Raw genomic sequence first — 57,671 nt, 5'->3', positions numbered from 1 at the left:
TCGCCAAGACCGGGGCCGCCTTCGTACCTGTCGATCCGAAGCTCCCACCCGAGCGAGTCGCACACATGCTGTCCGATTCGGGGGCACTGGTGGGGCTCACGCTTCACGAACTGCGTGCAACACTGCCCGACGGGATTCACTGGCTGGTCCTCGACGACGACGAGTTGCGCGCACGCTGTGAACGACAGCGGAGCGCCGCGATCGGCGACGTGGATCGCCGCGCCCCGCTGTCAATACGTCACCCCGCGTACATGATCTACACATCGGGATCGACCGGGCTTCCGAAAGGGGTCGTCGTCACCCACAGCGGTCTGTCGAACTTCGCGGCCGCCGCCCGCCCGGAACTCGGCATTCACCACGAATCGCGGATGCTGCGGTTCTCGTCGGCCAGCTTCGATGCCTCGGTGTTCGAGATGATCCAGGCCTTCAGCGCCGGTGCCACGATGGTCGTCGCCCCGCCCGAGGTGCACGGTGGAAGCGACCTCGTCGACCTGCTGAGCGAACAGCAGGTGACCCACATCATCACGGCTCCCACGGTGATGAACACAGTCGACCCGCGTGGACTCGAACATCTCGAGGCGGTGGTGGTCGGCGGTGACGTGTGCACCCCCGACCTCGTGGAGCGGTTCGGGCAGGTGTGCCGCTTCACCAACAGTTACGGACCGACCGAGACGACCATCATTATCACCGCAGGTGAGCCGCTGACGCCGGGCGAACCGATTGCCATCGGCCGCCCGATCCAGGGTACGAGCGTCGTGGTGCTCGACCGCAAGCTCCGCGCCGTGCCCGCCGGGGTGGTGGGTGAGCTCTACCTCGCAGGCCCCGGAATCGCACGCGGCTATCACCATCGGCACGGGCTGACGGCGAACCGATTCGTGGCCAACCCCTTCGGTGAGCCGGGGTCGCGGCTCTACCGCACCGGTGACGAGGTGCGCTGGTTGCGGTCGTCTCAGGGAACCGGGGCGGGGCACTACACGCTCGAGTTCATCGGCCGGTCCGACACCCAGGTCAAGATCCGTGGCTTCCGCATCGAACTCGGCGAGATCGACTCGGCACTGCTCGCCCAGGCCGGCGTCAACTTCGCGGCGACGGTGGTTCATCGGACGGCGGGCGGCACGACGGCGCTGGTCTCGTACGTACGCCTCGACACCGGTCGTGAATTCGATCCGGTCGCGATTGTCGAGGGCGTCGCCGAAATCGTGCCGTCCCACATGATCCCGTCGGTGGTAATGCGGCTCGAACACGTGCCGGTGACGGCGGCCGGCAAACTCGACCGCAGTGCACTGCCGCAACCACACTTCGGATCAACTGAACACGAGTTCCGCGCCGCGTCGACACCGGCGGAGGAGCAGCTCTCGGGTCTCGTCGCCGAGGCACTCGGCCTCGACCGGGTCAGTGTGGACGACAGTCTCTTCGCGCTCGGCGGCGACAGCATCGTCGCGATGCAGATCGCCGCCCGAGCCAGGGAGTTCGGTCTCAGCTTCAGTGCGCGGGCCGTGTTCGAGCACAAGACGATCGCCGGAATCGCCGCGGTGGCGGTGCCGGTGGAGGCAGAATCGGCGGTCGTCCTCGAGGAGCTCGAGGGCGGCGGCGTCGGGCGTATCCCACCGACGCCGATCATGTACTCGATGCTCGAGCGGGGCCCCTTCGCCGACTTCTTCCAGGCGCTGCTGCTGACCCTGCCGCCTGATGTCGATACGGATCGGTTGAGTGCGACGCTCGCGGCGGTGCTCGATCATCATGATGCCCTGCGTTCGAAGTTCGTCCCTGACGGTGACGGTACCTGGGCGTTCGAAACGATGGCTGCCGGTAGCGTGCCGGCCGGCGATCGGATTTCGAGGATCGTCACGGCGGCGGCACCCGGTAGCCGCGCGTTCACCGACGTGGTGAGCGCCGAGTGTGCGGCGGCTGCGGCCCGCCTGGACCCGGAAAACGGGATCATGCTCCAGCTGGTGTGGTGTGTCTCCGAATCTGCGGGCGCACCAGGCCGACTGCTGGTTATCGCGCATCACCTGGTGGTGGACGGTGTGTCGTGGCGCGTGCTGTTGCCGGACCTCGCGACGGCGTGGCTGCAGCTGGGCGCGGGGCAGACGCCGACGCCGGCCCCGGTGGGCACGTCGTTCCGCCGCTGGGCGTATGGACTGCAGGACGCGGCAGATCGAGGAGCGCACACAGATGAATTACCCTATTGGCGAGAGGTTCTCAGCGGTCCCGACCCACAGATCGGCACACGACCGATCGCGCCCGCGATCGACACGATGCGCACGACCGAGCGGGTACATATCGACGTGAGTCCCGCCGTGACCGATGCGGTGCTCGCTCGACTTCCCGATGTGTTCGGCTGCGGCGTCAACGACGGACTCCTGTCGGCGCTGGCGATGGCGGTCGTGCAGTGGCGACACTCGCACGGGATCGACGAGCGTTCGGTGTTACTGACGTTGGAAGGTCATGGGCGCGAGGAGGAGGCGGTGGCCGGCGCGGATCTTGCACGTACCGTCGGTTGGTTCACCAGCGCCTTCCCGGTCCGGCTCGGGCTGCCGGCCGTTGATCTCGGCGGGGCCTTCGAGGGTGGACATGCTGCCGGTGTCGTGATCAAGACCGTCAAGGAACAGCTCGTCGCGGTGCCTGCCCGTGGCGTCGGATTCGGATTGCTTCGGCATCTCGACGAGAGCGCGAGGTCGATTCTCGGGGGCCTTCCTGAGCCGCAGATCAGTTTCAACTACCTGGGCCGCATGGGCGTGCAACACCTCGGCGACTTGCAGGATCTCGGCTGGCTGCCGGACCTCGAGGCACCGGACCTGATCACAGCGAGCGGATCCGGCATGGCCGTGGCTGCGGTGATCGACATCAACGCGATGGTGGTCGACGGCCCCGAGGGACCCCGGTTGACGGCATCGTTCGCGTATCCGACCGGGGTGATCCGCGACTCCGACGTCGCGGCCCTCGCGGATCTGTGGCGAAGCGCCCTCGACGGTCTTGCCGCGCACACAGTTCAGCCTGTCGCGGGTGGTCTGACACCGTCCGATTGCCAGCTGGTCACGGTGAGCCAGAGTCGGATCGAGCGTTGGGAACACTCGTACCCGGGGCTACGAGAGATCTGGTCGCTGTCCCCGTTGCAGTCCGGTCTGCTGTTCCACTCGACGCTGGCCGCCGATTCGCTGGACATCTACACCGCGCAACTGCGCATCGACCTCGAGGGCGCGGTCGACTCCGCGAGGTTGCGCCGTGCCGCAGCAGGCGTGCTCGCACACCACGCGACTCTGCGTGCCGCATTCGAGTACGACGACGCCGGTATCCCGGCGCAGTTGGTTGTCGACAGGGTAGACGTGCCGTGGCGTGAGGTGGATCTGACCGGGTGCGGGTCGGCGGCGGGAGTGGAACTCGAGCGTCTCCTCGACGACGACCGTGTCGCCCGATTCGACCTCGCCCGTCCTCCGCTTTTGCGCCTGCTGTTGATCCGCACCGCACCCGAGCGTCACGTGCTGGCACTGACCAACCATCACATCATCCTCGACGGGTGGTCGATGCCACTGCTGGTGCGCGAGTTGCTGGTTCGCTATGTCGCGGACGACGCTCCCGCCCTGCCGGAGCCGCGGCCGTACAGCACGTACCTGGAATGGGTGGCGACACTCGACCGGGACGCGTCCTTACGCGCCTGGGAACGTGCGCTGGCGGGGCTCGACGAGCCGACACTGCTGGCGCCGCACGCGTCTTCGGAACAGCACGGCGTGCCGGGTGAGGTCGACATCGCGCTGCCCGCGGCCCTGATTGGTGCGCTCGACACGGTGGTGACGCGCCATGGAGTCACCATGAACACCGTCGTCCAGGCGGCGTGGGGAATACTGCTGTCCCGGTTGCTCTCCCGTCGTGATGTGGTGTTCGGTGCCACCGTGTCGGGTCGGCCGCCGCAGCTGTCCGGTGTCGAGAGCATGCTGGGGCTTTTCATCAACACGGTGCCCGTGCGGGTGCGGATGGACCCGGACGAGACGTGCGCGCAGCTGCTCACCCGCCTCCAGGGTGAGCAAGTTTCCCTGCTCGATCACCATTACCTCGGACTGGGTGACATCCAGGCACGCATAGGTCTGGGCAACCTGTTCGACACGTTGTCGGTGTTCGAGTCGTACCCCGTCGACAAGTCCGGATTCGACGAGCACACCGACATCGCGGGAATGCGAGTGACCGCTCTCGATGCGCGTGACGCCACGCACTACCCGATCACCCTGCTGTCCATCCTCGAACCTCGACTGCGGCTGAGCCTGCGTTATCAGCACGGAATTTTCGATCGCGATACCGTCACGACACTCGCGGCGCGCGTGATCGGGATTCTCGAGACAATTGCGCGCGACGCGGACACACCGGTCGGCGACGTCGACCTTTTCGTTCCGAAGGAACGGGAGCAGGTGGTCGACACCTGGAATGCAACGGAACACCAGGTATCGCGCCTCACCCTCGCCGAGCTGTTCGACGCGCAGGTGGCCCACACGCCCGACGCCCCCGCCGTCGTGTTCGAGGGGACGGTGCTGACGTACACAGAGTTCGACGCCCGCGCGAATAAGCTGGCACGGTTCCTGATCAGCGGCGGTGTGGGCCCCGAATCGCACGTGGGTGTAGCGGTGCGACGCTCGGTGGATATGCTGGTGGGAATCTACGCCGTGATCAAGGCCGGCGGCGCGTACGTCCCGATAGACCCGGACCAGCCGGCCGAGCGGATCGCGTACGTCGTGGCAACCGCCGGTCCAGTCGTCGTTCTCACCACCACCGCGGATCGCGTCGCGCTGCCCGCCGAGGTGCCGGCCCTCGACCTCGACACCCTCGATGTATCGGCGCTGTCCGATGACCCCATCCGGGATCGGGACCGGGTGGGGCCGTTGCATACCCGAAACCCTGCGTATGTCATCTTCACCTCCGGCTCCACGGGCAGACCCAAGGGTGTGTCGGTGCCGCACGAGGGCATCGTCAACCGGCTGCTGTGGATGCAGCATCGGTACCCACTGAGCGACGACGACGCGGTTCTCCTGAAGACCCCGGTGACGTTCGACGTGTCGGTGTGGGAGTTGTTCTGGCCGTTGCAGACCGGCGCGCGACTGGTGATCGCCGAGCCCGACGGGCACCGGGACCCCGTCTATCTCGAGCGGGTCATCCGCGCAGACTCTGTGACCACGGTGCATTTCGTGCCGTCGATGCTCGCCGTATTCCTGGCCGGAGCGCATGTCGATGGGTGCAATTCGCTGCGCCGGGTGTTCACCAGTGGTGAGGCATTGCCGCCTGTGACGGCGGCGAATCTGCACCGGGTGAGCGGGGCGGAGCTGCACAACCTGTACGGTCCCACCGAGGCAGCGGTGGACGTGACCTACTACGAGACCGGGCCGGACGAGACCACCGTGCCGATCGGAGCACCGGTCTGGAACACCCATACGTATGTGCTCGACGGACGCCTGCGTCCCGTCCCCGTCGGAGTAGCGGGGGAGTTGTATCTCGGCGGTGTCCAGCTCGCGCGCGGATACCAGGCCCGGTCCGATCTGACGGCGGACAGGTTCGTCGCGAACCCCTTCGCGGCCGCGGGAACCGTGCAAGACGGCAGTCGGCTGTACCGCACCGGCGACCTTGTTCGGTGGCTGCCGGCCGGGCAGCTCGAATACCTGGGCCGCACGGACTTCCAGGTCAAGCTTCGCGGCCAGCGCATCGAACTCGGTGAGATCGAGGCGGCGCTGCACCGGCACGCAGATGTTGCACAGGCGGTGGCACTGGCCCGCACCGACGGGTCCACCGGCGACTACCTCGCCGGTTACGTGGTGCCTGCGCCCGGGAGGTCCCCGGACGTGCGGGCGCTTCTCGACGCTGCCGCAACGGTGCTTCCCCGGTACATGGTGCCGTCGGCGCTGGTCGTGCTCGCGGAACTGCCGTTGACTGCGAACGGCAAACTCGACCGCAAGGCACTGCCGGTTCCCGAGTTCGCGAGTTCGGCGCAGTTCGTCCCGCCCGGCACCCCGACCGAGTACGCCCTCGCGGAGATTCTCGCGGACGTACTCGGCGCCTCGCGGATCGGGATGTCGGACAATTTCTTCGACCTCGGGGGTAACTCCCTCATCGCGACCCGTGTTGTCGCCCGGATCAACAATGAGCTCGGCACTGGGTTGACCGTGCGGTCGCTGTTCGAGTCGCCCACCGTCGGGGTTCTGGCCACCGTCGTCGACCGGACACACGCCGGTGCAGGACCGCGCCCCGCGCTCGTGTCCGGCCCGAGGCCCGACAGGCTCCCCCTGTCCCTGGCTCAGACCCGAGTGTGGTTCCTCAATCGGTTCGACCCCACGTCGAGTGCCTACAACGTGGCGGCGGCACTGCGACTGTCCGGTCCCCTCGACGTCGACGCACTCCGCCGGGCCGCCGCGGACATCCTGGAACGGCACGAATCGCTGCGGACGATGTTTCCCGAATCCCCTGACGGCCCGTCTCAGGTGGTGCTGCCGGTCGATCACACCGCGACCGGCGATCTGATCGACGTTGCGCCCGACGTCGTCCCGGCCGCTGCTCTGGATACACGGATCCGGGAGGCAATGGCACGCGGATTCGACGTCACCACGCAAATCCCGATCGCTCTGACATTGGTGCGGTGCGAGGCTCCTGACGAACACGTGTTGGTGATGGTGGTGCACCACATCAGCATCGACGGCTGGTCGATCCAGGTACTCGCCCGCGATCTGGTGCACGCCTACTCCACGCGCACAGCCGGCGACGCGCCGTCGTGGACCCCGCTGCCGGTGCAGTATGCGGATTACACCCTGTGGCAACGAGGCTTTCTCGGCTCGGAAGGCGATCCCACGTCGCTGATTTCGCAGGAACTCGAGTACTGGGCGGATGCGCTCGCGGGTCTGCCGGACGTGCTGGCTCTGCCGCTCGACCGGCCACGTCCCGCCGTACGGTCGGGGGTGGGTGCGAGTGTCGATTTCGCGGTGCCGGTGGCGACGGTGGTGCGTCTCGCGGCGCTGGCCCGTGAGCAGGGTGCGACCCCGTTCATGGTTGTGCATGCGGCGTTGGCGGTGCTGTTGGCGAAGTTGAGTGGGACATCGGACATCGCGATCGGGTCGCCGGTGGCGGGTCGTGGTGATGCGGCGTTGGACGATCTGGTGGGCATGTTCGTCAACACATTGGTATTGCGGGCCGATTGTGAGCCGAGTCAGTCGTTCACGGGTCTGGTGGGGCGGGTGCGCGATTCGGACCTCGAGGCGTTCGGCAGGGCTGATGTGCCGTTCGAGCGGTTGGTGGACAAGATGAATCCAGTGCGGTCGCAGTCCTTCTCGCCGCTGTTTCAGGTGCTGTTGGCGTTCCAGAATTTCGCGCCGTCGAGGGTGGAGCTTCCGGGTTTGACGGTGTCACCGGTGGAAGTGGAGTGGGAGGCTGCGCAATTCGACCTCTCGATGGCTCTGAGTGAGGCGGCCGGGGGCGGGTATGCGGGGAGGCTGTCGTATGCGGCGGACATCTTCGATGGTCCGACGGTGTGCGGGATCGCCGAGGGATTCGTGCGGGTGCTCGACGCGGTCATCGAGAATCCGTCCGTCGCGGTGGGCGACGTCGACTTGCTGGGTCCGGCCGAGCGGCAACGGGTGCTCGCGGCTGCTGCCCCTGAGCCACTGCCTGTGCAGGCACGGACGTTGCCGGAGATTCTGGCGGCCGGCGTCGCGTCGAACCCCGTGGGTGTTGCGTTGACCTGCGGTGGCGTGGAGATGTCGTATTCGGACCTCGACTCCCGATCGAACCGACTGGCCCGAGTGCTGATCTCTCGTGGTGTCGGTCCTGAAACATTTGTCGCGTTGGCCTTCGCTCGGTCCATCGAATCAGTGGTTGCGGTGTGGGCGGTCACGAAGGCGGGCGGCGGGTTCGTGCCGATCGATCCGAAACTGCCGGTCGAGCGCATCGAATACATGGTGGCCGATTCAGGGGCCGTGATCGGTCTTACCAGCGCCGAGTCCACGTCGCTGCCGGGAAAGGTTGCTTGGCTGGTACCCACCGCGGGTGAGGTGCAGGATCGGTGCGACGAGGTTTCGGCGGCACAGATCACAGACGGCGAGCGCGGTGCGCCGGTCGCGTTGTCCAATGCGGCCTACATGATCTACACGTCGGGTTCGACCGGGGTCCCGAAGGGTGTCGTTGTAACCCATGCCGGGCTGGCGTCGTTCTGTGCGGACGCCCGCCTCGAACTGAACTTGACCGGCAACTCGCGGGTGCTGAGGTTCTCGTCGTCGAGCTTCGATGCGTCGGTATTCGAGATGATCGCGGGGTTCAGTGCCGGCGCCACCTTGGTTGTCGCTCCACCCGAGATCATCGGTGGCGGCGAGCTCGCGGAGTTGCTACGCGTCGAGCGGGTCACCCACATCATCACAGCGCCGGCGGCGCTGGGGATCGTCGACCCGGACGGGCTCGACGACCTCCAAGCCGTGGTCGTCGGAGGAGACGTCTGCCCGCCGGAGTTGGTCGCGAAGTTCGCACCCGCCTGTCGCTTCTTCAACAGTTACGGTCCCACAGAGACCACCATCATCATCTCCATGACCGAGCCGCTCGTGCCGGAGGAACGAATCACGATCGGCACCCCGATCGAGGGCGCCGGAGCTGTTGTCCTCGATGCAAGGCTGCATCCCTCTCCGGTCGGCGTGATCGGCGAGCTGTATCTGTCGGGCAGTGGGCTCGCCCGCGGCTACCATGCCCGCGGTGCACTCACGGCAGGTCGATTCGTGGCTAATCCCTTCAGGGGTTCCGGCGAACTGATGTACCGCACGGGCGATCTGGTGCGGTGGACGAAAGACGGACGACTGGACTTCGTCGGGCGAATCGACTCACAGGTGCAATTGCGGGGTCTGCGGATCGAACTCGGTGAGATCGAGACAGCGCTCAGCAGGTGCGAAGGAGTCGCGCAGACCGTCGTGGTCTTGCGCCACGATCCCCATACCGGTGAACAACTGGTGGGATACGTAGTTCCCGATACCATGGCTGCCCTGGACCCGGCGGCGCTGCGCATCAGGGTGGGCGAGACGCTGCCGAACTACATGGTGCCGTCGCAGGTGATGGTCGTCGACGCGTTGCCGTTGAATCCCAGTGGGAAGCTCGACCGACGGGCGTTGCCCGCGCCGTCGTTCGTCGTTCGGGAGTTTCGGGCGCCGACTACGCCGGTCGAGGAGGTCGTGGCGGGTATTTTCGCGGAGGTGCTGGGGCTCGAGCGGGTCGGTCTGGACGACGATTTCTTTGCGTTGGGCGGTAATTCGTTGGTTGCGACGCAGGTGGTGTCCCGGTTGGGTGCGGCGTTGGACACCCGTGTGCCGGTTCGGGTGATCTTCGAGGCGTCGACGGTGGCGGCGCTGGCGGTGCGGGCCGAGCAGCATGCCGGTGAAGGTGGGCGGCCGGCGTTGACCCGTCGGGTGCGGCCGGCGCGGATTCCGTTGTCGTTGGCGCAGCAGCGGATGTGGTTCTTCAACCAGTTCGACCCGGAGTCGGCGGCCTTCAACATTCCTCTGGCGATTCGGCTTTCCGGCGATCTGGACATCGGATTGCTGCAGACAGCATTGCTCGACGTGATCGACCGGCACGAAGCCCTGCGCACCATGTTCCCGGACTCGGGCCACGGGCCGTCTCAGGTAATCGTCCCCACATCTGCGCTCCCGCTGAGTGTGGCGCCGGAGCGGGTCGCTCCGGAGGAGGCACATGCCCGCGTATTCGACTTCGTGGGGCGCGGGTTCGACGTGGCCCGGGAAGTTCCGTTGCGCGTGAGGCTGTTCCAGCTCGACGATCACGAGTTCGTGCTGGCGATGGTAGTGCATCACATTTCCAGTGACGGCGGCTCAGCAGCGCCGATGTCGCGCGACATCGTGGTGGCGTATGCCGCGCGGCGTGAGGGACGGGAGCCAGGCTGGTCGCCGCTCGAGGTGCAGTATGCGGACTACACCCTGTGGCAGCGGGAGATTCTCGGCGCGCAGGACGATCCGACGTCACTGATCTCGGAACAACTGCGATACTGGACCGAGGTTCTGGCAGATCTGCCGGAGATGGTGGAGCTGCCGACGGATCATCCGCGTCCGCGAGTGCAATCACCGCGCGGCGCAAAGGTCGGCTTCACTCTGAGTTCGAATCTGGCCGAGCGTATCGATCAGCTGGCGCGAGAATATAACTCGACCTTCTTCATGGTCGTCCACGCGTCGCTGGCGGTGCTGATGGCCCACCTGAGCGGAACTGAGGACATCCCCATCGGCACACAGATCGCCGGACGCGGCGACCCGGCACTCGACGACCTCATCGGCATGTTCGGCAACACACTGGTGCTGCGCAGCCGCGTCGACCCCGCAATGTCGTTCGCCGACATTCTGGCCGACGTCCGGGAAGTCGACCTCGCCGCATTCGGCAACCCCGACGTTCCGCTGGAACGCCTGGTGGAAGTCCTCAATCCCACGCGTTCCACGGCCCATTCAGCGCTGTTCCAGGTACTGCTGGTGGTTCACAATTTCGTCCGGTCCAGGGTGACTCTGCCGGGCCTGGAGATCGCCCCGCTGGAAACGGACATCGTCGGTGCGAAACTCGATCTCGAATTCCACTTCACCGACACCTCGGATTCGGAGGGGCATCGGACCGGAATCGAGGGATCAATCGTCTATGCGCTCGACCTGTTCCAGGAATCGACGGTCGCCCGATTCGCGACCCAACTCGTCACCATCCTCGAGACGGTCACACGCGATGTGACCATACCGGTCGGCGAGCTCGAGTTGCGAAGCGTCGACGAGCGTGCGGCGATGGATCGGTGGAATGCCACAGCTGTGGTTGTCGAGGGCGGGACCCTGGTGCAGCTGTTCGACGAGCAGGTACGCCGGACGCCGGATGCGGTGGCGGTGGTGTTCGAGGAACAGTCGTTGACCTACGCCGAGTTCGATTCTCGCGCGAATCGGCTGGCCCGATACTTGATCTCACGAGAGGTAGGACCGGAGTCGCTGGTGGGGCTGGGCATGAGTCGCTCCCTCGCGATGATGGTGAGCATTTACGCTGTGCTCAAAGCCGGTGCCGGGTACCTGCCGCTGGATCCGGAGCATCCTGCAGACCGCACCGAGTACGTGATTGCGACCGCGAAACCCGCCGTGGTGCTGACCACGTCCACGGACCGTGGTGACCTGCCGGCGTCGGTGGACGCCGACGAGGTCGACATCCTGGACCTGTCGGTCTTCGACTCGGAGACGGTGACCGACGCGTCCAGGCTGGCGCCACTGCGGCCCGAGAATCTCGCCTATGCGATCTTCACGTCCGGGTCCGCAGGGCGACCGAAAGGCGTCGCTGTCAGCCACCGCTCGGTGGTGAACCAGATTGCGTGGATGCGTAGCCGCTACGCGCTCGGCGATCGCGACACGGTGTTGCACAAGACGCCCATCACCTTCGACGCGTCGGTGTGGGAGTTGTTCTATCCACTACAGGTCGGTGCCCGATTGGTGATTGCCGCGCCCGGGGGACATCGTGACCCCGAGTACCTGATGCGGATGTCGGACCGGTGGCACGTCACGATCTTGGAATTCGTGCCGTCGATGCTCGCGTTGTTCCTCGCGGAATCGTCGCTCGCACTGCCGCGGTCGCTGCGGTACGTCTCGGTCGGCGGAGAAGCGCTGCCCTCGGACCTGGCCGCTCGGTTCGCTGCGCGCACCGACGCAGTGCTGGACAATACCTACGGTCCCACGGAAGCCACGGTGACCTCGACCGTGCATCGCTGCCTGCGGGGCGTGTCCGGTCCGATACCGATCGGGAGACCGATAAGGAACACCCGCACGTTCGTGCTGGACCGCCGGTTACACCGCGTGCCCGTCGGCGTGCCGGGGGAGTTGTATCTTGCCGGAATCCAGCTCGCCCGCGGCTATCACGCCCGCGGGGCGCTGACGGCAGAACGTTTCGTCGCCCATCCCTTCGCCGACTCCGGTGAGCGGCTGTACCGCACGGGTGATCTGGTGCGGTGGAATTCGAGTGGTGACCTCGAATACCTGGGTCGCACCGATTTCCAGGTGAAGCTACGTGGCCTGCGGATCGAACTCGGGGAGATCGAGACCGCGCTGACGGCAGACGAGTCGGTGGACCAGGCCGTGGTGGTCGTACGCGACGGTGAATTCGGTCAGCAATTGATCGGGTATGTGCTGCCGACCCGCGGACGGACCGTCGACGTCGAGGCGACACGCGAGGTGGTGAGCACATCGCTGCCGAACTACATGGTGCCTGACGTGCTGGTCGTGCTCGACGCGTTGCCGTTGAATCCCAGTGGGAAGCTCGACCGACGGGCGTTGCCTGCGCCGTCGTTCGTCGTTCGGGAGTTTCGGGCGCCGACTACGCCGGTCGAGGAGGTCGTGGCGGGTATTTTCGCGGAGGTGCTGGGGCTCGAGCGGGTCGGTCTGGACGACGACTTCTTTGCGTTGGGCGGCAATTCGTTGGTTGCGACGCAGGTGGTGTCCCGGTTGGGTGCGGCGTTGGACACGCGTGTGCCGGTTCGGGTGATCTTCGAGGCGTCGACAGTGGCGGCGCTGGCGGTGCGGGCCGAGCAGCATGCCGGTGAAGGTGGGCGGCCGGCGTTGACGCGGCGGGTGCGGCCGGCGCGGATTCCGTTGTCGTTGGCGCAGCAGCGGATGTGGTTCCTCAACCAGTTCGACCCGGAGTCGGCGGCATACAACATTCCGCTTGTGGTCCGCCTGTCCGGTGAACTGGATGTGGCAGCGATACAGGCTTCGGTGCTCGACGTGTTCGCTCGGCACGAGGCCTTGCGGACGGTGTTCCCGGACTCGGACCAGGGGCCGGCACAGCGCATCGTGCATGCGTCGAGAGTGTCGATGGACCTGACGCCGATTCCGGTCGCGGACGAGGAAGATTTGCGGATGCGGGTGGCCGCATTGCTCACGGCGGGCTTCGAGGTCACGGAATCGGTGCCGGTGCGCGGGGCGCTGTACCGGATGTCGAAGTCCGAGCACGTCTTGGCGGTGGTGGTGCACCATATCTGCGCGGACGGTGTCTCGACCGGGCCGATGGGCCGAGACGTGTTGGTGGCATATGCCGCCCGGCACGCAGGGCACGAGCCGTCCTGGACGCCGTTGCCGGTGCAGTATGCGGATTACGCGTTGTGGCAGCGGGAGGTGCTGGGTTCGGAGGACGATCCGGGATCGTTGATGTCGCAGCAGATCGCGTACTGGTTGGATGCGTTGTCGGGGCTGCCGGATGCGCTGGCGTTACCTACCGACCGGCCACGCCCGGCGGTGCGGTCGGGCCTCGGTTCCAGCGTGGATTTCACCGTGCCGGCGGCAACGGTGGCGCGTCTCGTGTTGCTGGCGCGAGAGGCGGGTGCGACGCCGTTCATGGTGGTGCATGCGGCGTTAGCGGTGCTCTTGGCGAGGCTGAGTGGGGCCACCGATATCGCGATCGGGTCGCCGATCGCGGGCCGTGGTGATGCGGCGTTGGACGATCTGGTGGGCATGTTCGTCAATACGTTGGTGTTGCGGGCGCAGTACGAGCCGGACGAATCGTTCGCGGAGCTACTGGGGCGGATGCGCGATGCCGATCTCGAGGCGTTCTCTCGGGCGGACGTTCCGTTCGAACGATTGGTGGAAAAGCTGAATCCGATTCGGTCTCAGTCGTTCTCTCCGTTGTTCCAGGTGATGTTGGCGTTTCAGAACTTCAGTCGGCCGGTGGTGGAGCTTCCGGGATTGACAGTCTCGCCGGTGGAGGTCGATCGGCAGGCGGTGCAATTCGACCTGTCGATGACTGTGGGTGAGTCGGCAGATGGAGGGGGTGGATTCGTGGGAAGGCTGTCCTACGCGACGGATGTGTTCGACGGCGCGACGGTGCGCGAGATCGCGCGGCGGTTCGTGCGAATTCTCGAAGCGGTGGTGGATGATCCGATGATGCCGGTCGGCGACATCTCGATCGTCGAAGAGAACGAGCGGCGTCAGATGCTGCGCGAGTGGAACATCACGGGACACGACGTCCCGGATGGACTGCTGCTCGACGGATTCGATGCGCAGGTGGCCCGAACACCGGACGCGGTGGCAATCGTGTACGACAACGAGTCGCTGTCGTATGCCGAGTTCTCTGCTCGGGTGAACCGATTGGCTCGAAGATTGATCGACGAGGGTGTAGGACCGGAGTCGTTGGTGGCATTGGGGATGCGCCGGTCGCTGGAGTTGGTGACAGGAATCTACGCGGTGCTCCGAACGGGTGCTGCATTCGTGCCGTTGGACCCTGATCAACCCCCGGCACGCAACGACTACATCCTGGAAACCACAGGACCCGTCTGCGTCCTGTCCACCTCCCGAGACGGATTCGACACGTCCCGGAATCGAGTGCTGAACGTTGACGCCCTCGATTTGTCGGTGTATTCGTCCGAGCCGGTTGGGGAGTCCGAAGTCGTGACGCCCGCACGGCGGGAAAATCTGGCGTACGTGATCTTTACATCTGGATCGACCGGGCGCCCCAAAGGGGTTTCGGTCAGCCACCGCGCGATTGTCAACCAAATGTCCTGGTTGGCAGCCGAATACGAGCTCGGCGACTCCGATGTCGTGGTGCAGAAGACGCCGGTGACGTTCGACGTGTCGATGTGGGAATTACTGGTTCCGCTGGCCGTCGGTGCCCGGATGATCGTCGCGCGTCCAGACGGTCATCGGGATCCGGACTATCTGCTGTCACTGATGCAAGACTCCGGTGTTACCGTGGCCGCGTTCGTACCGTCGATGCTGGCGGCGCTCCTGGCCGATCCGGAGGCGTGTCTACCGGATTCGTTGCGGTGTGTTTTTGCCGGCGGGGAAGAATTGCCGGTGGAGTTGTCTGCGCAATGTGCGTCGCGGTCGAAGGCTCGTCTCGACAACAAGTACGGTCCCACGGAATATGCGGTCACTGCGACGTCCCACCGATGCGACGGACTCGAGCGGGAATCGGTCCCGATTGGTGAACCTGTGTGGAACACCACCGCACTGGTCTTGGATCGACGTCTCCACCCGGTGCCCATCGGGGTCGAAGGAGAGCTGTATCTGGCAGGAGTGCAGCTGTCTCGCGGCTATCATCGCCGCCAGGGGCTGACGGCGGAGCGATTCGTGGCCGATCCGTTCGGGGCAGCAGGGACGCGTCTCTATCGCACGGGGGACGTGGTCAAGTGGAACCCACGCGGACAGCTGATGTATGTGGGTCGGCTGGACTCTCAGGTGAAGGTGCGCGGGCTGCGTATCGAGCTCGGCGAGATCGAGACCGCGCTGGTGGCGCAGCAGACGATCGTGCAGGCCGTTGTGATCGTGCACGACGGCGAGTTCGGTCAGCAGCTGGTCGGGTACGTGGTCCCCGCAGGGGGTCGGTTGATCGACGTGGAATCGGTCCGTGTCACGGCCGGCAGGTCGCTGCCCCAGTACATGGTGCCGGATGTGCTGATGGTGCTCGACGAATTGCCTCTGACCGCGAGCGGCAAGCTGGAAAGGAACGCATTGCCTGCCCCGGCGTTCACGAAGCGGGAGTTCCGGGGGCCGACGACGCGCGTCGAGCGAATCGTGACCTCGGCCTTCACCGACATTCTCGGTGTCGAACAGGTGGGGCTGGATGACGACTTCTTCGCGTTGGGCGGCAATTCCCTGGTCGCGCCCAGGATCGTCGCCCGATTGAAGCAAGACCTGAGTGCGGCAGTTCCGTTGCAGTGGCTGTTCACGGATCCCGCCGTCGAAGCATTGGCCGCTCGGATCGAGAACGGAGCCAAGGGTCCGGTGGAGGAAGGGTTCGGGCCGCTGCTTCGGATCCGAGCGGACGGTGAAGGGGGAGCGCCGCTGTTTTGTATCCATCCCATCGTCGGACTGTCGTGGTGCTATTCGGGTCTACGTCAGTACATCGAACCTGATCTGCCGATCTACGGGATCCAGAGTCCGTCGATTCTCGAGGACAGCTATCTTCCGGAGTCTCTCGATGAACTTGCGGACCGTTACGTCCGTGAGATCCGCCAGATCCGACCATCCGGTCCGTACCGACTGCTCGGCTGGTCACTCGGCGGTGTCATCGCGCATGCGATGGCGATCCGGATTCAGGCAGCCGGCGAGGATGTGGAATTGCTGGCCATGATGGACAGCTTCGCCGGCGCGACGGCGGTCGAGGAAGGGTCGCCCACGGATGTCTCGGTGAGTGAGTTGCTGGGTGGGTTCGGTATCGAAGAGACAGCAGTCGAGCGCATCTCCGACCTGAGCCTCGGTGGTGTCGCGGTCGCGCTGGCCGAAATGTCCGGGCACTCCGTCGAGCACACCGAGAAGGTCGTGGGGCGGCTCGTGTCGGCGGCGGACCGAAACTCGAGGTTGATGTCGGAGTACCGGCCTGCATGCTTCGACGGAGACATTGTGTTCTTCACCGCGGCGGCCGACGATGCCACCGGCGCGAGGGCGGCCCGCGGATGGGAGAACGCGGTCACGGGGGTGGTGCACAACCATGCCGTGGCAGTCACGCATGGGCAGATGACGTCACCCGACGCTCTCGCCGTCGCCGGCCCGATCTTGAACGAGGCACTGAGAGAGCAATCAACATGACGGGTGAACCGGCCGGTCACCGCGCGAGCAGAGCCTCGCAGGAACGCGCCGCGCACGCGCACGCCTGAACCGTCGCGGTGTCGATGGCCGGGCGTCCCGCCTGGGATCGCCAGAACCGAAGGGCCGTCAGCGCGACACGCGAGATCTGCTCGGGGGCGGCGTCGGCGCGCGTGATGCCCCCGTCCGCATCAGCCGAGGCGCCGACCCTCGTTGTCGCGCCGACCAGTGTGCCGGTGAGAATGACACCGAGGTCGGGTATCCGGGGATGGATGGTGGCGGCCCAACTGATCGGCCAGGACGACACGCCCTCGGCGACAACCACCACAACCTCGTCCGTCGAACAGGCCTCGTCGGCCGGCGAGACCGGGCAGGACGACACCCGGCAGGAGTACACGGTGCAGGACCTGCCACCCGCCCAGCCGATGGGCGGCGGAATGCCGGGATGCGGCGGCGCCGAACCGCGGTAGGTCAGACCTCGGTGAGTGCGCCGGCCGACAGTGAGGCGTAGATGAGCATGAACACGAACAACATCCAGCCCGCACCCTGCCAGATCGGCCACCGGCCACCGGCCCGCCACACCCGGTAGGTCTGCACGAAGGCTCCGACCCCGCCCAGGAGCAGCAACGCGGGTGGGCCGAAGACGAGGACGTACTTCTCCCCGCCGGCACACTCCATCATCGACTCGGCGCAGTCACCGGAATCGATCGACATCCACGCGACCGAGAGGAGCGCAACGACGAGTGCACCGCCCATCACCGCCACCGTGTACGTGGCGGCGCGGCGAACGGTGAGATCGGCGCCCGAAGTCATCATGTCGGAGGGTACTCGGTTCGCAACGCGGGCCGTCACGGAAAACAGCAGCGCCCCCACCGATCACGGTGGGGGCGCTGCTGTTCACTGCTGTCGGCTAGCTCTTCCGGCCGGGTGCCTTCGCGCCTGCCTTGAAACCGAGTCCGCCGGGCTTGGCCGGCGGCGGAGCCTTCACCGTTTCCGGTGCCTTGCCGTTGGATCCGTCGCCGTTCGACTCCTCCACCTTCGGAGCCGCGGTGTCGGTTGCCTCGGCCTTCGGCGCTTCAGCTGCGGGAGCCTCCGCCTTTGGTGCTTCGGCCTTCGGAGCTGCGGCCTTGGGGGCCGCGGCCTTTCGGGCTCCGGGAGCCTTGGCGCCGCTCTTGAAACCGAGTCCACCGGCCTTCGCCGCCGGGGGAGCCTTCGGCGCCTCGGCTGCGGGGGCCTCCGAAGCCGAGGAGGTGTCGGCGACCTGCGGTTCGGCAGCCTGGGGTTCGGCGGCAGCCGGCTCGGCGGGAGCGTCCGCGGGAGCGGCCTTCGCGCCGGGAGCCTTCGCCTTGCCCTTCATCTGCAGACCCTTGCCGCCCGGTGCCTTGGCGCCGGACGCGAGTCCGAGTCCCTTCGGCTTCGCCGCGGGGGCGTCCTGAGCAGGGGTTTCCGCTGCGGGAGCCTCTGCCGCCGGTGCGTCGGCAGCCGGAGCGGCGGCCTTCGCGCCGGGAGCCTTGGCGGCACCCTTCATCTGCAGACCCTTGCCGCCCGGTGCCTTCGCACCGCCGGCGAGTCCCAGGCCCTTGGGCTTGGGTGCCTCCGCTGCGGGCGCCTCCGTACCGGCAGCCTCGGCTGGAGCGGGAGCTGCCTTTTTGGCGCCGGGAGCCTTCGCTCCGCCTGCCATGCCGAGTCCCTTGCCGGGAGCCTTCGCCCCGCCTGCCATGCCGAGTCCCTTGCCGGGTGCCTTGGCGCCGGGAGCCTTGGCCAGGCCCTTCATCGCCAGGCCCTTGCCCGCCGGAGCTTCCGTGGCGGCCGGCGTTGCAGCGGCCTCCTCGACCTCTTCGACGCGCTCCTTCTCGATTACCTCGGCCGTGGCCTCGGCTGCTGCCGGCGATCCGGCCGGTTCGGCCGGCTTCTCGCGGGGAATGACCTTGATGTTCTCGCTCAGCTTCTCGGGCTCGAGACGCGTGATGGACGAGAGCATCAGCTGGGCGACGTCGACGACCTCGACGCCCTCGCCCTGGCCGGACTCCTGGCGAGCGGTGACACCGTCGGTGAGCATGACGCGGCAGAACGGGCAGCCGGTCGCGATCTTCTTCGGATCCGTGCTGAGCGCCTCGTCGACCCGGTCGATGTTGATGCGCTTGCCGATGTTCTCTTCCATCCACATGCGGGCACCACCGGCACCACAGCACATGGACCGTTCGCCGTGACGGGGCATTTCCTTCAACTTGGCGCCGGAGGCCTCCATCAGCTCGCGGGGAGCGTCGTAGACCTTGTTGTGGCGGCCGAGGAAGCAGGGGTCGTGGTAGGTGACGTCCTCCCCGACGGATGCGACCGGGATCAGCTTCTTCTGGCGGACCAGGCGGTTGAGCAGCTGAGTGTGGTGAACCACCTCGTAGTCGCCGCCGACCTCCGGGTACTCGTTGCCGAGGGCGTTGAAGCAGTGCGCGCAGGTGACGACGATCTTGCGCTTGCGCTGCTCGACGCCGTCGAAGACCGAGTTCAGCAACTCGATGTTCTGCATGGCGAGCTGCTGGAACAGGAATTCGTTACCTGCGCGACGAGCGGAGTCGCCGGTGCACGTCTCGTCGGCGCCGAGGACCATGAACTTCACGCCGGCGGTGGCGAGCAGCTCGGCGACGGCCTTGGTGGTCTTCTTGGCGCGGTCCTCGTAGGCGCCGGCGCAGCCGACCCAGAACAGGTACTCGTAGTCCTCGAAGCTGTCGGCATCCTGGCCGAACACCGGGATCTCGAAGTCCATCTCACTGATCCAGTTGAGACGGTCCTTGGAGTTCTGACCCCAGGGGTTGCCCTTGTTCTCGAGGTTCTTGAACAGGCCGGCCAGCTCGGACGGGAACTCCGACTCGATCAGCACCTGGTAGCGGCGCATGTCGATGATGTGGTCGACGTGCTCGATGTCGACGGGGCACTGCTCGACACACGCGCCGCAGTTGGTGCAGCTCCACAGCGTCTCGGCGTCGATGACCGGGGCCAGCTCGCCGTCGACGGTCTCGCCGACCAGCTTGCGCTCGGCCTCCCGGCGCGCAGCCTCGGGGATTGCGGCCAGTGTGGTCTCGTCCACGGCGCCGTCGCCGTCCACCAGGCCGATCTCGTCGCCGCCCATGTCCTTGCGGCCACCGGCCAGCAGGTACGGGGCCTTCGCGTAACCGTGGTCACGCAGCGAGGTGATCAGCAGCTTCGGGGACAGCGGCTTGCCGGTGTTCCAGGCGGGACACTGCGACTGGCAGCGCCCGCACTCGGTGCAGGTGGTGAAGTCCAGCCAGCCCTTCCAGGAGAAGTCCTCGATGTTGCCGGCGCCGAACGTGTCGGTGTCGGGGTCGGCGTCCTCCATGTTGATGGGCTTGCCGCCCGACATCATCGGCTTGGCCGCACCGAGGGCGACGTCGCCGTCGTCCTCACGCTTGAAGTAGATGTTCGCGAACGCCGCGAAGCGGTGCCAGGCGACACCCCAGGTGATGTTGCGTCCGACGACGTAGAGCCAGATCATGCCCGACATCAGCTTGACGAAGGCGAAGAACGCGACCATGTTCGGGCTCGCGGGCAGCAGCTTCGCGAGGTTCATCGTGAAGAAGTCGGTCCACGGGTTGGCGTGGCCGTAGGTGGCGATCTTGCCGGCCTTCACGAAGATCATGCCCAGGCCCTCGATGAGGACGACGGCCTCGACGAAATACGCGGCCTTGAAATCGGAGCCACTGAACCGGGACAGCCGGGCGGGCACGCGGGGGTGATTGAGCTGGCGGATCACGATCAGCGTGGTGATACCGATGACCGTGCCGAGGCCCAGGATCTCGTCGATGAAGTGGTAGACGGCGGTGTTACCGACCAGCGGCCAGTGGAACGCCGGGTCGAACGTCTGCCCGTACGCCTCGAACCACACGATGGCTCCGAGCATGAACCCGACCATGACCAGCCAGTGAGCCCAGCCGACGGTGCGGAACTTGCTCATGCGAGTGTGCGCGATGAACTCCACACACATCTGCTTGAAGCGCGGGAAGAAGGGACGCCATCGGTCCGGAGCCGACTGGCCGATCCGGACGACGTTGACCATCTTCAATGCGCCAGTGATGAAGGAGAACCAACATACGAGGCTCAGCAGCACGCCGATGGTGCCCAACGTGATCGTCAGGGCATTCATGTCGCGGCCTTTCGTTTCAGGGCGGCAGGGCGGCCACCTCGGGACTGCTCGTGATCCTAACGCTTGCTAAGTTACCCGCTAGTAACTTATTCAGTGTACCTGCGGGTAACTTACCGGCGCTCAGCGGGATCTCTGCAGCTCGGGCGCCGATGGGGCATGTGGTGCATGCCACAATCGGACTTTCTGTTCGTCACGTTAAAGGGTCGCAATTGCGGCGTTCACCCAAGGTCGCCCTAACTTCGGCCGGTTGCCACCGGAAGCGGTCCGGCCTGCTTCGTGAGAGGGCTCCGGCGGTCGTTTTCGTCACGAATTCAATGCGTTTGCATTGCGACCGGATAACGATGGGCAACTATTCCGGGTGCTCACGTCGACGCTGCCGAAATCCCTCCCGGGTGACGTAATTCATGCCGTGCAATTCGCGCGAATTACACACCCTTTCGAATCGCTACCGATCGGTAACTTGCGGGTGTGATGAATTTTTCGTCAATGAACATTTCGGCCGTGATTCCGCTGTTACTCTGAGCGTGTTTTCCGGCCCTGGCCAGCGGTCATACGGGGGGCCGAGCAGGGCACTTCGATCACACCAGAACTTCGTCGGGACGCTCCTGAAATGAGGCATCAATGATCGTGAGACAAGCTGCAGTCACGGCAGGGATGGCGGTCGCCGCCATGGGGCTTGCTGCCGGAGTGTCACATGCAGGACCGGTTCCGGCGCCGGCGCCGGCCGTGACGTCCACGGCACCCGGGACGCTTCCGTTCAACGACGTCGCGTCCCGTGAGGAGAACGACAGGGCGTTCGCCCAGTTCGGTGCGCAGGTCGGCATCGCCGTCACGGTCGGAAGCCTGGTCGGAACCATTGCTGGGGCCGGAATCGGCTGTATCGCAACACTTCCCGCTGGCTGTGTCGCCGGACTGGTGACCGGAGCCGGTATCGGCGGGGTTATTGGAACCATCGTCGCCGGCGGCCCGACTCTCGGCGTCAGCGCATATCAGTTGTGGGAGACGTACAACGCCGCTCCGGGGACGTCGATTTACGCGGACAGGGACGAGTAGAGCCCCTCGCATCAGCGCCCGGCCCCGTCGTGTCCTGCACGGCGGGGCCGATTGGTGCGTGCAGGCTGCCGCGAAGAAACCGACCGGTTCCCCGCTTTTTGTAGGAATAACTGCATCCATGACTGGTGCAATTCTTGAAATGTGATCCCGACGACGTTCTGGGCGCAATTTTTCAGAACGTTGCGCGCACTATTTCGCGAGCGCCTTTTCGCGAGGCGAGACTCAATTGGGATCTGTCACAGCCGCAAGTTACTGTCTAGCAACGGATGGGGTTGAAACCTTAAGGGGATGGAATGAAGTTGCGTCGTATCGTTACGACTTCGGCACTTTTGGTGGGCGTGCTCGCGGCCGGGTCCGGGGTGGTGGTCGCGGAACCCGTCGCCGAGCCCGGCACCGAGATCGGATACGAGTCCCACATCGAGGACCGCACGGTCGTGACCACGCTCGACGCAGGCGCCTTTGCGCTGGCATCGGACGGGAAGTCCGTCGCGATCAAGGATGCGGGTGGGGCCACTGTCGTTTCCCTCCCGCTTGCGTACCGACTCGACGGACTGCAGTTTCCGTTCGAGGAAGAGATCACCGAAAACGGAAAGACCCTGCGTCTGACGCCGAGTGTCGACAAGGCCGAGGCGACGCCGATCTCACCCGAGGATCGGATCACGCCCATCGCGCTGCACGACGTGGCGTCGATCGATGAGAACACCAGGGCCCAGTCGGCGTTCCAGCAGCAGCTCGGCATCGCGATGACGGTCGGCAGTCTCGGTGGCACCATTGTGGGTGGAATCCTGGGATTCGCCGTCGGTTGCGTAGTCGGGACACCTGTGGCCGTCTTCGGATGCTTGCCCTTCGGGGTAACGGGAGCGGGGATCGGTGCGCTCCTCGGCACCATCGTCGTGGGCGGCCCGACGCTGGCGATCGCCGGTATCGACCTGATCAACACGCTGAACGCGCCGCCCGGCACCACGAAGTGGGTGAAGTAGCTCCACCCCGCAGTGCCTCGAACCGCCCGCCTCCCTTCGGAGGCGGGCGGTTCGTCCTTGTGCGGCGTCGCGGAAGTGAACCTCGTCACACCGGCGGAGGTGACCTGCCTGGTGAGCCCATGCTTAGGCTAACCTTCGTCCGTCACAGCGCTGCTCTCGAAACGGATCTCGATGAACCTCCGACGGTTTACTGCCACCTCCCTGCTCGTCGTCGCGGCGATGGGTGTCGGGGCGGCCACGTCATACGCTGATCCGGCCGCCGCACCCCAGCCGGGTACGGAACAGGGCATCCCGAACATCAACTACCAGACCGCCCGCGACGGTGACGCCGCTGTGGCCACCCTCGACGCCGGCGCCTTCTCGATCAACGCCGCGAACGACACCGTCGACGTGGTCGACGACGGCGGCCGCGTCGTCGCGTCCATTCCCACGTTCTTCCGGGTCGACGACCTGCAGCATCCCTTCGCCGTTACGGTCGACGAGACCGCTCGCGTCCTGAGACTCGCCCCGAACATGGATCCGTCGGCAGCGACGCCCGTCCCCGTGTCGGAGCGGCTGACCCTCGACGACGTCGCCGCGCCGCAGGACAAGCAGGAACGCGACGACCGCGCACTCGACGACTTCCAGCAGCAGCTCGGGATCACGAGCGCGATCACCGCGATCGTCGCCGCCATCATCGGCGGGGCGATCGGTTGCGCGATCGGTGTCATCCCCGGCACGGCTGCGTTGGTGATCCCATTCCTCGGCCTCGCCGGCCCGGTGGCCGGGTGCATCGGAGGTGCGCTGATCGTCGCGCCCGTCGTCGCGCTTGCCGGCACCATCGTCGTCGGTGGTGGCGCCCTGGTGGTTCTGGGAATCCAGTACTTCAACACCATCAACAGCCCGTTCGTCGCACCGGAACCCACGGCATGAGCGGCCGGTTCGCACGGAACCTGCGGGCCGTCACCGGAGCAGTATTCCTCGTCGTCGCGGCACTCGGAATCTCCGCGGGGACCGCACACACAGCTCCACTGGCGCAGCAGGATTCGTCCGACATCGGCTACGAGGCGCACGCCGAGGGGGAGTCCGTCGTCACGTCGATCGACGCGGGCGCCTTCCGGATCACCGACACCCGGGAAGCGGTCGAGGTGGTCGACGACGGCGGCAAGGTGGTGGCTGCGCTGCCGCTCACGATTCGCGTCGGCGACGCCGTTTATCCGATCGACGCCGACCTCGACGGGCGGACGGTGACGCTCACCCCGCACGTTCCCGCCGACGTCGCGTCGTCCCTGAAATCGGTTGCGCAGGACGGGTTCGACACTCAGGAAGAGCGCGACGATTCGGCTCTCGCCGACTTCAACAGCTACCTCGGTTACGCGACGCTGATCGGCGGCCTGATCTTCGGTGTGATCTTCGGTGCCGTGGGTCTCGCGGTCGGGTGCGGCCTGTTCGCCGTGACCGTGATCGGCACGCCGGTCGGGTGCCTCGGCGGGCTGCTGGCGGGATTCGCCGCCGGCGGGCTGGCGGGAACCATCTTCGTGGGCGGCGCCGCACTGGTGATCCTCGGAATCCAGTACCTCGTCACCATCAACACGCCGTTCGTTCCGCCCGCGCCCGAGCCCACCACCTGATCACTTCCCGCGCGGTCGGTAGCCGTCGAGGAAGGCCGCCACCCCGTCGGTGACGATCGCCGACGGCGCGGTCCGGCCTCCTGCCAGGCGTCGAGCGCGGCCTGCGGGAAGTGGGCAGCCTCCGCGTTGATCTGCCGAACCATGGCGAATTGGTCCGCGAAATCCCGGGTGGGGATCGTGACCCACTCACGGCCGAGTGCGACGAGGTCCGACTCGAGGTCCGACTCGAGGTCGTTCACCTCACCGAGGTGGCGATCGATCATGTCCGTCTGGCTGTCAGCCACCCGCGTCGCGCTGTCCTCGATCACTGCGGAAAACAACTGTTCCTTGCACCACCCTGCGCGACGCGCGAGCGGTCCGGCCCTACGCGGCCCGAGTGCACGACCGACGACAACGGCCCGCCTCCCGAGAGGGAAGCGGGCCGCTGTCGCAGGCGGAGTGCGTTACGAGGTGCGCACGCGCAGACCCGGGTTCTCGGCCAGCACCTCGTTGATCGGCGTGGCGAACAACTCGGGGCTCTCGCCGAGGACGAACGTGACGACGTCCGCGACCTGGCAGATCGGGTACTGCCCGACGTTGGACGCGCTCGAGATTCCGAGTGCCAGCGTGCCGGTCACGATCGTGCCGCCGCTGTCGCCCTGCAGGGCGCACATGCTCGTCGAGAAGCTGTCGGCCAGCGTGCGCTCACCGACCGAGACGGTCTGTGCCACGGACGTGACGACACCGCACGTGAAACCGGTGGTCAGACCCGACTTGCACACCGGGGCGCCGACAATCGGGTCGGCGGTTCCGGTGATGGCGACCGGCGCGGCGCCGGGAACCCGGACGCCGTTGTTCTCGAACCGGCGTGCGGCGCTGTCGTCGGCCCGGATGATCGAGTAGTCGTGGATGTCCAGGCTGGTCTTGGCGAACGTGCCGATCCGCGGACCGGTGCCACCCGGGACCAGAGAGAACGCCTCCGACGCCTCCGAGGTGCCGGCAGCGTCCCGGTTGGGGTCGCAGTGTCCGGCCGTGATGTTCACCGGGCCGCCCGAACTGTCGGTGCCGTTGAAACCGAGCGAGCAGCGCAGCCCGACTCCGCCGCCGAGCGAGCCGTACGCGTCGCCGCCCAGCAGGGCGTCGGCGGGGAGCGGTTCGGCGATGGGGGTGAGGTCGGTGGACGGCAGCGGAGCGGCCGTGGCGGGCGACTGCACGACGCGTGCGCCCTTCAGGAAGTCCGGAAGCTGCAACCCGCCCACGTTGTCGGCGCGGAGCACGAGATCGTTGTTCACGATGTCGATGGCCACACCGCGAACGAGATCCGCGACGGCGGGCGGCTGGGTGTCCAGCCAACCGTCGAGCGACTTCACCTGAGCCTGCAGGCTGCTCTCGCTCTGTGCCACATCCTTCACCTGGAAGCCGGCCTTCTCGGCCGCGGCGACCGCAGCGTCCTTGTCGGCGCCGTCGGCGAGCCCGACGATCGGGGTGCCGGCGTTGTCGAGCCAGGTTCCGGCGAACGCGTCCGGGAACTGGGTTCGGGCGGTCTTCGCGAACTCGGCCAGCTTCTGGCCCAGCTCGGAGTGCTCCAGGTACTGGTCCGGGCTCAGCGACAGATCACGCTGGATCGCGTCGATCAGTTCCGCGGGAAGCTTGCCGGCCTGGCCGGACACTCCGGGCTCGACCGGATCGGCCTGAGCGGAGGCGGCGACCGGGCCGAGGAGCAGCAGCGCGGCGGAGCCGAACACGGCGGCACGACGTGCGATGGAGCTTCGCATGGGGGCCTTTCTATTTTTGTTTGTTCGCAGTCGCCTCGCGGGCGCATACGAATACGACCCCCCCGACAGGTAAGGCCGTACACAGTCGGAGTCGACTATATGGGTTCGCCCCGTCTATTCCCACCTGTAACACTCTCGGTGGACGACGCTGCAGGACAAAGCGGACACAAGGCCGGAACACACCTGTGCCCGGTGTCCGAGCGAACGGACACCGGGCACAGGGTGAAGCGGAGCAGAACTAGTCGGAGATGGTGCGCACGCGCATCCCGGATCCGAGCGTGTCCACGATGTCCGCGACGGGGATGCCGAGGCTGGCGGTGCCACCCTCCGGTGCCAGCACCAGGTTCGCCTCCGTGCAGTTGGGGGCGCCACTGGCGTTGGAACCACTGGTGATGCCCAACGCGAGGGTTCCGGTGACGATGGCGCCGCCGCTGTCACCCGCGAGGGTGCAGGCCGTGCCGGCGAAACCGTTGACCACGCGGCTCGAACCGTCGGCGACGAACAGTTGCGTCTCGACGTGATCGGCTGCCACCACACCACACGTGAACGACGACGTCTGACCCGACTTGCAGATCGGGGCGCCGACGACGGGCCGGGCGGTGCCGGTGATCTCCAGCGTGGTGCCGTTCGCGCCACGAACCGCGGGACGGTCCAGACCGGCCTTGACGCCGGCCTCGTTGAGCTTGATCACCGAATAGTCCAGCTTGTCGGCCGGGTTGCCCACCGACGACTTCGAGAAGGCGCCGATCTGCTGGCTGTCGTCGACGTTCTGGTGATTGGGAAGGAACACCGGCGACGGCTGACCCTCGGCGGGGTTGCAGTGTCCGGCGCTGATGTTCACGGCCTGGCCGCTGTCGTCCACGGCGTTGAAGCCCAGCGAGCAGACGGAGATCTCCGAGATCGGCGTCTTCGGCAGCTCACCCGCGGTGGTGATGTAGGTGTCACCGGCGAGGGGACCGCGCTCCACCGGACCGCCGCCGCCGGGGCTCAGCATGACCTTGACGTTCGCAAGCAGCGTCGGCAGGTTCAGCGCCTGGCCGATGGGGCTGTTGACGACGTCGATGACGACGCGGTTCTCGAGGACGTCGATCGACGCGGAGTTGACCTGGGAAGCCACGTCCTTCGGCAGTCCCGCGATCCAGCCGTTCACGTCGGAGAGGGTCTTCTCCAGGCCGTTCGCGGACACCGGCGCAATGCGGGTGTCGTACCCGGCCTTGGCTGCGGCGTCGGCGGCCTCGTTCGTGGTGACCGCGACGACGGGCTGACCGTCGAGGCCGATCCAGGCCCCGGCGAAGTCGTCGGGATGCTGCTCCCGGAAGTCCTCGGCGTAACTGCCCAGCTCCTGTGCCTTCGCGGCGCGGTCGAGGTACTCCTGCGGGCTGATCTTCAGGTCGCGGGTAATGGCCTCGACGAGTTCGGCCGGCAACTTGTCGGCGCTCAGCTGAGTGGTGTCGGGCTGCGTAACAGGGTCGGCCTGGGCGGCAGTGGAAAACGGAAAGAGAAGAAGCATTGCCGAGGCGCCTACAACAGCGGCGCGGTGCGCCAGCACGTTACGCATGAAATCCCTTCTGCACGGAATCCGTTCACTGAGGATTCCTTCTGGGGTGGGTATCAGCGCCCCACCTTAAGCTACGGACGAGTCAGACGGTCGGGGAGGTGTGACCAGAGCCTCACTCACCTGGGCTTTTGAGAGCAGGCTTTGCGGGCGTGGTCGTGGTGGTGGTCGCGGCCGCGGGTTCCTTCATCGTCGTCGTGGTTGTTGTGGTAGTGGTCGTCTCCGGCGGCGTCGTCGTGGTCGTCGCGGCGGTCGTCGTCGTAGTGGTGGTCTGCGTGACCGTGGTGATCGAGGGAAGCGTGATCACCGGCGTCGTCGTCGAGGGCGGAGGCGGCGGCACGAATACGGATGTCGTCTCCACCGGTGCAGGCGGCGGAGCGACCGGGACGGGGGCCTGAACCTCCGTCGTCACGGCCACCTCCTGCGTGCTCGCCGTCGGCAAGACAACGGATGCGGCCGTCGTGGGTCGTGCGCTGGACGTCGTCACCGACGCGGTCTGGGCGTCCTGGATCGTCGGGACCGCGGTGCTGCCGTTGCCTGTGAGCGCGAACGCGAGCGCCCCACCTGCCACCACCAGTGCGGCCGCGGCGACACCGGCGATGATCAGCGGCCGACGGTTCGTGCGCTTGGCGGGTGGCGTCGGTGTACTCGTGGGAGCGGACGCCTCGGTCTCGGCGGGCGGATATGCGGCAGCGGCCGCAGCCGCGGCCGCGGCTGCGGGCACCGCCGTCACCGCGGAGTACGCGGTGGGCATCGGAGCCTCGACGACCGGAATCGACTCGGTGTCGGCGCTCGTGTCCTCGTCGGTCAGTGCCAGCCCGGCCGCCAGCAGTGCCGCGCCGTGGGCCGGGGACTCCGGCGAGGCGGCGAGCGCCACCGACTCCGGGATGAGTGTCGCCTCGCCCAGGCCCATGTAGTCGAGGGATTCGCGCAGTTTCGTGACGATCTCCGGCGCCCAGTCCGACGGATGGGTCGCGGTGACCTTCACCGTCCCCGACAGTCCGTCCGCGGCCTCCCTGAAGAGGCAGAACATCGCCGTCGCGACGAGGTCCTCGGCGCGGGTCAGCGAGCCCGCGTACTCGATGCCTGCGGGCTCACCGACGCGGGCCAGGAAGTCGCGGACGGCGCCCGTCGATTCCGTGCCGGGGTCGCCGAGCTGAACCGTGCCGTCCGGGGCCGTGAACAGGACGGACGGGTGTTCGATCGTCCTCACGTCGGTTCCGGAAGCGGTCACCACCGCTGTGGAAACCGCATCGCCGACGGTGAGTCCGACTCCGGTGGTCATGAAAGATCCTTACTGGCACAGTTCGAGGGAGTGCGTCATCGCACCATGTGCACAGTGTGTCGCCTGCCGCAGCCGAATGGTTACACGGGGCGCTGCTGCGCCTCCGGCGCCCGTGAGTACTTATTAACCACCCGCGGTTAATAAGTACTCACGGGTCAGGAGTCGGCGGAATACCCGTGGCCCATCGCACGCAGCATCGACAACAGCTCGGACCGCGACCCGGCGCCCAGCCGCCGCCGGATCCGCGCGACGTGGTGCTCGATGGTCTTGGCGGAGATGTAGAGGCGCGACCCGATCTCCCGGTACGTCAGCCCCTGGACGAGCAGTTCGGCCACCTGGGCCTCGCGGTCGGTGAGCGATCCCGGTGTGCTCGGACTCGACACGACCGCGGAGTCGGTGCCGTTGCCCGCGGACGTCGGCTGCCGCAGGGCCCTCGCGACCTGCAGGAGCGTGGTCGCGACCCTCGTGTCGGACGCGCGCAGCGCGGCTTCACCCGCGAGGCGCGCACCGTCCCACGGCAGGCCGATCCGGTCGAGGGTGCGGGCCGCGTCCTCGACGGATGCGGCGTCGATGTCGCCCTGCAGCACACGCAGCCAGGCGCGACCGGCGGTGGCGAGCCCGGACGCGTACGTGCTGACCTTGGCAGCATCGCCGAGTGCGCGGGCGTGGGGCATCAGATCTGCGGGGCATTCGGCGAGGATCGAGGCCTGCACGCCGTACCAGTGCAGCGCCGAACCCCACATCGCCGGCTCGCCGAGCGTCCGCAGCAACGATTGCGCGTCCTCGACGAGGTGAGTGATCCGGGCGGGTTCGCCGACCCGGATCGATGTCAGCCACAGTTCGCCGAGCGGCAGCAGGCTCAGCAGGTCCACCGAGTACTCGGCGAGGACGCCCTGCGCGCCTGCCCAGGCCTGGAGCAGTGCGGCGTTGTCGCCGGTGCGCCGGGCCAGCCCGACCCGCAGGCCGTGGACGAACAGCAGATCGCGTTGCCGCATCGACGCGGCGTCGAGGCCGTCGAGCCGGGACTGCGCCGCGGCGAGGTCGCCGCGGACCATGGATGTCCAGGCGGTGAGCAGCTGATGCCGGTTCGCGGTGACACTGCCGGGCCGTTCGGTTTCCCGTGCCCGGGCGAGGACGGCGTCCGCGTGGGCGAGTTCGCCGCAGTGGAGCGCGGCGAGGGCGGTGATCGCGGCGGGGGAGTCGGGAAGCACCCGTGGCCGGGACGCGCGACCGGGCAGCGACAGCGCACGCGTCAGTGAGTTCAGTGCGGCGTTGGCGGACGCGGTCACCGATTGGACGAGTCCGGTCGCGACGAGTGCGGCTCCGGCGGTGGCGGCGGTGGGGGGTGCGCCCGCGCTGGTGGCGAGGACGGCTTCGGCGTCGTCGAGTCGCCCTGCCACCACCAGGACGGAGGCCGCGAGGGAGGCGTCGGCGCCCGCCCGGTCGGCGCCGAGCCAGGCGTACAGTTCGGCGCTGCGATCGATCATGCCGCAGAACGCGGCGCCGGCGGCCGAAATCCTGACCGCCGCAGCGAGTTCCGCATCGCCGACGGTGCCGGACCGTTCGAGGACCGAATCGGCCAGGCCGACCGCGGTGTCGAGGTCGCCGTTCAGGGCGCTGGCCTCGGCGTATGCGACGACGGCACTGTCGCCGAGCCTGCCGACCCGGCAGGCTTCGGAATACAACGCGACGGCGGTGGCCGGTTCGGCGAGTTCGGCCTGGGCGCAGAGAAATTGGCTCAGATCGTCGCTCGGTGTGCCGGTCGCGGCGACCGCGCGGGCGACGGGAAGCGTGAGCGTTCCGCCGTCGACGTGATGGGTGAGCAGGCGGCGAGCGAGCGTGGTCAGCTTGTTTTCGCCGAGCGTTGTCGTGAGATGCGTGTGGTCCGCCAGAACCAGCGCGTCCCGTTCGTCGACCCAGCCGTCTGCGCGGAGCGCGTCGACAGCGGCGCGGGCACGGTCAGGTTCGACGTCGAGTACTCGGGCGACCACGGTCTCGTCGAGGTCGCTGCCGAGCAGAACCAGTGCGAGAGCGGACAGTTGCGGGCCGTCGAGCTCCGCGAGTTCCGTGGGAGGAAGCGGTGAGGGCAGCGTGGACACCGGCGCCCTATCCGCCGTTGCCGAGGACGCCGGGCACCAGGCCGGTGACTCCGCCGACGACGCCGCCGACCGTGTCGCCCACTCCGTTGACGGTGTCACCCACCGCGCCGGCGCCGCCGACGATGGTGTTGGCGATCGCGGCGCCGCCGTCGGTCTGGGGAACGCTCGGGGCCGGAGCGGGGGCAGGTGCGGGCGCGGGAGCCGGGGCAGGTGCGGGTGCGGGTACCTCGGCCGCGGGTGCCGGTGCGGTGCCGGGCGCTGCAGCGACCGGTGCGGCCACGGCCGGCGCCACGGTGCCGGGTGGGACGGTGCCGGGTGCCGCGACCGGGGTCGCGACGCCGGCCGCGGTGCCGGGGACACCGGTCGCGGCGGCGATGCCCGCCGCCTCGGTGCCGGGAGCGGCGGCGCCCGTCGCGGCGGCCTCGGCAGGAACACCGGACGTGGACGCCGCGCCCGCCGACGTGCCCGACGACTGCGAGGTGGTGGAACCAGAGCTGGACGACGACGGTGCGCTGTCGAGGGCCGTGCCGAGCGACAGCCCACCCGCGGCGAGCAGGGCGATGGCTGCGGCGGAGGCGGTGATGATCCCGGCCTTCTTCTTCCGCGACATTCCGGTGGCGGCGGGCTCGCCGAGGGTCGGTGCGGGGGTGCGGGCGGCGAGGACGACGGTCTCGGCGTCCGGCTCGACGGTCGGGGCGGCGACGGGCGCTGCAGGTGCCGCGGTGGGCACGACGACCGGCATCCGCGCGACGGTCGGGGCGGCGGCGCGTCCCGCGTCCTTGTCGGCGGCGAGTAGGGCGGCGCCCAGGGCCGCGGTATGGCCCGGACGTTCGGCTGCGACGACGGGAACACGCAGTTCCGCCGACAGGAGTTCGGCGACCAGCGGGATCGCGGCGCTTCCGCCGGTGAGCACCACCTGGGTGACGTCGCTGGATTCGAGACCGGCGGCGTGGATGCTCTCGCGCACCAGCGTCACCGATTCCTGCAGGGACGCGCGGATCAGGTCTTCGAGTTCCGAGCGCACCAGCCGCACGTCGGTGGAGATGCCGGGCAGTTCGATGCCGATGGTGGCTTCGGTGTCGGAGGACAACGCCTCCTTCGCCGCGGTGCAGCGGGTCCGCAACCGGGTGAGGGCGGCGACGGTGTCGGGGGCGAACGGGTCGATGTCGCCGAACTCCTCGGCGACGTTGCCGAGGACGTACTGCATGGTGGCGTGGTCGAAGTGGGCGCCACCGAAGTCCTCGGACCGTACCGGCTTGCCGAGGACGCCGGTCTCCGTGCCGTGTGCGTCCGAACGGAAGAGGGTGATGTCGAGCGAGGTGCCGCCGAGGTCGTAGATGACGGTCAACGCGTCGCCGAGAGTGCCGCGGGTCCGTTCGAGCCACGTCATCACCGCCTGCGCCTCCGACACCAGGGTCGCGTCCGTGACGCCGGCCTGCTCGAGCGCGTCGGCGAGGACACCGACGGTGTACGGCGGCCAGACGGTCGGGTGGGCGACGACGGTGGTCGGGAGGCCGTGGCGGCCCGACGCGGCCTCGTGCACGATGCAGCTCACGGCGGTGGCCACCAGGTCTTCACCGGAGTAGGTCGAGCCGTCGTCGGTGAGGATCCCGACCGGGTCGCCCACGCGGTTCGCGAAGTCGGACACCGTCACCGCATCGGGTTCGCTCGCGTCGTCGCCGAGGACCGGAGCGCGATCGGGGGAGAGGTGGAGAACACTGGCGCGGGACAGGACGGTGAGGTCGGCGGCATCCGTCACGCTCGCCCCGTCCGTGTCGACGGCGGCCACCGTATTGACCGATCCGACACCGATGCCGAGCGCTGCAGCCATCTTCCACTCCTGTGGTCCGGGCGGGCGTCACGCCGCCTGCGTCAGGCGGACGGTGCCGCCGTCGTATGTGACGGCCGAAGCCGTCGTGGTCACTCGAATTGTCGCGTGGAGCGGCCGTTTCGTTACGCCGACTCCGCTGGTCGACGGCAGTTACGGGGCCGATCCCCTAATGGCCCCCTATCCCCTAACGGGGAGGCCCCGACCCCCGATGGGAGATCCCCGATACCGGGGTCCCCGAGTAGGGGGCGCCGCCCCGTTGGGAAGGGGGCCGCCGATCCATAACGTGTATTTCACTCGCCGTCACAGCAGTTGTGGTGGCCACCCGAACTCCCCGAACCTCGACTACAGGAGAGCTGCCATGGCTACCAACGCCGTCCTCGACTTCATCCTCGGCCTTCTTCGCGACGAGCAGGCTGCGGCTGCCTACTGCGCCAACCCGACCGAGGCGCTGTGCGCCGCCGGCCTGCAGGGTGTGAGCCACGCGGACATCGTGTCCGTTGCTCCGCTGGTCGCGGAGTCGGGACTGTTCGCAGGCGGCGGGGCCGACCTGGCCGCGATCGTCAACGCCGGTGCCGACGTCGCCGGTGACGTGGCGGGCGGTGTCGGCGCAGGTGTCGGTGGCGGCCTGGGCGGCGGCCTCGGTCTCGGCGGCGGCCTCGGCGGTGCGGTCGGTATCGGTGCCGGCGCAGGCCTCGGTCTCGGTGCCGGCCTGGGCGGCGACTTCGACTTCGCGGCGGAACTGGCTGCCGGCCTGAGTGCCGCACTCGGTGCCGCGCTGGAGATCGGCGGCGAGATCGGTGCGGAGCTCGGTGCCGCGCTGGGTGCGGCCCTCGACGCAGCACTCTCCCTCACCGGTGGCCTCGACCTCGGTAGTGCCCTCGACCTCGGCGCAACGATCAGCGGGGCCCTCGGAGGCGCCCTCGGGTTGGGCGCCGACCTGACGGCGCAGCTCGCCACCACCCTCACCGCGGCGATCACGGCCCTGCCGGTGGTCGACGTGGCCGGTGGTCTCACCGGGATCCTCGCCCCCGCACTGTCGATCGGCGGCGACCTGGGCGCCGAGCTGGGTGCGGCTCTCGGTGCCGCCCTCGGAAGCGTCGTCGACCTCGGTGGCAGCCTGGACGGTGACATCCTCGCCGGACTCGGTGGCGGCCTCGACCTCGGTGCTGTGCTCGGAACGACCCTCGGCGGCGTGCTCGGTGTCGACGCCGGTCTCGGCGGCGCGCTGGGCGGTGCGCTCGACGCGGCGATCGGCGCAGGCGGCGGACTGGGCGCCACCCTCGAAGGCCTGCTCGGCGGTGAACTGCTCGGTGACGTCGCCGGCTCGCTCGGCGGAGTTCTCGGCACCGACCTCGGCGCGGTCCTCGGTGGCGCTCTCGGTGGTGTCCTCGGTGCGGGCGGCGACCTGAGCGCAGACCTCGGTGGCGCACTCGGCGCGACGCTCGGTTCGATCGCGGACCTGGGCGGCGGACTGGACCTCGACGCGATCCTCGGCGCGGGCGGCAGCCTCGGCGGTGCGCTGAGCGGACTGCTCGGCGGTGAACTCGGAGTCGGCGGCGACCTCACCGCCGGTCTGGGTACCGCGCTGGACGCCGTTCTCGGTGCCGGTGGCGGACTCGACCTCGGCGCCGTTCTCGGTGCCGACGGCGACCTCGGCGGTGCGCTGAGCGGCATCCTCGGTGGCGTCCTCGGCGCGGGCGGTGACGTCAGCGGCGATCTCGGTGGAGCCCTGGGCGGTCTGCTCGGCGGCGCCCTCGATTTGGACGGCGGCCTCGGTGGCGCCCTGTCCGGCGCACTCGACAGCGGACTGGGACTGGACGCCGCGCTCGGCACGGTCCTCGGCGGCGCCCTCGGTCTGGACGGTGGCCTGGCCGCCGAACTGGGCAGCACCCTCGACGCCGTGCTCGGCGCGGGCGGAGTGACGGACATCGACCTGGGTGGTCTGCTGGACGGCGGACTGGACCTCGGGCTGGGCGCCGACCTCGGTCTCGGCGGGGAACTGACGTCGGAGCTGACGACGGCGCTGAGCGGGGCCCTCGGGCTGGGCGGCGAGGCAGGCGCGAACCTGGGCACGGTCCTGGGTGGCGCTCTGGAGAGCGGCCTCGGGCTGGGCGGTGTCCTCGACACCGGTGCCGACCTGGGAACCACCATCAGCGGCGCGCTCGGCGGAGTGCTCGGAGTCGACGGTGACGCCACCGCCGGTCTGGGTGCGGCCCTCGACGCGGTGCTCGGCGCGGACGGCGGAGTCGACCTCGGCGGCGTGACCGACCTGGGCGGCCTACTCGGCGGTGCGTTCGGTGTCGGTGGCGGCGCGGGCGCCGACCTCGGCGCGGCGCTCGGCGGAGTGCTCGGCGGTGCGCTGGAGACCGGCGGCGCCCTCGACCTCGACAGCGTTCTCGGCGCGGAGGGCAGCATCGGCAGCACGCTGGGCACCGCTTTCGGCGGCGTCCTCGGAGCCGACGGCGATCTCAGCGCGACCCTCGGTTCCGCACTGGAGACGGCTCTGGAGGCCGGTGGCGGACTCGATCTGGACTCCGCTCTGGACGCCGACCTCGGACTCGGCGCCGCAGCAGGCGTGGGCGGCGCGCTGGACGGTGCGCTCGACGCGGGCGCCGATCTCGCGGGTGGCCTGACGGGCGGCATCGACGGCGCGCTCGGTGGACTGCTCGACGTGGGCAGTGACGTCACGGGCAACGTGGGCGGCGCGGTCGGCGGCGGCGTCGCGGGCGGCGCGGACGCCGCGGCAGGCATCGGTGCCGGTGTCGCGGCGGGTGTCGGTGCGGTTGCCGACGCCGGAGCGGACCTGGGCGGCAGCCTCGGAACCAACCTGGTCGGCGGATTGGACACGGCCGGTGGCCTGGGCGCCGGTCTGACCAGCGGTCTCACCGGTGGTCTCGGTGGAATCTTCGAAACCGGTGCGGGCCTCGGCTCCGCACTGACCGGCAGCGTCGGCGGTGCCGTCGACGCGGTGGGCGAGGCAGGCGCCTCGGTCGGCGCGGTCGCCGACGCCGGTGCGAACGTGGACGCGAACCTCGGCGGCGCCCTGGACACGGCGGCCGATCTGGGTGGCACGGTCGGTGGTGCGCTGGACACGGCCGCGAATGTCGGCGGAAGCCTCGGCGGCACCGTGGATGCCGCGGCCGGAGTCGGCGGTGACGTGGCCGGTGGAATCGAAGGCGGCCTGGACAGCGCGGTCGACGCCACTGCCGGTCTGACCGGTGGCCTCGATGCCACCACCGACGCGGTCACCGGCCTCGGCGCCGGATTGTCCGGCGGCGTGGGTGGCCTCGGATCGCTCGGCACCTCGGTCGGAGGCGCCCTCGACGGTGCGGTCGGCGGAGCGGTCGACGGTGGAGCCGCAGTGGGCGGTGCCGTCGTCGGCGGAGCGTCCGCCGGCGGTTCGGTCGACGGTGGAGCGTCGGCAGGCGGTTCCGCCGACACGGACGCGACCACGGACGGTTCCGCCGACCTCGGTGCGGTCGGCGGGGTCGTGGCCGACACCACCGGGTCGATCGCAGGCGGACTGGGGTCCACCCTGGGCGGTGCCGTCGACACCGGCGCCGACACCTGGTCGTCGATCGACGCCGACAACGCGTTCGGCGCCGACTCGGGCCTGCACGCCGACACCGACGGCTCGCTGTTCGGTGACACCGACACCTCGGTGGCCACCACGCACGACGTCACGGACGTGGTCGATCACCTAGAGCCGTGATGAGACGGCGGTTCCGGCATCCCCCAGACGGGGCGGCCGGAACCGCCGTACGATGTAACGAAATCAGCCCCGGACGCGTTATGCGTGCGGGGCTGTTTCACACAGTCGGGTGTCGGTGCACTGAACGTGGTGTCCGCACAGAGGTCGGAAGAATTGCGGGTCAACGAAGCTCATGGACAGTGCAGCCGCCGAGAAGAGTCCAGCCGGGTCCCAGTCGATGACGGCGTTGCTCGAGCAGGCCCTGGACGTGGCGAAGAGGTTCGGTCGCGGCGATCTGGCGCAGCGCCTCGACTCGGCCCGGACCCGGGTGCAGGACCCGCGGATGCGGATCGTGGTGGTCGGACCGCTCAAGCAGGGCAAGAGCCAGTTCGTGAACTCCCTCCTCAACCTCACCGTGTGCTCGGTGGGCGACGACGAGACCACCGCGATCCCCACCGTCGTCCAGAACGCCGAGACCGCGTCGGCGGAACTGCTCCTCGCCGATCCGGGTGCCGACCCGATCCGGGTTCCTCTTCCGCTCGACGAGCTGAACGGCATCACGCCGGCCTCGCCCCGCGCCGGGGGCCGGGAGGTGCTGCGGGTGGAGGTCAACGTCCCGAGCCCGCTGCTCGCCGACGGTCTGGTCCTGGTCGACACGCCCGGCGTGGGCGGTGCCGGCAACCCGCACGCCGCGAGCACACTCGGGCTGATCCCGGCGTCGGACGCCGTGTTCGTTCTGTCCGACGCCAGCCAGGAATTCACCGAACCGGAGCTCGGCTTCATCCGCCAGGTCACGAGCCTGTGCCCGTCGGTGGCGTGCCTGATCAGCAAGACCGACCTGTACCCGCACTGGCGCGAGATCGTCGAAGCCGACCGCGGGCACCTCGCGCGGGCCGGTCTCGACGTTCCCCTGATCCCGATCTCCTCGGTGCTGCGTTCGCACGCGCTGCGACTGCAGGACGAGGAACTCAACACCGAATCCGGTTTCGTCGACCTGTACGCGTTCCTGCGCGAGCGGGTGGTGGCGCGGGCGGAGGCGAACACGCGGCGGGCCGTGTCGCTGGACGTGTCCTCCGCGGCCGAGCATCTCACCCTGGGGATCGGCAGTGAGCTTGCCGCCCTGCGTGATCCGGCGAAGGGCGTGGCCGCGGTCGCCGAACTGCAGAAGGCGAAGGCCGCCGCCGAGGAGCTGCACAAGAAGACGTCGCTGTGGCAGCAGACGCTGGGCGACGGTATCGCCGACCTGGCCGCGGACATCGATCACGACCTCCGGGACCGGTTGCGCCGCGTCACCCGGGAAGCCGAGGAGACCGTCGACGAGGGCGACCCCGGCAAGGACTGGGACGCGCTCGGTCAGTGGCTCGAGCAGGAATTCGCCACCGCGATCGGCGACAACTTCGTGTGGGCCCACGACCGTGCGCTGTGGCTGGCCGAGGTGGTGGCGCAGCACTTCGCCGAGACGGGTGCCGTCGAACTGCCGCACCTGGACGTCGCGAACGTCGACGGTGTCCTCGAACCGGTGGCCTCGCTCGCGGACCTCGAGGCCGGACGCATCGGCATCACGCAGAAGGTTCTCGTCGGGATGCGCGGGTCGTACGGCGGCGTCCTCATGTTCGGTCTGATCACCACCATGATGGGGATGGCCCTGGTCAATCCGATCTCGATCGGCGCCGGAGTCCTCCTCGGCACGAAGGCGTACCGGGAAGACAAGGAGAGCCGGATCCTGAAGCGGCGGGCGGAGGCGAAGGCCGCTATCCGCCGGTTCGCCGACGACGCCAGCTTCCAGGTGGGCAAGGAGTCGAAGGATCGGCTCCGGTCGATCCAGCGCTTGCTGCGCGATCATTTCAGCGCGATCGCCGAGCAGGCGTTGCGGTCGATCAACGACTCGCTGCGAGGCGCACAGGAGGCGGCGAATCTCGAGTCCACCGAACGGACCCGCCGGATCGCGCAGCTCGAGAAGGATCTGCACGTCGCATCCGAATTGAAACAGCAAGCCGCGCAACTCGTCGCAGGCGACGCGGGAGCGGTCACGGCATGACGGCCGCTCCGCTTCACGAAGCCCGGGCACTCATCGCGTCCGCCCGGCAGCTGTACGCGGGCAGACCCGAGATCCGGGATCAGCTGACCGAATGCGCCCGGCGACTGGAACAACCGCTGCGGGTGGCTCTGGCCGGTTCGCTGAAGGCAGGCAAGTCCACTCTGCTCAATTCCCTGGTGGGACAGGACATCGCGCCCACCGACGCGACCGAGTGCACCCGCGTCGTCACCTGGTACCGCAGCGGGTCGACGCCCACCGTGACGGCGTGGTACCAGCCGGACAACGGTAGCGGCGCTCAGCGTTCCGCCAACGTCCCGGTGCTGCGCCGGGACGGACATCTCACGTTCGACCTCGGCCACCTCACCGCCGACCAGGTGGACCGTCTCGACGTGGAGTGGCCGTCGTCCGCCCTGGCTCACACGACGATCATCGACACCCCGGGTACGTCCTCGCTGTCGCGGGACGTCTCGGCCCGCACCCTCGAGATGCTCACCCCCGACAACGAGGCGTCCGGCGCCGACGCCGTGGTCTACCTGCTGCGCACGCTCAACGCGACCGACGTCCAGTTCCTGGGTCAGATCGGCGACCACGTGGGCGACGAATCGGGACCGCTCGGTGTGGTCGGTGTCGTGTCGCGGGCCGACGAGGTGGGGGCGGGACGCCTGGACGCCATGATGTCCGCGAAGGAAGTGGCGTCCCGGTTCGCGGGCGAACTCGAGCGCACCGGGCTGTGCCAGGCCGTGGTCCCCGTCGCGGGTCTGCTGGCGCTCGGTGCCCGCACGATGCGTCAGGCCGAGTTCACCGCGTTCCAGCATCTGGCCGAGGTCCCGGTGGACGACCTGAACCTGGCGATGCTGTCGGCCGACCGGTTCGCGCGTGAGGACAGTCCGCTTCCCGTGGACGCCAAAATGCGCGCTCAGCTGGCAGACCGCTTCGGTCTCTTCGGGATCCGGATGGCCGTCACTTTGATCCGGTTGGGCACCAAGGACTCGCCCACGCTGGCCGCCGAACTGGTGGAACGCAGCGGCCTCGACGAATTGCGTCAGGTGATCGACATCCAGTTCGGGCAGCGGGCCGACCAGTTGAAGACCCATTCGGCGCTCGTGGCACTCAAGCGGGTGCTCACGGCGCATCCGGTGCCGTGTGCGGGCGAGATCCTGATGTCGGCCGAACGGCTGCTCTCCGATGTGCACGGTTTCCAGGAACTGCGGCTGCTCGGGCGGCTGCGGTCCACCGAGGTGGGGTTGCCCGCCGACGACGTGGCCGAGTTGCAACGCCTGATCGGCGGATTCGGGATCCAGATCGCCGAACGACTGGGCACCGACGGCGACGACTCCGTGGAGTTGCAGCGGATGCGGGCACTTGCCGCGGTGCGGAAGTGGCGCGAACGGGCACGCCACCCGTTGCTCGACCAGTTCACCGCGCGGGCCTGCACCGTCGCCGCCCGCAGCGCGGAAGGTGTTCTGGAGGAACTGAACACCGTCCGACTGTAGTTCGGCTAGGTCGCGGAGACGCCCGCGATCTCCCCTTCCCGGAACGCGTTCACGAACAGCTGGTGGTCCCTGCGGCTCACCTCGGCGTACGCGATGCCGAAGTCGACGATCTCGCCGACGAACTCGTCCAGCCTGCCGTCGACGACGTTCTGGATGGCGTTCTCGGTCTGGAACGTGACAAGGGTCTGATCGCTGTCCTCGTCGGAGACGCAATGCACCTTCGCCGTCGCCCGGCCGAGGTCCTCGAGCACCGGCGCGATGTCTTCCGGTTCGGTGAGGTCCGACCAGTCGAGGTCCAGTTCGTACGGGGAGAGTTCGGCGACCACGAAACCGGTGTCGCCGATCTCCGTGTAGCCGAGCAGCGGATCGGTGTGTACCTGCAGGGCCCGCTGACTCACCGCGGTGCGGTGACCTTCGTGCTCGAAGTAGCCGCGGACGGCGGTTTCGTCGACGATGCGGCTCGGGGCGGCGACGTTGCCCTGCTTGAGCGACAGCACGATGTCGTTCTCGAGCGCCTGCGTCGCCCCTTCGATGAGTACGTTGTACGCAGGAAGACCGGCGCTGCCGATCCCGAAGCCCTTCCGCCCGACCACGTCCTTGATCCGGTAGAACACCGGCCGTGCCGACCGCTTGCTGCGCGGAATTCTCTCGACGTACGTCTCGACCGCCTCGCTCACGGTGGTGCGTTCCTGCTCGTCCACTTCGCGGACGCCGCGGCCGCGCCGGAAGTGCCGATCGTAGTCCTCGAGCACCGTGACGGACTCGAGCAGGCTCACCCGGGTGGCGAGGCGCGCACGAAGGAGGAGGTCGTGAATGGCGCCGCGAGAATTGTCCAGGCCCAGCGCGAAGTCCTCGTCCGCCTCCTGCCGCGCATAGTGCAGGACATGGTCGACGTAGCTGCGCAGATACGTTTCGGCCAGTTCGCGGACGTCCTTCTCGGGGAGGGCCTTCTGCCAGCCCATCAGGGCCAGGCTCGCGACGAAGCGACGAAGATCCCAGCTGAAGTGCCCCACGTACGCCTCGTCGAAATCGTTGACGTCGAAGACGAGGGTGCCTTCCGAGTTCATGTACGTGCCGAAGTTCTCCAGGTGCAGATCGCCGTGGATCCACACTCGGCCGGTGCGCTCGTCGGCCCACGGATCGTCGAAGTCACGCAGATCGTCGTAGAACAGGCAGGCGCTGCCCCGGTAGAAGGCGAACGGATCGGCGGCCATCTTCCGGAACTTCGTGCGAAACGCACTCGGGTCCGCCTCCATCAGATCGGCGAAGGCCTCGACGAGGACCTCCACGATCCGACCCTGCCTCGTGGAATCGGTGACGTCCACACCAGCCTCCTTCTCGCGGTCCACGGGGTGCCGCACGCCTGCTCACGACCGCACTGCACCACGGTAGCGTTCCCGCGCGCCCAGCGACTGCAGATACGTCCACGCATCGGCCACGATCGCATCGAGGTCCGTGTGTCTCGGTCGCCAGCCCAGTTCGGCCTGCACACGTGCGCCGGACGCGACGAGGACCGCCGGATCACCGGCGCGCCGCGGGGCGTCCCGGGTGGCGATGGTTCGGCCCGTCACGCGTTCGCAGGACGAGATCACCTCCCGCACACTGAACCCGGTGCCGGTGCCGAGGTTGTAGACGCGGTGCGTTGCGGGTCGGGCCGACTCGAGCGCGAGGATATGCGCCTCCGCCAGGTCGTGGATGTGGATGTAGTCGCGGACGGCAGTGCCGTCCGAGGTGGGCCAGTCGGTGCCGAACACCGAGATCTCGTCCCGGTGCCCGGCGGCGACCTGCAGCACCAGCGGGATCAGGTGTGTTTCCACGAGACGGTTCTCGCCGAGCCCGGCGTACGCGCCGGCGACGTTGAAGTAGCGCAGACTGCACGCGGCCAGACCGTGCGCGACCGCGTACGACGTGATCGCGTGGTCGATCGCCAGTTTGGTGGCACCGTACGGGTTGGTCGGCCGGGTCGGTGCGTCCTCGGTGATCGGCACGGAGTCCGGTGATCCGTACGTCGCTGCGGTGGAGGAGAACACCAGCCGGCCGGTACCGGACGAGCGCATGGCCTCCAGCAGGGTCAGGGTCTTGACGACGTTGGCGTTCCAGTACGTCTCCGGCGTCACCACCGACTCCCCGACGAGGGAGCGGGCGGCGAAATGCAACACGCCGTCGAAGTCCCCGCTGCCGAGAACCCGCTCGGCCGCACTCGCGACGTCCTCCTCGACGAACTCCGCTCCTGCCGGCACCGCGTCGGCGTTGCCGGTCGACAGGTCGTCCACGACCACGACCGTGTGGCCGCACTCGAGCAGCCGCTGGGCGCAGACGCTGCCGACGTAACCGGCGCCGCCGGTGACGAGAAGTTTCACTTGTTGCTCCTTCGGTTCGGCGGTGGGGGGTCGGTTCGCTCAGTCGCCGAGTCGCGCCCCCGTCGTCGGGGAGAAGTAGTGCAGGCGGGCCGGGTCCGGTGCCAGCCGGATCACCTCGCCCTTGGCCGGGGATGCGGAGTCGCTGACGCGCGCGACGATGTCGTGTCCGCCGAGTTCGCCGTCGCGGACGATGCGTCCGTAGATGTAGGCGTCCGCGCCGAGTTCCTCCACCACGTCGACCTTCACCGTGGTGCCCCGGTCGGACACGGTCCACGCCTCGGGGCGGACACCGACGACCACCCGGCCGGTGTCCAGGGCGCCCACCACCGACCGCTCGATCGGCGTCGACAGTGAACCGATCCGGGCGTCGCCGTTCACGACGTCGACCTCGAACAGGTTCATGGCCGGTGACCCGATGAACCCGGCGACGAAGCTGTTGACCGGCTTCTCGTACAGCGTCTTCGGGCTCGCGCACTGCTGCAGGATGCCCGCTTTCATGACGGCCACGCGGTCGCCCATGGTCATGGCCTCCACCTGGTCGTGGGTGACGTACACGGTGGTGGTGCCCAGCCGGCGCTGCAGCAGTGAGATTTGGGTGCGGGTCTGCACCCGGAGTTTCGCGTCGAGGTTCGACAGCGGCTCGTCCATGAGGAACACCTGCGGGTCGCGGACGATCGCCCGGCCCATCGCGACACGCTGACGCTGCCCACCGGAGAGTGCCTTCGGCTTGCGGTTCAGGTAGTCGCCGAGATCGAGAATCTTCGCGGCCTCCTCGACGCGGCGGCCGATCTCACTCTTGTCCATGCCGGCGATCTCGAGGGCGAAGCCCATGTTCTTCGCCACCGTCATGTGGGGGTACAGCGCGTAGTTCTGGAACACCATCGCGATGTCCCGTTCCTTCGGTGCGAGGGCGGTGACGTCGCGTTCGCCGATGCGGATGGCACCGTAGTCGACGTCCTCGAGACCGGCCAGCATCCGCAGCGACGTCGATTTGCCGCACCCGGAGGGGCCGACGAGGACGAGGAATTCGCCGTCCTCGATGTCGAGGTTCAGCGAATCGACGGCCGGCACATCGGAACCGGGGTACATCTTGGTGGCTGCGTCGTACGTGACTCGTGCCATGGTGTTCTCCTGGTCGTGGAAGGGGATCTCAGAGTCGGTGTGCCGAGCCCGACGGCTCGGCGTGCAGGAACTGGGGGACCGGCAGGCCGGCGGTCTCGGCGCGTCGGGCGACGTTCTCGACGACGGCGTCGACCCGGTCGGCGGGTACGAGGGCGATCGCGGAGCCGCCGAAGCCGCCGCCGGTCATCCGCGCACCCCAGGCGCCGGCCTCGAGGGCGGCGTCGACGGCGGAGTCGAGCTCGACGGAGCTGACCTCGTAGTCGTCGCGCAACGAGGCGTGCGAGCGGTTCAGGGCGTCGCCGATGTCGGCGATCCGGCCGCGGTCGAGCAGGTCGGCGACTTCCCGGACGCGGCGGATCTCGCCGAGCACGTGCCGGACCCGCTGCGCTGCCGGGGAACTCAGTCCCGCGACGGCGGCGTCGGGGTCGGCGACGTCGCGCAGGGTGGCGACGCCGAGGTCGACGCAGGCCTTCTCGATGGCGGCGCGCCGGTTGCCGTACTTGCCGTCGACCAGCCGGTGCGGCGCGTTGGTGTCGATGACCACCAGCCGGGCGTCGGCGGAGTCGAAGTCGAGCGAAACGTGGCGGGTGGCGCCGTCCCGGCAGTCGAGGAGCAGAGCGTGGCCGGGGCGGGCGAGCATCGCGACCGACTGGTCCATGCCGCCGGTGGACGCGCCGGCGATCTCGTTCTCCGCGCGGATGGACGCGGTGATCAGCGGGCGGCGGCCGGCGTCGTCCGTGGGCAGTCCGGCGAGGTCGGCGGCGGCGAGAGCGAAGGCGCACTCGAGCGCTGCCGAACTCGACAGCCCGGAGCCGACGGGGACCGTCGAATGCACTGCGACGTCGAAACCGGTTCCCGCCGTGAGGTGTCCGGACCGGTGTAGCGCCCACACCACCCCGGCGACGTACGCGGCCCAGCCGGCCGGGTGGCCCGGGGCGACGTCGTCGAGCGGACCGCGCCAGGACTCGCCGGTGTGCGTGGACACGGCGTGCAGGATCCCGTCGCCCCGCACACGGACGGCGACGACCGTCACGTAGGGGAGCGCGAACGGCAGGACCAGTCCGCCGGCGTAGTCGACGTGCTCACCGATGAGGTTGACTCGGCCGGGTGCCGTCCAGACGCCGTCCGCGGCGCCGCCGAACGTGCTGCGGAACAGCGCCTCCGCGGGGCCGGCGACCGAGGCGGCGTCGACGGGGGTGACCCACTGCGCACCATTCACGACGCCACCTCCCGCAGCCGGTCGGCGATGCGCTCGGGGGTGGTGTCGTTGACCCACGCCCCCATCCCGGACTCGGATCCCGCCAGGTACTTCATCCGGCCCGGCGACCGCATCATCGAGAACAGTTGCAGGTGCAGGCGTCCGAGCGGACGGTCCTCGCCGACGGGCGCCTGGTGCCACGCGGCGATGTAGGGCACGGCGTCGACACCCTCGAAGAACCGGTCGACCCGCCGCAGCAGTTCGAGATAGACGTGGGCGAGTTCGTCCCGCTCGTCTTCGGACAGTTCGGTGAGGTCACGGACGTCGCGGTGCGGTGCGAGATGCACCTCCAGCGGCCAGCGCGAGGCGGCGGGAACGTACGCGGTCCAGTGCTCGGCGGCCAGGACCACGCGCCTGCCGGATCGTGTTTCGGCGTCGAGGACGTCGGCGAGCAGCAGCCGCCCGGTGCTCTCGAAGTGCTCGCGGGAGCGCCGGATCAGTGCGTCCGTGCGGGGCGGCAGGTACGGGTAGGCGTAGATCTGCCCGTGCGGATGGGTCAGGGTGACGCCGATTTCCTTGCCCCGGTTCTCGAAGCAGAACACCTGCCGGACCCCCGGCAGCGTCGACAGTTCGGCGGTGCGGTCGGCCCAGACGTCGACGACGGTGCGGACCCGGTCGACGCTCAGGGTGGCGAAGGCGGCATCGGGGTTGCTGGTGAAGCACACGACCTCGCACCTGCCCGCTCCCGGTGCCAACGGCCACAACGCTTCTCCGTCGACGCAGTCCGGAAGGTCCTGCTCGGCGGCGGCCGTCGCCAGCGACGGGAAACGGTTCTCGAACACCACCACGTCGTAGTCGTCGGCCGGAATCTCCGTAGGTGCCTTGCCCGGCACGCTCGGGGCGAGCGGCGACGCGTCCGGCGGCGGCAGGAACGTGCGGTCCATCCGCTGGGCAGCGATGACCACCCATTCCCCGGTGAGCACGTCGAACCGCATCTGCGACTGCGACACCGCCGGCGGCAGCGGACGTGAATCCACCAGCTCGCGGGTGGCTCCGCCCGACACGTACGGCTCGGAGTCGTCGAAGTAGATCAGTTCGCGGCCGTCCGCGAGGGTCGTCCGGGTCTTGCGCATCCGGAGCCGCGTCCCGGTCTCCGGCGCATCCTGTTCGTCACGCACGGTCATCGGTGGGTCCTTCCCGGTTCTCCCGTGTCACCACGAGGTCGCCGACGTGGTCGGCGAGAGCTTCCTGGGCGGTGCGCTCGAGCCCGGCGTCGGTGATGAGGATGTCGACGTCGGACAGTGGGATCGTGTTCGCCAGCGCGGTCACCCCCCACTTCGTGTGGTCGGCGAGCACCACGACCCGCCGCGACGACGCGACGAGCGCCTGATTGGTCTGTGCTTCCATCAAATTGGGGCAGGTGAGTCCGGAGTCGATCCCCATGCCGTGCGTACCCAGGAACAGCATGTCCACGTGGATCCCGCGCAGGGCGGCGACCGTGAGCGGCCCGACCAGCGCGAACGACGGGGTGCGCTGACCACCGGTGAGGAGGATGGTCTGGTCGTCGCGGCCGCCCTCGTGGAAGGCGTCGGCGACGGGCAGCGAATTGGTGACGACGGTGATGTCGGGGACGTCGAGGAGTTCGCGGGCGAGGGCGTGCGTGGTGGTGCCGCCGGAGATGCCCACCGACGTGCCTGGCCGCACCAGCCGGGCGGCGGCGCGGGCGATGGCCCGCTTGGCCTCCCGGTCGAGTTCGGACTTCGCCGAGAACCCCGGTTCGTGCACACTTGCCGACCGCGGCAGCGTGACCCCGCCGTGCACCCGCTCGACGAGTCCCTGCTCGACGAGTTCGTTGATGTCGCGCCGGATGGTCATGTCGGAGACCCCGAGCGTCGCGCCGAGGTCGACGACCTTCACCGCACCGCGGGAGGTGACCTCGTCGAGGATCACCTGCTGGCGCTGACGAGCGAGCATCATGCGTCCGCCTTTCGGGTCCGGGCGCCGGTGTCGGCGCTGTCTTCGCGAATCACAGCACAGCTGCCGGGTGCCAGCGTGAGCGGTCCGTCGACCACTCGTTCGGTGACGAGGTCGGTGCCGGACACCTCGACGGTCACCTTCTCGGGCGTGTGGTTGAGGACGAACAGCCACGACCCGTTCTCGCCCCGCCTGCGTACGATCTCGACGGCGGAGTTCTGTCCCGCGTGGAGATCGAGACCTGCTGCGGCGCAGATCGTCTCGGCGATCCTCGCCCAGCCCTGCGTGTCGGGGACGGTGGCGAGGTACCAGGCCGCGCCGTCGCCGACCGGCCTGCGGGTGAGGGCGGGCACGCCCTGCAGATGCCCCTCGGTGTGGCGGGCGAGAACGTCCACGTCCTCGGACACCGTCAGGTACTCGGTCCAGATGCGGGCCGCGGTGCCGTCGTCGAGGGCGACGGTCTCGTCGGCGCCGAGCGGGAAGAACTCCTCGGTGCGGACACCCAGCAGGTCGCGGAACGCCCCGGGGTAGCCGCCGAGCCGGATGTGATCGTCGCGGTCCGCGATCCCGGAGAATGCGGTGACCAGCACCTGGGCGCCGGCGCGGGTCGCGGCCTCGATGCGCGCGGCGTCCTCGTCGCTGCACAGGTACACGGCCGGAACGACCACCACGGCGTACCGGCTCAGGTCGGCGTCCGCGGGGATCACGTCACACGTGACGCCGGAGAAGGCGTGGTGGGCGCGTTCGGCGATCGCCATGGGCTGCATCAACCGGGACGGGTGCCCGTCCTGCTCGCACGCCCACTGCGACTCCCAGTCGAACAGCACACCCACCGGCGCCTCGACGCGACTGCCTGCCACCGGTTCGAGGCGGCGCAGCACGGCGCCGAGCTGGACGACTTCCCGCCATCGCGCGGAGTCGGTGCCCGCGTGCGGAACCAGGGCCGAATGGAATTTCTCCGCACCCGCGTCGGACGCGCGGAACTGGAAGAAGGCGATGCCGTCCGCTCCGCGGGCGACGTGGGCGAGGGAGTTGCGCAGCATCTCCCCGGGTGCCTTCGCCCGGTTGACCGGCTGCCAGTTGACGGCGCTCGTCGAATGTTCCATCAGCAACCACGGCCGTGAGCCGGCGATGCCGCGGGTCAGGTCGGCCGAGAACGACAGCCGGTGGTGGGCGGCGCCGTCGCCCGTCGCGGGCCCCACCAGGTAGTGGTCGGTGGACACCAGGTCCTGTTCGGGCGCCCACTGCGTGTAGTTCATGTCGCCGGCGAGCGACTGCGGTGAGCCCATGCCCACCATGAAGTTGGTGGTGACCGGGATGTCGGGGGTGATGCGCCGCAACACCTCCCGCTCGGCGAGGTACTGGTCGAGGAGGGCGTCCGAGCAGAACCGGCGCCAGTCCAGCAGATGCGTGGGATTGCCGAACGTCGTGCTCGCGGCGGGCGGCACCACTTCGTTCCAGTCGCTGTAGTGCTGGCTCCAGAACGTCGTGCCCCACGCCCGGTTGAGTTCGGTCAGGTCGCCGTAGCGACGCTGCAGCCACCGCCGGAACGCCCGCGCACTGTCGGGGGAGTAGCAGCGTGAGTTGTGGCAGCCGAGTTCGTTCGACACATGCCAGAGCGCGAGTGCGGGGTGGCCGCCGTATCGGGTCGCCATCTTCTCGACGAGGACGAGGGAGTGGTCGCGGTAGATCGGGGAACTCGGGCTCCATGTCTGCCTGCTGCCGATCTCGTACCGGTAGCCACGCTCGTCCACGGGCCGGACCTCGGGATGCGCGGCCGTGAGCCAGGGCGGTGGGGACGCGGTCGCGGTGGCCAGGTCGACGCGGACGCCGCCGTCGTGCAGGAGGTCGAGGACGCGATCGAGCCAGCCGAAGTCCCACGTGTCGGGGGTGGGCTGGAGCCGCGCCCAGGAGAAGACGCCGACGGTCGCGAAGTCGACACACGCCTCGCGCATGAGTTCGACGTCGCGCTGCCAGATCTCTTCCGGCCACTGCTCGGGGTTGTAGTCACCGCCGAAGGAAATGCCCCGGGTCGGCCACCGCAGGTGCCGCCCGCCGGAATCGCTCGCTGTGTGCATGCTCACAATCTGTCGGATCGCTGTTCAAAAGTCAACACTAATGAACATTTCTGCACTTGTGCAGGTGAATGCGCATGCGACTGGTTGACAACGCGCAGTGCGGCGTGATTTTGTAACCTGCATCACGTAAGGGCGTGAGGCGACAGCACCGAAATGTGATCGAAGTTGTTCGATTTCGATCAGGTGGTGAGCGACTCCGCCCCCACCCGGTACTCAACCGAAAAGGGCACCATGAACCGAAACGAGCTGCCGCACCCGTGGCAACCCTCCCGGCGCACCTTTCTCAAGGCCGCGCTCGGCGCCGCGGGCGCCCTGTCGACCGCGGGCCTGCTGTCCGGGTGCACGAGCGGTGTCGACCCCCACGTGATCACCCTCGGATCGCGGCTGTCGGACAAGAACGCCAAACTCGGCGTCCAGGACGTCGTCGGGATGTTCCAGCAGCAGACCGGCGCCGCCGTGCGGATCAACTCCGTCGACTCCACCTCGTTCCAGGAGAACGTCAACAACTACTTGCAGGGCACCCCGGATGACGTCTTCACCTGGATGTCGGGGTACCGCATGAAGTACTTCGCCGACAAGGGTCTCGTCGACGACGTCAGCTCGGTGTGGCAAGCGCACGGCAGCGGCTTCAGTGACAGTTTCCGTGAGGCGTCCACCGGAACCGACGGCCAGCAGTATCTGATCCCGTTCTTCTACTACCCGTGGGCGGTGTTCTACCGCCCCAGCCTCTGGCAGCAGCGCGGCTACGCGCCGCCGAAGACGTTCGACGAATGGGTGGCCCTGTCCAAGCGCATGCAGGCCGACGGACTCACCCCGATTGGGTTCGGCGTCCGCGACGGCTGGCCCCCGTTCGGCACGTTCGACTATCTCGACCTGCGCCTCAACGGCGTCGACTTCCACCGCTCCCTCCTCGCGGGCGAGGTGAGCTGGACCGACAACCGCGTCCGGTCGGTGTTCGACACCTGGCGCGAGATTCTCCCGTTCCACCAGCCGCAACCGCTGGGCCGCAAGATGTCCGAGGCGCAGCAGGCACTCCTGAACAAGGAAGTCGGCATGCTGGTGGCCGGCATGTTCGTCGCGCAGAGCTTCCCCGCGGGACCCGACCGGGAGGATCTGGACTTCTTCGCGTTCCCCGAACTCGACTCCGCCGTCGGCACTTCGGCGGTCGAGGCGCCGATGGACGGATTCATGATGCGCAAGGACCCGCGGAACCTCGGTGGCGCGCAGCAGTTCCTTTCCTTCCTCACCAGCGCCGACGCCGCAGTCGCGTATGCGAAGCAGGACCCCCAGGCGATACCCGCGCACCGCGACGCCGATCTGTCGAGTTTCTCTCCGCTCGTGCAGAAGTCGGCCGCCCTCGTCCAGGGTGCGGGGTCCATCACCCAGTTCCTCGACCGGGACACCCGCCCCGACTTCGCGTCCGTCGTCATGATCCCGGCGATGCAGCAGTTCCTGGGCAACCCGAACGACGTCGACGGCCTGGTCCGCAGCATCGAGCGTCAGAAGGCGGCGGTGTTCGGGCAATGAGAGCACACGAGAAGACAACGACCACCATCACGGTCCCGACAGGTCAGGTGAATTCATGACCAGCACAGTTCCTCCCCAGACCGGAACCGAACCCAGGATTCGGGCACCGAAGATCCGGCGCAGCCGGGGTGACCGGTGGACCATCGCCGTCATGCTCGGGCTGCCCGCCGCGATCGTGATCGGGATGGTGTGGATTCCCACCGTGTTCACGGTGATCCTGTCGTTCGCACGCTGGGACGGCATCGGCGGCACGTCCACCATCGAGTGGATCGGCCCGCAGAACTACGTCGACGCCGTCCAGGCGTACCCCCCGTTCCAGCAGGCCCTCCACAACAACGTCCTCTGGCTGGCGTTCCTGTTCGTCTTCCCGACGATCCTCGGCATCTTCCTCGCGGTCCTCCTCGACCGGGGTCTGAAGGGAAGCCGGCTGTACCAGAGCATCTTCTACATCCCCGTGGTGTTGTCGATGGCACTGGTTGGGTTCGTGTGGCAGCTGATCTACGCCACCGACGGCGGCGTGCTCAACACCATCCTCGGCACGGACGTCGACTGGCTAGGCAACCCCGACGTCAACATCTGGGCCGTCATGGTCGCCGCCAGCTGGCGGCACACCGGCTACATCATGTTGCTGTACTTGGCCGGTCTCAAGGCCATCGACCCGTCGGTGCGCGAAGCGGCCCTCATGGACGGTGCGGGTCCGATCCGCACGTTCTTCCGGATCGTGTTCCCCCTGATGAAGCCCACCAACCTGCTGATCATCGTCATCACCGTCATCGAGGCCCTGCGCGCCTTCGACCTCGTGTGGGTGATCAACAAGGGCCGCAACGGACTCGAACTCATCTCCGCCCTCGTCACCGCCAACGTCGTGGGCGAAGCGGGCCGGGTCGGATTCGGGTCTGCCCTGGCGACGATCATGCTCGTGATCTCGCTGGTATTCATTGCCCTCTATCTCTGGATCGTGATGCGGAGCGACGACTGATGACCATGACGACACCCCTCGCCGACCACAGTGCGCCCGTCGACCGGACCGGGCCCCGCAACAAGGCCGCGGTGGCCAACCGGCGCCGGCTGAGTACCGCGCACGCCGCGATCTACCTCCTTCTCACCGCCCTGGCATTGCTGTGGATCTTCCCGCTGCTGTGGGCGCTCTACAACTCGTTCCGCGACTACGACTACGTCCTCAGCCACGGCTACCTCTCGGTCGGCGGTTTCACGCTCAGCAATTACACCGAGTCGTGGGAGGTCGGCGGAATCCCGCACTACTTCCTCAACTCGATGCTCATCACCATCCCGGCGGTGCTGCTGATCCTGTTCATCGGGTCGATGGCGGCGTTCGTGCTCGCCCGGTTCCCGTGGAAGTTCAACGTGATCATGCTGGCGGTGTTCATCGCGGGCAATCTGCTGCCGCAGCAGACACTGCTGACCCCGTTGTTCCGTCTGTACAACGCGATTCCGCTGCCGTACTGGATGAGTTCGTCGGGCTCGCTCTACGACAGCTACTGGGGACTGATCCTGGTGCACGTCGCGTTCCAGACCGGTTTCTGCGTGTTCGTGCTCAGCAACTACATGAAGACGGTCCCGCCGGAACTGCTCGAGGCGGCGACGGTGGACGGCGCCGGGCTGTTCCGTCAGTACTGGCAGGTGGTCCTCCCGCTGTGCCGTCCGGCGCTGGCCGCGCTCGCGACGCTCATGATCACCTGGATTTACAACGACTTCTTTTGGGCACTGGCGCTGATGGTCAGCGGCGACAAGCTGCCGGTCACCACCGCACTGCAGAATCTGCAGGGCAGCTTCTTCACCGACACCAACCTGCTCGCCGCCGGATCGGTGCTCGTCGCACTGCCGACGGTGCTCGTATTCGTCGCGCTGCAGCGGCATTTCGTTTCCGGACTGACAATGGGAGCCAACAAGTGACTGCGACTTCACCGCACGCGTACGTCCACCTCACCGCCGGTGGCGTGTCCGTCGTTCTCGATCTCACCGGGGGCCGGTTGCCGGCGATCGTGCACTGGGGTGCGGCGCTCGGCGACCTCGACCTCGCCGACGTCGAAGCCCTGGCGCAGGCGAATATCGAGCCCCCGGCGGGCAACGTGGTCGATCTCCCGGTGCGGCTGTCGATACTCCCCGAACACCACACCGGGTGGGTGGGGAAGCCCGGGATCGCGGGGCACCGGGACGGCGCCGACTGGTCGCCGCTGTTCACGACCACCGCGCTCACGGTCGACGCAGCCGAGCACCGGTCGGGACTCGTCGCGGTCGGTGCCGGCGCGGTGCGGGTCGCCGCGCACGACACGGTCGCCGATCTCGGTCTGGTCCTCGACATCGAGCTGCTACCGAGCGGCCTGCTCCGGGCGCGCGCCGAGGTCACGAACGCGGGCGACTCCTTCTACGTTCTCGACGACCTCCAGCTCGCCTTCCCGGTCCCGCCGCAGGCCCGCGAGATCCTCGACTTCGCGGGCCGGTGGGGGAAGGAACGGACCCCGCAGCGCCGTGAACTCACCGTCGGCATCCACGAACGCGAAGGACGGAAGGGACGCACCGGCCCGGACGCCGCGACCGTGCTCTCCGTCGGCGTGCCCGGATTCGGGTTCGGTCGCGGCGAAGTGTGGGGCACCCACGTCGCGTTCAGCGGCAACCACCGCCACTACGCCGAACGTCTCTTCACCGGTTTCCAGGTGGTCGGCGGCGGGGAACTGCTCCTGCCGGGCGAGGTACGGCTCGCGGACGGCGAGAGTTACGCAACGCCCTGGGTCTACGGCGCCTACGGCGACGGCCTCGACGCCCAGGCACATCGCTTCCACGACTATCTCCGGTCGCGGCCCACGCACCCGCGGCGCGTGCGCCCGGTGACGATCAACGTGTGGGAGGCGGTCTATTTCGACCACGACCTGGCCCGGTTGACGGACCTGGCGGATCGCGCGGCGAAGCTCGGCGTCGAACGCTATGTGCTCGACGACGGCTGGTTCAGGTACCGGCGCAACGATCTGGCGGGCCTGGGGGACTGGCACGTCGACGAGACGGTGTGGCCGAACGGTCTGCATCCGCTCGTCGATCACGTGCGTTCCCTCGGCATGGAGTTCGGCCTGTGGTTCGAACCGGAGATGATCAACCTCGATTCCGACCTCGCGCGGGCGCATCCGGAGTGGGTCATGGCGACCGGCGGGCGCACGCCCGTGCCGTCCCGGAACCAGCAGGTGCTCAATCTGGGGATCCCCGAGGCGTACGACCACATCCTGGAGCGCATGTCCGCGATCCTCGGCGAGTACGACATCGCCTACATCAAGTGGGACCACAACCGCGACCTGATCGACGCGGGCACCGCACCGCACGGCCGCGCCGGCGTCCACGACCAGACCCTCGCGACCTACCGGTTGATGGACGAACTGAAGCGCCGCTTCCCAGGACTGGAGATCGAATCCTGCTCGTCGGGCGGAGCGCGGGTGGACCTCGGAATCCTCGAGCGCACCGACCGCGTCTGGGTCTCGGACTGCATCGATCCGCTCGAGCGCCAGCAGATGAACCGGTGGACGATGCAGCTGCTTCCCCCCGAGCTGCTGGGCTCGCACATCGCGTCCGGCATCTCCCACACGACCGGCCGGTACCACCGCCTGTCCTTCCGGGCGGGGACGGCGCTCTACGGTCACCTCGGAATCGAGTGGGATCTCGCGACCGCCACCGACGACGAGAACGTCCAGCTCGCGGTATGGATCGACCTGTACAAGCGGCACCGGGAACTCCTGCACACGGGAACGATGGTGCGCGCCGACGAGATCGACCCGACCCTGCTCGTCTACGGCGCGGTCGCGCAGGACCGGGCGGAGGCGCTGTTCTTCCTCGCGTACGTCGGGCGCTCCGAGGTGTCACCGCGCGGCAGGTTCACGCTGCCCGGGCTCGACCCCGACCGGCGCTATCGGGTGCGTCCCGTCTTCGCCGGTGCACCGGACGAGGGCCTGAAACCCCCGGCGTGGTTCGACGTGCACCCACAGGGTGGTCGAGCCGACGGGCTGTCCGCGGGGAGCGAGGTTCCCGGCGTCTCGATGACGGGCCGGGCCCTCGCGGTCGCCGGACTGCAGACACCCGCGTCCTTCCCCGACGACGTGGTCGTGCTCTCCGTCACCGCGGAGGCGTAGCCGCGGCACCAGGTGGGCAGGATTCACCCTGGGGTAGGTGGCCGGTGCCCCCGCAGCGGGGCACCATGGTTTTCACCAGTCGGCGAAAAAGTTGAACCGCAGGAGGTAAGTCAACACTCGAACGCCGCATGAAGAGAACACCTCACAGGAACCCGAACCCGGTGAGGTGTTTTCGTCTGTTCTGCCGGGCGGGTCAGAACTCCATGCCCGCGTCGGCGCCCATCTGCATGGTGGTGTTTCCGCCGTCGAGGGATTCCCGGATGATGTCGGCGTGACCGGAATGGTGGCCGGTCTCCCGGATGATGTGGAGCAGGGTGCGGCGGATCGTCCACCACTGCCGCTCGGGTGCCCAGGGTGCGGTGGGCAGTGGGACGAGCACGTCCAGGTCGTCGAGGCCGGCCACGGCGGCCTCCGTCGCGCGGGCCACTTCGGCGTACTCGGCGAGCAGTCCCTCGAGGGTTTCGTCTTCGCGCATGTAGTACTTCTCCATCGCCCACTCCATGTCGAACTCCGCGTTCTCGTCCGGCTCGAGAATGGTTTCGACCCAGTGCTTTTCCGTGTGGGACACGTGCTTGATCAGTCCGCCGAGCGTCAGGTCGCTGACGGTCGAACGTTGCCGTGCCTGTGCGTCGTCGATGTCGCGGACGGTGATCAACAGGGTGGCTCGCTGCTCCTGCAGGATCTGGAGGAGGTCGGCGCGCTCACCGGTGGCCGGGGACTTCTGCGAAGTGGTCATGAGAAGAACAATAGAAGCGATTGAGGTCAGAAACGGTCCTCATTAGGAAGGCCTTCTCAGGGTTTTTCTCGGGGTCCAAGTTGGGTGCCTTCCTGGATGTGTGGAAAGCGCGCGCCGCGAAGGATTCTCGGTATGAACTTCGACTCTCCGGGGCCGGCACCCCGGTCTTCGCACCGACGCGTATGGCCCCGCGTTCTCGGGGGCATGGTGTCGCCCGTCCTCGTCGCCGTCACGGTGGGAGTCGGCACGTTCGTGTACGCCTCGACCGCCGCCGAGAGCGATACCGGCGGGCAGATGGAATTCCGGCGAGCCCTGACGATTCCGCCGCTCGCGCCGGGTGTTGCGGGCCCCGATTTGGGTACCCCCACGGTGACGCGCCATACCGATATCGCCGGGTCGAGCCGGATCGGCGCGGGCGAACCCGCGATGCCCCACCAGCCCGCACCCGGGTGACCCCGCTCGGTTCTCTCTTCTGGGTCCGCCCAGCCCACCGATGATCAGCCCACCGATGAAAGGAATCATCATGATCCGCACGACGATGACCGCACTGGCAGCCGTGGCTCTCGTGTTCGGCGCCGCGTCCGTGACCCAGACCGCTGCCGCCCACCCGGCCTGCAACTCCTCCTACGAGGGCACGACCAACGACGAGTACGACCCGGACCCCGACTTCACGGGGACGACCAACGACGAGTACGACCCCGATCCCGAGTATTCGGGTACGTCCAACCGCGAATACGACCCCGACCCGGAGTTCCACGGCAGTACCGATCCGTGCCAGGTGTGAGTCCGGTCAGCGGTTCCGGCGCAGCCACGGAGACACACCGGGAGCGAACAGGGCGAGCACTCCCACCGCGACGAGGGCGCTGTAGGCGAGCGGCGCCCACTGCAGCACACCGGCGGTCGCGTCACCGGCGTCGGACAGCAGGGTCCACAGGCCCACTCCGCCGGCGACGCTGAGGACGCCGACGACCGCGAGGGTGATCTGGCCCGCCGGTTTCCGGGCGCGCAGGAGTTGTATGCCCAGCAGTCCGAGGAGGATCAGGACGACGGCGATGGCGCCGCTGGCGATCAGCGTCAGGTTCACCGTGTCGGTGATGTCCGTCGCGGAATCGCCGGGATTGTCGGCGGCGACCGACGCCTCGAGGGCGTCGCGGACCGCGCCGAGGTCGAGCGCGATGGCGCCGGCGATTCCGGCGAGAACGACGAACGATCCCACCCAGGCGGACAGCGACACCGCGACGGCCTTCGGGGTGGCATCGGTGGGGGTGGCGCGCAGCGGGGTGACCGCGAACTCCGGACGCGGCGGTACGGGTCGCGGCGGTTCGGGCCGGCGTGGCGGCTGTTCGGGTGTCGTCACGCTGCGATCCTATCGACCTGCCGTACCGTGGCGTGCCGACGCGCGGGTCCGCGTCGGCGGCCCCGAAGCAAGGCCTCGAAACACGGCGCCGAAAAAGATGTGGGCATCCGGGAACAAATCTCCGCACCCCTCCGTTGAGCCTTACGACAACATGAGCGTGCAAGACTCAAGTTCGAATTGACTCCCGACGGTGTCGGAGTGCAAACTTGAGCGGAGGGCGCTCACTAAGCGCCAACATCGCAGTTCAGTAATGAAAAACCTGCCCACAGGACTGCAAAACGAAAGTGAGGAACACTATGGCTCGTGCCGTCGGTATCGACCTCGGTACAACGAACTCGGTCGTGTCTGTGCTGGAAGGCGGCGAGCCCGTAGTGGTCGCCAACGCCGAAGGTTCACGCACCACCCCGTCGATCGTCGCCTTCGCCAAGAACGGTGAGGTGCTGGTCGGCCAGCCCGCCAAGAACCAGGCCGTCACCAACGTCGACCGCACCATCCGCTCCGTCAAGCGCCACATCGGCACCGACTGGAACGTGGAGATCGACGGCAAGAAGTACACGCCCCAGGAGATCAGCGCGCGCACGCTCATGAAGCTGAAGCGCGACGCCGAGGCGTACCTGGGTGAGGACATCACGGACGCCGTGATCACCGTCCCCGCGTACTTCGAGGACGCCCAGCGTCAGGCCACGAAGGAAGCCGGCCAGATCGCCGGCCTCAACGTCCTGCGCATCGTCAACGAGCCCACCGCGGCCGCACTGGCCTACGGCCTGGACAAGGGTGACAAGGAACAGACCATCCTGGTCTTCGACCTCGGTGGCGGCACCTTCGACGTCTCGCTGCTCGAAATCGGCGACGGCGTCGTCGAAGTCCGGGCCACGTCCGGCGACAACCACCTCGGTGGTGACGACTGGGACGAGCGCATCGTCACGTGGCTCGTCGACAAGTTCAAGGCTCAGAACGGCATCGATCTGACCAAGGACAAGATGGCCCTGCAGCGTCTCCGTGAGGCTGCCGAGAAGGCCAAGATCGAACTGAGCTCCTCGCAGAGCACGTCGATCAACCTGCCCTACATCACCGTCGACGCGGACAAGAACCCGCTGTTCCTCGACGAGCAG

The 57,671-nt window shown here is 68.1% G+C and carries 32 protein-coding genes (1 of these 32 running past the window's edge); 15 read left to right on the top strand and 17 right to left on the bottom strand.

Features of this window, described 5'->3' with window-relative positions:
* Positions 1-16,535, top strand: partial view of a non-ribosomal peptide synthase/polyketide synthase gene (locus ACNJ7E_RS07700; RefSeq protein ID WP_418339515.1) — the 3' portion only. Its footprint begins 1,660 nt before the window's first position; 16,535 of the gene's 18,195 nt are visible here — the last part of the coding sequence; its start codon lies off the left edge, out of view; it ends in the stop codon at positions 16,533-16,535.
* Between the two features lie 16 nt (positions 16,536-16,551).
* On the opposite strand, the gene ACNJ7E_RS07695 is transcribed toward ACNJ7E_RS07700, so the two are convergent.
* From ACNJ7E_RS07695 to ACNJ7E_RS07685, 3 genes are all read right to left on the bottom strand, one after another.
* The gene (locus ACNJ7E_RS07695; protein ID WP_418339514.1) at positions 16,552-16,860 is read right to left on the bottom strand and encodes a hypothetical protein; all 309 of its coding nucleotides are present in this window, start codon (positions 16,858-16,860) and stop codon (positions 16,552-16,554) included.
* Positions 16,861-17,003: 143 nt separating this feature from the next.
* The gene (locus ACNJ7E_RS07690; protein WP_418339513.1) at positions 17,004-17,348 is read right to left on the bottom strand and encodes a hypothetical protein; all 345 of its coding nucleotides are present in this window, start codon (positions 17,346-17,348) and stop codon (positions 17,004-17,006) included.
* Positions 17,349-17,442: 94 nt separating this feature from the next.
* Positions 17,443-20,688 carry a (Fe-S)-binding protein gene (locus ACNJ7E_RS07685; RefSeq protein ID WP_418339512.1) on the bottom strand — a complete coding sequence of 1,082 codons (3,246 nt, stop codon included), beginning with the start codon at positions 20,686-20,688 and terminating at the stop codon, positions 17,443-17,445.
* Positions 20,689-21,309: 621 nt separating this feature from the next.
* Here ACNJ7E_RS07685 and ACNJ7E_RS07680 point away from each other — a divergent pair.
* From ACNJ7E_RS07680 to ACNJ7E_RS07665, 4 genes are all read left to right on the top strand, one after another.
* Positions 21,310-21,741 (top strand): hypothetical protein, encoded by a 432-nt coding sequence (locus ACNJ7E_RS07680; RefSeq protein WP_418339511.1) that lies wholly within the window; start codon positions 21,310-21,312, stop codon positions 21,739-21,741.
* A gap of 293 nt (positions 21,742-22,034) precedes the next feature.
* Entirely contained in the window at positions 22,035-22,721 is a 687-nt protein-coding gene (locus tag ACNJ7E_RS07675) for a DUF8020 domain-containing protein (protein ID WP_418339510.1), read from the top strand.
* Positions 22,722-22,892: 171 nt separating this feature from the next.
* Positions 22,893-23,633, top strand: a complete 741-nt coding sequence (locus ACNJ7E_RS07670; RefSeq protein ID WP_283333485.1) for a DUF8020 domain-containing protein — start codon at positions 22,893-22,895, stop codon at positions 23,631-23,633.
* Positions 23,630-24,331, top strand: coding sequence for a DUF8020 domain-containing protein (locus ACNJ7E_RS07665; protein ID WP_418339509.1), 702 nt, complete (start codon positions 23,630-23,632; stop codon positions 24,329-24,331). Before ACNJ7E_RS07670 ends, ACNJ7E_RS07665 begins: the two co-directional genes overlap by 4 nt.
* 443 nt (positions 24,332-24,774) lie before the next feature.
* Here ACNJ7E_RS07665 and ACNJ7E_RS07660 read toward each other — a convergent pair whose 3' ends face one another.
* The 5 genes from ACNJ7E_RS07660 to ACNJ7E_RS07640 all read right to left on the bottom strand — a co-directional run bounded on the left by ACNJ7E_RS07660 (position 24,775) and on the right by ACNJ7E_RS07640 (position 32,855).
* Entirely contained in the window at positions 24,775-26,085 is a 1,311-nt protein-coding gene (locus tag ACNJ7E_RS07660; RefSeq protein WP_283333487.1) for a S1 family peptidase, read from the bottom strand.
* 238 nt (positions 26,086-26,323) lie between these two features.
* Complete coding sequence (locus tag ACNJ7E_RS07655; RefSeq protein WP_283333488.1) at positions 26,324-27,643, bottom strand: S1 family peptidase; 1,320 nt, start codon at positions 27,641-27,643, stop codon at positions 26,324-26,326.
* A gap of 112 nt (positions 27,644-27,755) precedes the next feature.
* Positions 27,756-28,925 (bottom strand): hypothetical protein, encoded by a 1,170-nt coding sequence (locus ACNJ7E_RS07650; RefSeq protein WP_418339508.1) that lies wholly within the window; start codon positions 28,923-28,925, stop codon positions 27,756-27,758.
* 155 nt (positions 28,926-29,080) lie between these two features.
* Positions 29,081-31,024 carry a LuxR C-terminal-related transcriptional regulator gene (locus ACNJ7E_RS07645; protein WP_418339507.1) on the bottom strand — a complete coding sequence of 648 codons (1,944 nt, stop codon included), beginning with the start codon at positions 31,022-31,024 and terminating at the stop codon, positions 29,081-29,083.
* Between the two features lie 7 nt (positions 31,025-31,031).
* Positions 31,032-32,855 (bottom strand): Hsp70 family protein, encoded by a 1,824-nt coding sequence (locus tag ACNJ7E_RS07640; RefSeq protein ID WP_418339506.1) that lies wholly within the window; start codon positions 32,853-32,855, stop codon positions 31,032-31,034.
* A gap of 358 nt (positions 32,856-33,213) precedes the next feature.
* Here ACNJ7E_RS07640 and ACNJ7E_RS07635 point away from each other — a divergent pair, with 358 nt between their 5' ends.
* The 3 genes from ACNJ7E_RS07635 to ACNJ7E_RS07625 all read left to right on the top strand — a co-directional run bounded on the left by ACNJ7E_RS07635 (position 33,214) and on the right by ACNJ7E_RS07625 (position 40,077).
* Positions 33,214-36,567, top strand: coding sequence for an IniB N-terminal domain-containing protein (locus ACNJ7E_RS07635; RefSeq protein WP_418339505.1), 3,354 nt, complete (start codon positions 33,214-33,216; stop codon positions 36,565-36,567).
* Between the two features lie 172 nt (positions 36,568-36,739).
* A complete protein-coding gene (locus ACNJ7E_RS07630; RefSeq protein ID WP_283351797.1) occupies positions 36,740-38,584 on the top strand; it encodes a dynamin family protein in 1,845 nt (614 codons plus the stop codon).
* Positions 38,581-40,077 carry a dynamin family protein gene (locus ACNJ7E_RS07625; RefSeq protein WP_418339504.1) on the top strand — a complete coding sequence of 499 codons (1,497 nt, stop codon included), beginning with the start codon at positions 38,581-38,583 and terminating at the stop codon, positions 40,075-40,077. Before ACNJ7E_RS07630 ends, ACNJ7E_RS07625 begins: the two co-directional genes overlap by 4 nt.
* A 5-nt stretch (positions 40,078-40,082) precedes the next feature.
* On the opposite strand, the gene ACNJ7E_RS07620 is transcribed toward ACNJ7E_RS07625, so the two are convergent.
* From ACNJ7E_RS07620 to ACNJ7E_RS07590, 7 genes are read right to left on the bottom strand one after another with little or no spacing between them, the layout of a single operon-like run.
* Positions 40,083-41,402: a DUF2252 domain-containing protein gene (locus ACNJ7E_RS07620; RefSeq protein WP_418339503.1), complete on the bottom strand. Its 1,320-nt coding sequence runs from the start codon at positions 41,400-41,402 to the stop codon at positions 40,083-40,085.
* Positions 41,403-41,444: 42 nt separating this feature from the next.
* Positions 41,445-42,437, bottom strand: coding sequence for a UDP-glucose 4-epimerase GalE (gene galE, locus ACNJ7E_RS07615; RefSeq protein ID WP_418339502.1), 993 nt, complete (start codon positions 42,435-42,437; stop codon positions 41,445-41,447).
* 39 nt (positions 42,438-42,476) lie between these two features.
* Positions 42,477-43,559, bottom strand: a complete 1,083-nt coding sequence (locus ACNJ7E_RS07610) for an ABC transporter ATP-binding protein (RefSeq protein WP_280780847.1) — start codon at positions 43,557-43,559, stop codon at positions 42,477-42,479.
* 28 nt (positions 43,560-43,587) lie between these two features.
* On the bottom strand, positions 43,588-44,778 hold the full coding sequence (gene galK, locus ACNJ7E_RS07605) for a galactokinase (protein WP_280780848.1): 1,191 nt from the start codon (positions 44,776-44,778) through the stop codon (positions 43,588-43,590).
* Positions 44,775-45,941: a galactose-1-phosphate uridylyltransferase gene (galT, locus tag ACNJ7E_RS07600; protein ID WP_280780849.1), complete on the bottom strand. Its 1,167-nt coding sequence runs from the start codon at positions 45,939-45,941 to the stop codon at positions 44,775-44,777. The genes galK and galT overlap by 4 nt, the downstream gene beginning before the upstream one ends.
* A complete protein-coding gene (locus tag ACNJ7E_RS07595; protein ID WP_283333498.1) occupies positions 45,928-46,734 on the bottom strand; it encodes a DeoR/GlpR family DNA-binding transcription regulator in 807 nt (268 codons plus the stop codon). Before ACNJ7E_RS07595 ends, galT begins: the two co-directional genes overlap by 14 nt.
* Entirely contained in the window at positions 46,731-48,809 is a 2,079-nt protein-coding gene (locus ACNJ7E_RS07590) for a beta-galactosidase (RefSeq protein ID WP_283333499.1), read from the bottom strand. Before ACNJ7E_RS07590 ends, ACNJ7E_RS07595 begins: the two co-directional genes overlap by 4 nt.
* A 231-nt stretch (positions 48,810-49,040) precedes the next feature.
* On the opposite strand from ACNJ7E_RS07590, the gene ACNJ7E_RS07585 reads away from it, so the two are divergent.
* From ACNJ7E_RS07585 to ACNJ7E_RS07570, 4 genes are read left to right on the top strand one after another with little or no spacing between them, the layout of a single operon-like run.
* On the top strand, positions 49,041-50,336 hold the full coding sequence (locus ACNJ7E_RS07585; RefSeq protein ID WP_418339501.1) for an ABC transporter substrate-binding protein: 1,296 nt from the start codon (positions 49,041-49,043) through the stop codon (positions 50,334-50,336).
* A 55-nt stretch (positions 50,337-50,391) separates the two neighbouring features.
* Entirely contained in the window at positions 50,392-51,315 is a 924-nt protein-coding gene (locus tag ACNJ7E_RS07580) for a carbohydrate ABC transporter permease (protein WP_418339500.1), read from the top strand.
* Positions 51,315-52,250, top strand: a complete 936-nt coding sequence (locus tag ACNJ7E_RS07575) for a carbohydrate ABC transporter permease (protein ID WP_280780854.1) — start codon at positions 51,315-51,317, stop codon at positions 52,248-52,250. Before ACNJ7E_RS07580 ends, ACNJ7E_RS07575 begins: the two co-directional genes overlap by 1 nt.
* Positions 52,247-54,466, top strand: a complete 2,220-nt coding sequence (locus ACNJ7E_RS07570) for an alpha-galactosidase (protein WP_317567928.1) — start codon at positions 52,247-52,249, stop codon at positions 54,464-54,466. Before ACNJ7E_RS07575 ends, ACNJ7E_RS07570 begins: the two co-directional genes overlap by 4 nt.
* Positions 54,467-54,659: 193 nt before the next feature.
* Here ACNJ7E_RS07570 and ACNJ7E_RS07565 read toward each other — a convergent pair whose 3' ends face one another.
* Entirely contained in the window at positions 54,660-55,202 is a 543-nt protein-coding gene (locus tag ACNJ7E_RS07565) for a DinB family protein (RefSeq protein ID WP_280780856.1), read from the bottom strand.
* 132 nt (positions 55,203-55,334) lie between these two features.
* Between ACNJ7E_RS07565 and ACNJ7E_RS07560 the strand changes: the two genes are divergently transcribed.
* Positions 55,335-55,655 (top strand): hypothetical protein, encoded by a 321-nt coding sequence (locus ACNJ7E_RS07560; protein ID WP_418339499.1) that lies wholly within the window; start codon positions 55,335-55,337, stop codon positions 55,653-55,655.
* Between the two features lie 70 nt (positions 55,656-55,725).
* Positions 55,726-55,986, top strand: coding sequence for a hypothetical protein (locus tag ACNJ7E_RS07555; protein WP_005238337.1), 261 nt, complete (start codon positions 55,726-55,728; stop codon positions 55,984-55,986).
* 6 nt (positions 55,987-55,992) lie between these two features.
* Here ACNJ7E_RS07555 and ACNJ7E_RS07550 read toward each other — a convergent pair whose 3' ends face one another.
* On the bottom strand, positions 55,993-56,559 hold the full coding sequence (locus tag ACNJ7E_RS07550) for a hypothetical protein (protein ID WP_280780858.1): 567 nt from the start codon (positions 56,557-56,559) through the stop codon (positions 55,993-55,995).
* 296 nt (positions 56,560-56,855) lie between these two features.
* On the opposite strand from ACNJ7E_RS07550, the gene ACNJ7E_RS07545 reads away from it, so the two are divergent.
* The coding region (locus ACNJ7E_RS07545) for an Hsp70 family protein (protein WP_418339498.1) at positions 56,856-57,671 on the top strand (816 nt) is incomplete at its 3' end.

It is taken from the genome of Rhodococcus mengyinensis, assembly GCF_048381435.1.
GTDB classification, from domain to species: Bacteria; Actinomycetota; Actinomycetes; order Mycobacteriales; family Mycobacteriaceae; genus Rhodococcus_F; species Rhodococcus_F opacus_D.
This window is presented reverse-complemented; position numbering and strand designations above follow the sequence as displayed.

What these genes read in the sequence shown, in the direction of transcription:
- ACNJ7E_RS07640 (WP_418339506.1), bottom strand. Translation starts at nt 32,855, where the DNA reads ATGGCTGCAGCGCTCGGCATCGGTGTCGGATCGGTCAATACGGTGGCC.
- ACNJ7E_RS07635 (WP_418339505.1), top strand. Translation starts at nt 33,214, where the DNA reads ATGGCTACCAACGCCGTCCTCGACTTCATCCTCGGCCTTCTTCGCGAC.
- ACNJ7E_RS07580 (WP_418339500.1), top strand. Translation starts at nt 50,392, where the DNA reads ATGACCAGCACAGTTCCTCCCCAGACCGGAACCGAACCCAGGATTCGG.
- ACNJ7E_RS07630 (WP_283351797.1), top strand. Translation starts at nt 36,740, where the DNA reads ATGGACAGTGCAGCCGCCGAGAAGAGTCCAGCCGGGTCCCAGTCGATG.
- ACNJ7E_RS07690 (WP_418339513.1), bottom strand. Translation starts at nt 17,348, where the DNA reads ATGATGACTTCGGGCGCCGATCTCACCGTTCGCCGCGCCGCCACGTAC.
- ACNJ7E_RS07590 (WP_283333499.1), bottom strand. Translation starts at nt 48,809, where the DNA reads ATGCACACAGCGAGCGATTCCGGCGGGCGGCACCTGCGGTGGCCGACC.
- galT (WP_280780849.1), bottom strand. Translation starts at nt 45,941, where the DNA reads ATGACCGTGCGTGACGAACAGGATGCGCCGGAGACCGGGACGCGGCTC.
- ACNJ7E_RS07685 (WP_418339512.1), bottom strand. Translation starts at nt 20,688, where the DNA reads ATGAATGCCCTGACGATCACGTTGGGCACCATCGGCGTGCTGCTGAGC.
- ACNJ7E_RS07560 (WP_418339499.1), top strand. Translation starts at nt 55,335, where the DNA reads ATGAACTTCGACTCTCCGGGGCCGGCACCCCGGTCTTCGCACCGACGC.
- ACNJ7E_RS07670 (WP_283333485.1), top strand. Translation starts at nt 22,893, where the DNA reads ATGAACCTCCGACGGTTTACTGCCACCTCCCTGCTCGTCGTCGCGGCG.
- ACNJ7E_RS07610 (WP_280780847.1), bottom strand. Translation starts at nt 43,559, where the DNA reads ATGGCACGAGTCACGTACGACGCAGCCACCAAGATGTACCCCGGTTCC.
- ACNJ7E_RS07650 (WP_418339508.1), bottom strand. Translation starts at nt 28,925, where the DNA reads ATGACCACCGGAGTCGGACTCACCGTCGGCGATGCGGTTTCCACAGCG.
- ACNJ7E_RS07655 (WP_283333488.1), bottom strand. Translation starts at nt 27,643, where the DNA reads ATGCGTAACGTGCTGGCGCACCGCGCCGCTGTTGTAGGCGCCTCGGCA.
- ACNJ7E_RS07555 (WP_005238337.1), top strand. Translation starts at nt 55,726, where the DNA reads ATGATCCGCACGACGATGACCGCACTGGCAGCCGTGGCTCTCGTGTTC.
- ACNJ7E_RS07625 (WP_418339504.1), top strand. Translation starts at nt 38,581, where the DNA reads ATGACGGCCGCTCCGCTTCACGAAGCCCGGGCACTCATCGCGTCCGCC.
- ACNJ7E_RS07665 (WP_418339509.1), top strand. Translation starts at nt 23,630, where the DNA reads ATGAGCGGCCGGTTCGCACGGAACCTGCGGGCCGTCACCGGAGCAGTA.
- ACNJ7E_RS07675 (WP_418339510.1), top strand. Translation starts at nt 22,035, where the DNA reads ATGAAGTTGCGTCGTATCGTTACGACTTCGGCACTTTTGGTGGGCGTG.
- ACNJ7E_RS07595 (WP_283333498.1), bottom strand. Translation starts at nt 46,734, where the DNA reads ATGATGCTCGCTCGTCAGCGCCAGCAGGTGATCCTCGACGAGGTCACC.
- ACNJ7E_RS07565 (WP_280780856.1), bottom strand. Translation starts at nt 55,202, where the DNA reads ATGACCACTTCGCAGAAGTCCCCGGCCACCGGTGAGCGCGCCGACCTC.
- ACNJ7E_RS07585 (WP_418339501.1), top strand. Translation starts at nt 49,041, where the DNA reads ATGAACCGAAACGAGCTGCCGCACCCGTGGCAACCCTCCCGGCGCACC.
- ACNJ7E_RS07575 (WP_280780854.1), top strand. Translation starts at nt 51,315, where the DNA reads ATGACCATGACGACACCCCTCGCCGACCACAGTGCGCCCGTCGACCGG.
- ACNJ7E_RS07660 (WP_283333487.1), bottom strand. Translation starts at nt 26,085, where the DNA reads ATGCGAAGCTCCATCGCACGTCGTGCCGCCGTGTTCGGCTCCGCCGCG.
- ACNJ7E_RS07680 (WP_418339511.1), top strand. Translation starts at nt 21,310, where the DNA reads ATGATCGTGAGACAAGCTGCAGTCACGGCAGGGATGGCGGTCGCCGCC.